A 52859-nucleotide genomic window follows, 5' to 3' on the forward strand; every position below is an offset into this window, starting at 1 on the left:
GAGCCGGCCGGCCTATCTGCGCGGTGTGAGGCGTGGATAGGTGGTATTGGTGAAACCGGGGATGATCACCTTCTCGGGCCGGTTGTCGTTCTCCATCAGCTGATCGGTGATATAATGGGCCGATGCGTTGGCGAGCTGCTGGCGCGGATCTTCCATCACGAAGCGCAGCAAGGTGATGAACGCTCGGCGGTCTTCGGGTGACTTGACCCTGGGCAATTCTCCCAGGATCTGCGTGGTCGGGTCGATAACGGGCGACGCATCGATCATCGGCTGATAGGCGGGATAGTCGGCGTACATCGCACGGCCCATCTCGACAGTCGTACGGGTGCTGAACCAGATCTTGCGGAACTCCGCCTCCACCCTCGCGCTGCCCTCGGGCGTATCGAGCTCGGCCGGCACCAGGCTGGGCGCATGCGGCGCAATATATACGCGGTCCGGGGGTAATTGCTCGCCCGATGCCTTGTACAGAACATAGCATTGCGAATTCGACTGCCATGTCAGGCCGGCCGTCGGCCGTCCGGCGCGGCCGCTGAAGATCACCATCAGGCGGTTCCAGTCGATATTCTGGGCACGAAGCCAGCGCGTGACGCGGAAGCCCGAATCCAGGAACACCAGCGCAAAGGTCGCCGCCATCATGTCGTTCATCGGCACCGGCACCGACGGTGATGCGACGGGATCGAGGAAATTTTCCCGCAGATACGGGAAGGCGAAGCAGGACGGGTCTGCCAGGCCCCGCTCCATGAAATCGAGCGTCACGTCGCAGCTGTAATCGACCAGGTCGGTGATCTTCTCCTCGCTGCCCCGCCATGCCTCGACGGCGACGGTGTCGCGCCAATAGGTGAGCGAGTTGACGTCGCGGACGCGCCGGGTCTGCGCGATGAAGCGCTGCGCATCCTCTTCCCACCGCGGGAAGCCGAGTTCCTTGAGGCGGATCAGGAACGGCACAGCGACGCCCAGATGGGAAACCGCCGTGAGCTCGACAAATCCGCGCATCGAGTTGCGGAAACTCTCGCGCAGCGGCGGGGCGCCGTTCCCCGGAAAGATCACAAAGTCGCTGCCCGTGACGACGAGCAACGGATCGTCCGAGGAAAGTTCCCCCGAATAGGCGTTCAGATGCGCCCCGATGCTATCGGGATCGGCGGTGAAGACGCTGTAGAGACTCTGGAACTCGGGATCGGGTTTGTAGGTCACGTCGTCGGCTTTCCGTATATCAAGTGCGTGCCGCGTACGGCGTCACAGATGGAGGCGATAGATGACCGTGTCCTGCCGGAAGCGCACGTCCGGCGTCAGGCTGTTCGAAACCGCCAGATAGCGTTCGCCATCGGCGGTAAAGGCATTGGCATCAGTGCCGCCGAAGGTCGGGAAGTCGCCGACCTCGACAAAACCCTCATTCTCCCAGCGATAGAGTTGCGACAGGAGATCCGTCCTTGGATCGGCCGGCGTCCCGAGGATAAAGCAGATCCGGACGAGATACAGCGCATCGTCGCTGCGGATCAGTTCGAACTCGCGGCCCCCGGGCCCGCCGAGACGCTGCTGTTCGACAAATCCCTCTCCTTCCCAGCGATATAGCAGTGTGTCGCCTTGGATCGCTGCGTGGAGAAGATAGAAACCCCCGTCCTGTTCGAAACTCGTGAAGACGCGGCCGGTCTGTTCGGAAAATATCTGGAACGGCGCGAAGCTCGATCCGTCCCAGCGATAGACCAGCGAAGGGCTGGTATGATCGGCATAAGCGAGGAACCGCTGACCATCCACTTCGAAGAAATGCCAGTTATAGCCCCATTTCCCGTCAAGCACCTGAAACTGCTCGAACCGGTCCCCGGTCCATTCGAGGATGCAGGATTCGCGCGGGTGCTGGGGCTGAGCGTGCGGCAGCGTCACCCCTTGCGCGACGCCGAGAAAATGGCGGTCGTCAAAGGTGAAGTGGTAGAGTTGCTTCACAGCGAATGTCGGGATCGACTGGAACGGCGCCCATGTTTCGTCTTCGCGGCGATAGAGGGTCGCGAACGCGTTCATCTCATAGGGTCCGCTGCCGGTGCGGATCGATGCCGTGCCGAGAAACAGCTCCTCCCCGATCGAGAAGATCAGGATATCCTCGCCACCGGGCGTGAGCAGCCGCTCATGCTCGACGAACGCACCATTTTCCCAGCGGTAGATGATCGCGTCGATATCGCTGTTGCCGGCATTCATATGGGCGTCCTGGCCGGGTACATCCTCGCTGAGTTGAGGAATGGCGAGCAGCAGTTCTCCTTCAAGTTCGAACGGGAGCGCCGTGCGCGCGCCCGAGGTCGGCAACCGCTGATATTCCGAGAGCAGCCCGCCGGCGATCCTGGTGCCATCGATCGTGCCAACCGGCTGGGTGTCAACGCTCATATTCATTCTCCTCCCCTGGGAGGCCCATCCGCGCCGGGCGCCGCCATGCGGCTCATCCTGTGCACAGGGGCGAGCTTCCCGCTATTATCCGGCACATAAAGACGTCCGAATGGTTTTTCGCGCCAATTCAAAATTGGGACCCGATTGATCGTGAAAGGCTATCACCGGATCAGCATCCCAAACGCGACCGGTATCGCGACATCGCTCTCACTGATGCACGACTTGAATGGTCGTGTATTCCTCAAGGCCCTGCCGGGCGAATTCGACGCCGATCCCGGACGACTTGATGCCGCCGAACGGGGCGTTGGGCTGGATCGCGCCATGCTTGTTGATCCATGCGGTGCCGCATTCGAGACGCTGAGCGAGTTCCCGAGCCAGCGTCAGGTTCGACGACCAGATCGAACCGCCCAGACCGCTCTCCGACGCATTGGCCGACGCAATGGCTTGCTCGACGTCGCTGTAGCGGATGATCGGAAGGACCGGACCGAATTGTTCCTGGTCGACAACACTCATCCCGTCGGTCGCGTCTGCGATAAGAGTGATCGGATAGAAATAGCCGTCGCCGCCGGGCCTCTCGCCGCCCGTCAGGATGCGCGCACCCGCAGCCCTGGCCTGGTCCACCAGACCGGCCACCCTGTCGCGCTGCATCCGGTTCTGTACTGGCCCGAGGATGCTGGCTTCGTCGCGGCCGGGACCGACGGTCACCCCGGCCGCCACGCGCAGCAGCGCCGCGGCCACGCCCTCATAGATGCTGTCATGAACATAGAGACGCTTGAGCGCGGCGCAGGTTTGCCCGTTGTTGATGAAAGCGCCCCAAAACAGGCCTTCGGCAATCGCATCCGGGTCGGCGTCGGGCAGCACGATTCCCGCGTCATTGCCGCCAAGCTCCAGCGTCAGGCGCTTGAGCGTGTCCGCAGCGTTGGTCATCACCTTTTTTCCTGTCGCGGTAGAGCCCGTGAAAATCACCTTGGCGACACCCGGGTGACCAGTGAGAAGCGGGCCAAGGTCGTCGGGGCCGGCAATCGCATTGAGGACGCCCGAAGGCAGGACCTCGCGAAGCAGCTCGACCATGCGCAAGGTACTGAGCGGCGTGTAGGGCGAAGGCTTGATCACGACCGTGTTGCCGGTCCGGATCGCCGGCACGATATGCCAGATCGCGATCATGAGCGGCCAGTTCCACGGCGTGATCGATGCAACGACGCCGAGTGGCCGCCGATGCAGTTCGATTCTTGCCTGCGCATCGTCCTGAAGTATTTCGATCGGGAGATCGAGATCGGCGGTGTAGCGCGCCCAGCCGATCGCACCCTGCAGCTCGTATCGCGATCCCAGTCCGTTGAGGGGTTTTCCCTGCTCCAGCGTCAGCAGCTGCGCCAGTTCCTCCGCGTGACGCTCCAGCACATCAGCGATCGCGTGGCAGGCCGCCTTGCGCTCCGCATCCGGACGGGTCTGCCATGTCGCGAACGCCGCCCCCGCCGCCGCGACAGCCGAATCCACCTCGGCAGCGGTTGCGGCGGGGCACAGACCGGCAACCTTTCCCGTCGCCGGGTCGATCACGTCAAAGCTTGCAAGCCCTGCAACTGAGGCCCCGCCAATGGTGAGGTTGATTGCCGCGGCCATGGTCCGTCTCCTGAGTTTTCCGCCGGAACCGAATCGGCTTGATTTATTTAACATGATAAGTAGTACGCCTCTCAAAGGAGAGACGCAATGGGTTCTTCACGCCTCGACATCGCGCTGGCCGCGCTGGGCCGCATGAAACCGGTGCTGGGCCAATTCATCGACGGTGACGCCATCGCCGGCGCCGGCGAGGCATTTGAGGTCACCAGGCCCGACACCGGCGAGACACTCGGCGCGGTTCGCGATGCGACCGAGGACGAATTGAACGCCGCGGTCGCCGCGTCGAAACGCGCCTTCCCCGCCTGGGCCGCGACGAGCGGTGACCGCCGCAAGGAGATACTGCACCGGATCGCCGATGCCATTGAAGAGCGGGCCGAGGAGATCGCGGCGGTCGAATGCCTCGACGCCGGCCAGTGCTGGCGCTTCATGTCGAAAGCGGCGGTGCGCGGCGCCGAGAATTTCCGCTTCTTCGCTGACCGGGCGCCGGCCGCGGCCGACGGCCGCAGCCTGCCCACCGCGGATCATCTCAATTACACCGTGCGGATGCCGATCGGGCCGGTTGCGGTGATCACGCCGTGGAACACGCCCTTCATGCTGTCGACCTGGAAGATCGCTCCTGCGCTCGCGGCGGGTTGCACCGTTGTTCACAAGCCGGCCGAATGGTCGCCCTATTCAGCGCGGCTCCTGGTCGAGATCGCCCATCAAGCGGGCCTGCCTGCCGGCGTCTTCAACTCAGTGAATGGTCTCGGCGAGACGACCGGCCGGCGGCTGACCGAGCATCCCGACATCAAGGCCGTCGCCTTTGTCGGAGAATCCAGGACCGGCTCGGCGATCATGCGGCAGGGATCGGAGACGCTGAAGCGGGTTCATTTCGAACTTGGCGGCAAAAACCCCGTGATCATATTCGACGATGCCAACCTTGAGCGCGCGCTCGATGCGGTCGTGTTCATGATCTTTTCGCTGAACGGCCAGCGCTGCACCTCATCCTCTCGCGTGCTGATCCAGTCGTCGACCTATGACCGGTTCGTGGCAGACATCGCCGCGCGGGTCCGCAACCTGAAGGTTGGCGACCCCTTCGATCCCGCAACCGAGGTTGGTCCGCTGATCCATCCGCGCCATCTCGCCAAGGTCGAAAGCTATGTGGATATTGCGCGCGCCGACGGCGCGACCGTCGCCGCCGGCGGCGCGCGCCTTGAAGGAGCGGGATATTTCTTTCAGCCGACGCTGTTCACCGCGGCGAACCAGGGGATGCGGATCGCGCGGGAGGAAATCTTCGGCCCCGTGCTGACCGCCATCCCGTTCGATGACGAAGCGGATGCCCTCTCGAAAGCCAATGACACGGCTTATGGCCTGGCGGCCTATCTCTGGACGAACGATGTCGGCCGGGCGCTCAGGGTATCGCATGCGCTTGAGGCGGGGATGATCTGGGTCAACAGCGAGAATGTGCGGCATTTGCCGGCCCCGTTCGGCGGCATGAAGGCCAGCGGTATCGGCCGCGACGGCGGCGACTGGAGTTTCGACTTCTACATGGAAACCAAGAACATCGCGCTGGCGATGGGCGATCACAAGATGCAGCGCCTCGGCGTCTGAGCGCGCCGTGACGATCTGTTTTCCGGCCCGTTTTTCCGGCAATGAGAAAGAGCGCGCCGGTACAAGTCCGGCAAGGGAAGACATGGCAGGCCCCATGTCACGGTTGAATCGCCGTTGGCGACCGGGCTGCGGGAATGGGACTGAAAGGACGGCGGCAGGAGATATGGGACACCGGATGTCCCATGGTTTTTCCGCCGCCGCCTCGGCAATAGGTGCATATAATTCGTTATATATCAGATAGTTAATACTGAATTGACGCCCTTGAACGGACCTAGTCCTGTTCCGCCGGTCCAATCGCCGCGATCAGCGCACCGAGCTCCGTGAGCAGGGCGGCGAGCCGTTCCTGCCCGAAGGCTGCGGCATAGCGATCGAGCTGGCGTATCGTCCGTTTGGAGGTTTCGTCGAGCAGCGCCCGTCCTGGTTCCGCCAATGTCACGAAGGAGCGCCGTCCATCCTCGGGGTCGGGCGTGCGCACGATCAGCCCGCGTTCTACCAGCTCCTTCAAAATGCGGGTGACGCTTGGCGCGAAGAGCAGCGCGGCCTCGGCCAGCGCGGTCGGCTCGATGCTGCCGGCATCGTTGATCACGCGCAACACGCGCCATTGCTGCTCGGTCACACCGGCGTCGCGCAGCATCGGACGGATCGGCGCCATCACTGCCTCGCGCGCGGCAAGCAGCGTGCCGGCGAGCGAGTCACGATAGGGCGGCAATCGGCGTGTTCGCTGGCTCATGTGCATCGTTTGCCAGCACTCGGCACGCTTTACAATTTATCATGTTAAGTATATGCGAAACCCGAGGGAGAGAGATGGTGATTTCCGGCACGGTGTACGGTGTTATCCTGAATGACGTGGCGGAGCGCGCCGCGCTCGGCGACGCGTTTATGGCCGCGCCTTATGGCCGCCCGCCTTTATCCCCTGTCCTCTACATCAAGCCGCGCGGCTGTATCGCGCCGTTCGATGCGACCGTGAGCCTGGCCGAGGATGCCGCCACGGTCGAAGCCGCCGCGACCATCGGCCTGTTGTTTCAGCGCGACGCGAGCCGGGTGTCGGCGGACAATGCGCTCGACACCATCGGGGCGGCCTGCCTTGCGCTTGATGTGACGGTCCCCCACGCCAGCTATTATCGGCCGCCGGTCCGCCACCGTGCCCGTGACGGCTTTCTTCCGGTCGGTGCGTTCGGCCTGTTCGATGAGGGGCTGCTGGACCGCGACATCGTCACGCTGGTTGATGGCGAGGAAGCGCATCGCTGGCGCGGCACGCGGCTGGCGACGCGCGCTGCGGAGCTGATTGTCGAGATCAGCGCCTTCATGACGCTGAGAGCAGGAGACCTGCTGCTGCTTGGTCTCCCCGGTGACGCACCGGTGGTCGGCCCTAGTGCTCTGGTCCGATCCGAGCTGGCCGGGCTGCCGCCGGTCCAGGCGCGGTTCGCGGCGGAGCAGGCTGGATGAAGCGGGCACTAATATTGTATGACGGCGTTCCCACATGGGGCGACGTGCGGGCGGACGACGCCCAAATTCTTATCCCGGGCGGTGGGGTGGTCGCGTTCGACGATGCTGCCTGGCTTCCGCCGGTCACCGCCGGCGCCACCATCTTTGCGCTGGGGCTGAACTATGCCGACCATGTGAAAGAATTGGGATTCAAATCGACGGAAGCACCACTCATCTTCCTGAAGGGCCCGAACACGCTGACCGGGCATGCGCGCTCAACGCCGCGCCCGCCGGATGCGAACCAGATGCACCCGGAGTGCGAGCTGGTGGCCGTGATCGGGCGGCCGGCACGCCGGGTCCATCCCGGTGCGGCGCTTGACCATGTCGCGGGCTATACGATCGCGTGCGACTATGCGGTCCGTGAGTATCTCGAAAATTATTATCGCCCGAACCTGCGCGTGAAGAATCGCGATGCCACAACCCCGCTTGGCCCCTGGCTGGTGGATGCCGCCGACCTGCCCGATCCCCAGACCCTGCGCATGACGACGCACGTCAACGGCACGCTGGTGCAGCAGGGGTCGACCGCCGACATGGTGCTCGGCGTGGCCGATCTGATTGCCTATCTGTCCGAAACGATGACGCTTCTGCCCGGCGATATGATCCTCACCGGAACGCCAAAAGGCGTGCATTTCTGCGCCGTCGGCGACCATGTCGAATGCGAGATCGAGGGCATTGGACGACTGGCCAATCATCTGACGGCGGCCGTGCCATGAGCCTCTATCAGCTCAGCAAGCTGCTCTTCGAGCTCAATCGCGACGACGCCTTGAAAGAGCGCTTCAGGAGCAATCCCGATGCCGTCGCCAGAGCCTATATGCTGACCGACGAAGAGCGGCGCGCCTTGCTCGAGCCGGATATCGGCCTTCTCTATGTGCTCGGCGTCAACGGGCAGATCCTGATGCATTATGCCGCGCTGCGCGGGATCGAATGGTCCGACTATCTGCAGCGGATGCGGGACGGCATCCGCGAGCATGGACCGGTGCGCGCGGGAATCTACGCGATGACGACATCGCTCGACGACACGATCGAGGGGACCTGAGATGAGTCTCGTTTTCTGTGGCGTGGCCAGCCATGCACCGGGCATCACGGGACGCGCCGACCGCGCCCCGCCCGCGTTGCGCGACCCTTTCCATGCCGCGTATCGCGGGATGGGAGATCAGCTGCGCGCGAGCGGAGTCGACGCAGTCATCGTGATCGCCGCCGAGCATTTCGCAAATTTCTTCATGAACAACATGCCCGCTTATGCGATCGGCATGGCGGAAAACTATGGCGGTCCGATCGAGGACCCCGAATGGCTGGCGATCCCGAAGCGCACGGTGCGGGGAAATGCCGATCTGTCGCGCCGCATCATCGAGGAAGTGCAGCAGACGGTCGACGTCGCCTATGCCGAGGAATGGCGGTTCGACCATGGCATCATGGTGCCGCTGCATTTTCTCGACCCTGAAAACGAACTCACGGTCATTCCGGCCAATATCAACTGCCAGGGTCCGCCGCTGACCCCGCTCCACCGCGCCTGGGCCTTTGGCCAGGCATTGCGCAGGGCGGCGGACCGGGTGCCGGAGCGGATCGCCATTATCGGGACCGGCGGCATTTCGCACTGGCCGGCAACGCCGGACAGCGGGCGGATCGACGAGGCCTGGGACCGCGACTTTCTTGATCGCTGGTCCAGGAACGACCGTGAAGCGCTGCTCTCCTATACCGATATCGAGACCTACCGCGATGCCGGCCAGGGCGGGTTCGAGATTCGCACCTTCATCGCCACCGCTGCCGCTGCGGGTGGGTCGGGGACGGTCCATTTCTACGCGCCGATCCCGATTTTCGCAGTCGGATGCACGGTCGCGACGATGGAGATTGCCTGATGGCGCACGCAGTCGTGGAATGGACCGACAATCTGGCAGCCGAAGGTTTTGCGGTGAAACCTTTGTTGTCGCTGATCGCGGCGGCGATGCGCGATGCCGATGGGGTCTTTCCGCCGGGCGGCATCCGTGCCCGCGGCATCCGGCTGGAGGATTATGTGATTGCCGACGACAGCGGCCAGGATGCGTTCGTCAACATCACGATTCGGATGGGTGCCGGAAGATCGGCCGAGTTCAAGGCGGCGTTTTTCGGTGGCCTATTCGCGGAGGTGAAGGCGCATCTCGAGCCGGTGTTCGAGCGCCGCTATCTCGCATTATCGATGTATGTCGACGAGGCGGATGAGGCCGGTAGCTTCAAGCACAACAACATCCACACCCGCTTTCGGAAGGCCGGCTGATGCCGCTTTCGGATGCCATCGTCGCTGACCTTGCCGAGCGGCTCGACCATGCGGAACGCCGTCGCGAACAGATCGGGCATTTCTCGCTGCTGCATCCCGACATGACGATCGAGGATGGCTACCGCGTCCAGCGCGCCTGGGTGAAGCGCAAGCTCGCGGATGGCCGGAGACTGGTGGGTCACAAGATTGGGCTGACCAGCCGCGCGATGCAGCGATCGTCCAACATCGATGAGCCCGATTATGGTGCGTTGCTCGACGATATGCTGTTCGAACCCAATGGCGATATCGCGTTCGACCGCTTCATCGAACCGCGGGTCGAGGTCGAACTCGCCTTCATCCTGAAACATCCGCTGTCGGGACCTGATTGCTCTCTCACCGATGTGCTCAATGCGACCGACTGGGCGGTGCCCGCGCTTGAGATCATCGACGCGCGGATCGGCCGGATCGATACCGCCAGCGGCGCCACGCGCAAGGTGTTCGACACGATTTCCGACAACGCCGCGAATGCCGGCATCGTCCTTGGCGGGCGGCCGGTGCGGCCCGACCAGGTCGACCTGCGCTGGGTCGCGGCGCTGATCCACCGCAATGGCGTGATCGAGGAAAGCGGGGTCGCCGCCGCGGTTCTCGGACACCCGGCAAAAGGCGTCGCGTGGCTCGCTAACAAGCTCCATCCCTGGGGTGAAACGCTTGAGCCGGGCCAGATCGTGCTGGCCGGCAGTTTCACCGCGCCGGTATTCGCGGCCCGCGGCGACAGTTTCCACGTCGATTATGGCAGCCTCGGCACTATTTCCCTGAGATTCGCATGAACGCCTTCAAGGAGGCGCTGGCCAGGCGCGTGCCTCGTATCGGCCTGTGGCAAGCGCTCGCCAATCCCTACACCGCGGAAATCTGCGCGCGCGCGGGGTTCGACTGGTTGCTGTTCGACGGCGAGCACGCGCCCAATGATCTGCAGACCATGCTGGCCCAGTTGCAGGCCGTCGCGCCCTTCGCCGCCGAGCCTGTGGTCCGACCGCGCAATGACGACCCTGCATTGATCAAGCAATATCTCGACATGGGCTTTCGCTCGCTGCTGGTACCGATGATCGACAGCGGAGAGCAGGCGCGGCGCCTGGTCGCGGCAACGCGGTTCCCGCCGCATGGCGTGCGCGGCGTCGCAAGCGCGACAAGCCGGGCATCGGGCTTCGGCACCAATCGCAGCTATCTCGGCTCGGCGCATGAAGACATCTGCGTGATCGCGCAGATCGAGAGCCGGGCGGCTCTTGCAGCGATTGAAGATATCGCAGCGACCGACGGAATCGATGCGCTGTTCATCGGCCCCGGCGATCTGGCCGGCGCGCTCGGGCATCTCGGCGATCCCATGCACGCCGACGTACAGGCGGCCATTGCCGAGGCGATCGACCGGATTGCCGCTGCGGGGAAACCGGGAGGCATCTTCGCGCTCTCGAGCGAGGACGCTCAGCGTCGCCTGGCCGATGGCGTGGCGATGGTCTCGGTCGGAACGGACATTGGGCTTCTCGTGTCGGGCGCTCGCGCGCTCCGCCAGTCCCTGCCGGTATCGGGCTGACCGCTGCACTGTCTTCGGCATCCCTTCGATCTCATATTGACACTAATCCATTATGACATTAGTCCATTCTTTAAAGTGGCCAACAAGAGGCCACGATAAAGGAGGGGAGTGATGAGAAAGGCTTTGCTAGCGGCGTCGACCGCATGGATGTGCCTGATGCCTTGCATGGCGATGGCGCAGGATGCGCCCGACACCGACGAGACCAAGGACATCATCGTGACGGCGCAGCGCCGCGCCGAGCGCCTTCAGGATGTGCCGATCGCGATCACCGCGCTGTCGGCCGATCAGCTGGCGGCGTCTGGGGTGACGGACGTGACCAAGCTCAACACGATCACGCCGGGCCTTTATATCCAGGCGTCGACCGGTTTCGTGTCGCCGCATATCCGCGGCATCGGCACGTCGGCGGGCGGCGCCGGACTGGAGAATTCCGTCGCCGTCTATGTCGACGGTGTCTATATGGCGTCGCAGCCGGGCTCGCTGCTGTCGCTCAACAACGTGGCGCGCGTCGAAGTCCTCAAGGGTCCGCAGGGCACGCTTTTCGGCCGCAATGCGACCGGCGGCCTGATCCAGATCGTGACGCAGGACCCGACCCAGAATTTCGTTGCGAAGATGACCGCCGGCTATGGGAATTATCAAACCCTCACCGGCAGTGCCTATGTCGCCGGAGGCCTTGCGCCGAATCTTGCCGCCGACATCGCCGCGCAAGTGACCGCGCAGGGCGATGGTTACGGCGTCAATGTCGCCACCGGCAAGGACGTCTATCGTACCAAATTCGATCTCGCGCTGCGTTCGAAATGGGTGTTCACGCCCACCGATGCGACAACGATCCGCCTCGCGCTCGACTATGAGCGGCGGATCGGCAATTCGTCGATCAGTTCGAAGCAGGTGCCCGGGATCGTACCCGCTTTCGGACCGGCCTATTCCATCCCGACCTGGGATATCAACGCCGATTATGATCCGTTCCAGCGGCTGAACGCGGGCGGCGCCAGCCTGAACATCGAACAGGATCTCGGCGGTGTCGAGCTTCAGTCGATCACCGCCTTTCGCAAGTCGAGCTACACGATTGGCTTCGACACCGACCTGACGCCCACGCCGGCGCAGACGCTGACGCTCTCGACTCTGCGCGATCGGCAGATCAGCCAGGAACTGAAGCTGCAATCCGATTCAGCCTCGAAGATCCAGTGGGTGATCGGCGCCTATTATTTCAACGCCAATGCCGAACTCGATCCCAATATCCTGAACCTTGGCGGCCCGGGCATTCCCCCATCGCCAGCGCCGCCGATCACGCAGATTTCGGGCTATAGCAAGCTCACCACCCGCGCCTGGGCCGGTTATGCTCAGGCCACCGTGCCGCTCGACGACAGCACCAAGCTCACCGGCGGCTTCCGCTACAGCACAGAACGCCGGACGATATTTGCCACATCGGCGGCAACCCTCAGCAACGGGTTCGTCATCGACCCGTTCGCACCCGATACCGCGCAGCAAACCTCCTTCTCGGCGCCGACCTGGCGGGTTTCACTCGACCACCGGATCGACGAGAATAATTTGATCTACGCGTCCTATAATCGCGGCTTCAAAAGCGGCGGCTATAATGCCCGGCTGCCGGCGGCGGCGGCGTTCAAGCAGGAGCTGCTGGATGCCTATGAAGTGGGTTTCAAGTCGGACCTGTTCGACCGGCTGCTGCGAGTGAATGCCGCAGCATTCTATTACAAATACCGCAACATCCAGGTGAGCCGGTTCGAGCTCAACAACATCTTCATCTATAATGGCGCCGGCGCCGAGATATACGGCATCGATATGGATCTGGAGCTGCGGCCGGCCCGCGGCCTGACCATCAATGGCGGTGTCAGCATCCTGCACGATCGCTTCACCAGCTTCCCCGACGCGGACCGCTACACGCCAAGTCCGACCGGTGGTTCGATCCGCTCGACCGTGCCGGCCGACGGCAACCGCCTGCCGATCACCCCCGATGCCACGCTGAACCTCAACCTGCATTACGACCACGAGACAGAAGCGGGGACATGGTCGCTCGATGCCGGCGGCTATTACAATAGCGGCTTTTTCGGCCAGCCGGACAATGTCCTGAAGCAAAAGGCCTATGCCCTGCTTGATGCCTCGATCGGATGGAAGACCGCCGACAAGCGTTACGGCGTGCGCCTGTGGGGCAAGAACCTCACCGACCGTCCGGTCGCGACCGCGCTTGGCCAGTCCGACACGTCGAGCATCGTCCAATACGATGCCCCGCGAACCTATGGGATCACGCTTAGCGCCAATTTCTGAGGGCACCTCAACCTCGCAATCGCCGCGAACGCTCAAAATCTTGGAGATGATAATGAACCGATACAGAAGGGAATTGATCGTGACAGCGTCTCTGGCCGCATTGGGGTTGGGAACAACGACCGGCGCAGAAGCGAAAGCGGTCGATCAGGCGGCAGCAAGCGCGACGGCAACCCCTTGCCCGAGGACACCGCCCCCGCCCGGCATGCCGGGCAGGCCGCCGATACCGATGGCGACGAGCATCAAACCGAGCGATACGAGCACGAGCATTGTCATCAAGCCGGATCCGGCTGATCAGATCGAGTGCGGCCGCACTAAGCTCAAGGTCATTTCCGATATCGCTTTCGCGCAGGTTGCCGGCCCGGCCGGCCAGCCACGCAATCTCGCCCTCGATATTCTCGCGCCGACAGCGCCCGGCACCCATCCGCTGGTCATTTACGTCACCGGCGGCGGCTTCGTCATCGCAGCGAAGGAGAATGCGCTGAACCTGCGCAGCTTCGTGGCCGAGAACGGGTTCGTGGTGGCGAGCGTGCAATATCGTACCGCGATGGACGGCGCGAACTACCGCGACGGTGTCGCCGACGTGAAGTCCGCGATCCGGTTTCTGCGCGCCCATGCCGCCGATTATGGCATCGACCCGACGCGGGTTGCGGTCTGGGGTGAATCCGCCGGCGGCTATCTTGCCGCGATGGTCGGCGTCACGAATGGCGTGAAGGACTTCGACCTTGGCGACAATCTCGATCAGAGCAGCGCTGTCCAGGCCGTTGTCGACAAGTTTGGCACCTCCGACACCGCGCATGCCGTGGAGGATTTCAACCCCGAAATGGCCGGGTTCACAGCGCCCGGATCGCCGATCACCCGCTACATGACCGAAAAGGGCACATCCTTTCCGCCAGCCTCCAACCCGCTGACCTATATCGGAAAATCCGATCCGCCGTTCCTGATTTTTCACGGCAGCCAGGATCGGATCGTCTCGCCGAGCCAGACGCTTCGCCTGCACAATGCGTTACGCGCGGCCGGAGTCCCCAGCACCCGCTATGTCCTGGACGGTGCCGGTCACGGCGATCTCGCCTTTGCGGGCGACCCGGCTGCCGGGCTTCCCTGGTCGTCGAAAGAGGCAATGAACCTGATCGTCCATTTCCTGCATGAAACGAAGTGACGGTTTTGGAGGCGGCTCCAGCGAGCGATTGATGGGCGACAGAGCCGTTGGCGCGGCAGGCGGGCTTGAGCTTGCCTGCCGTTTGCTTCTTTGCGCACTCTTCCTCTCAACCGGTCTCGCCGGCCTCGCATCTCCGGCCGCCTTCGCGGCCGGCCTGGCGCAGATGGGTGTCCCCTTTCCTGCGGCAGCCGGCATGGCGGCAACGGCCATCAACCTCCTTGGCCCGCTGATCCTGATAGCCGATCCGAGGCGTTATGGCTGGATCGCGGCGCTCATTCTGTCGATCTTTACCGTGACCACCATCCCATTTGGCCATGCATTCTGGCTGTTCGACGAACCACGCCGGAGCGAGGAACTGCATATCGCGATCGAGCATGCCTCGCTCATCGGCGGCCTGCTCCTCACCGGGCTTATGTCGTTCCGCCGCTGGCGCGCGCGCTGCCGTCCTCATCAGGCGTGACGTCGCCGACAACTGCCTGACGCAGCTGCATCGCCGGCAAGGCCGGAAGTTGAAGAGAGGCGATGCGTTTGGCCTCGGCATCGTCGACGCCGAATGATCTCATGAGCATCCGGGCACCGGCGTCGATTTCCTTTGCAGTGATCCCACTCGCCATCCCGCGCTGGACGAGCGCGGTGACGAGGCCGTACCCGATTTCGAGCGCAATCGGCAGCGACGGCACGTCGATCAATCGCTCGGCCTGCGCCGCGGTGATGTTGCGAAGCGCATGCTCCTGCATGTCCGCGGTCGGCGGTCCGATCAGCGGCAGGACGCGCAGCATGATTTCGGCGCCGACGCGATCGGAAGAAATCCGCCTGATGGAATAGCGGATATTGCAGCAGATCCGCTCGATCGGGCTCGGCAAAGCATCGAAATTGGCCGATTGCTCCTTGTTCAGCTGCATCACCATATGCTGCGCCATTTCGCGCAGCATGGCATCGAAGGTCGGGAAATAATTGTAGATCGAGCCGCGCGACAGATGTGCTGCGTGCCGGACATCGTCGATCGTTGTGGCGTCGATCCCGCGCTCCTCGAACAGCGCGAATGCGGCCGCGAGAATCCGGCTCCTGGTTCTGGCTCGCTTGACGCGCGCGTTCCTGGTCCGGAAATTCTCGCCTTCGCTGATCGCGTCCGTCACTAGCCTACCTGTTCGACAGCCGGTCAGAATGACGCGGCGTCAGACAGAATGCGTTCGGCTTGTTGCTTGTCAACACTCATCAAGCGTCGCGCGATGCCTGCCCGCCTGCCCGTCACAAACCGACTGGCGATTGGCCAAACACCAATGAAGTTCAGCTTCATTGATTTCGGCTGACAATCAATGGCGCTCTCATTCTGAATTGGAAGCAAAGGCCGAAATACAAATAGTATCGGCCGCAACGACAATGGTGGCCAGCTCCGTCAGCACGCCAACCAGGTCGAACGAAAATAAGAATGCTTTGGGGAGGACGATGATGGCGAACTTCAATGGAATGCCGTGGCGTACGATATCCTGCCTGCTGGGATCGGCGTCGATGCTCGCACCGCTTGCCGCCCAGGCACAGAGCCAACCGGCTGCGAGCGCGCCGGCAACCGACCCACAGGCGGACGGCGCGCAAAGCGAAGAAGGTCTTCCCGACATCATCGTGACTGCGCAGCGTCGCGAGGAATCGCTCCAGCGCACGCCGCTTGCCGTGACCGCCCTTGCTGCGGACGATCTGCGCGACAAGAACATCACGTCGCTCGCTGACCTCGGCCGGGCCGTACCCAATCTGGCGATCAGCAGCGCGGGCTATACCGCCCCGACCAATGCGCTGCCGGTCATCTATATCCGCGGCATTGGTCAGCAGGATCCTTCGATCTACTCGGATCCCGGCGTTCCGGTTTATGTCGACGGCATCTACGTTGCACGTTCCGCCGGCGGTGCGATCGACTTGCCCGATGTCTCGCGCGTCGAAGTGCTGCGCGGCCCGCAGGGCACGCTGTTCGGCAAGAACGCGGTCGGCGGCGCGGTCAATCTGGTGACCCGCACGCCCGGCGCGTCGCCGGGAAGCCGGTTCGAAGTATCGGGCGGGAACTACAGCCTGTTGCGTGCTCGCGGCTATACCGACATCGCCGTCAATGATCAGCTCGGCGTGACCCTGGCCAGCGACTATATGCACGAGAATGGCTTTGGCGACCGCCGCGCGGTTGGGACCAACCAGGTGCTCGGCCGGCTTGGCGATCGCCGGCATTTCTCCGTTCGCGGCCGGCTGCACTGGGCGCCGAGCAGCGCGCTCTCGATTGACCTTTCGGCCGATTATACCCGCTATCGCGACACGGCACCCCCGTCGCAGACCCGCGTCTTTCCGGCATCGCTCCTCACGCTCTACAATAATGCCGTCGGGACGCCGGCGGGCCAGACATTGACGCAGGCGGTCGCCCGGTCGGGAGACTATGACAATTATTCGCGCAACCCCCAGCGCGTGCGGGACGATCTGGGCGGGGCGAGCGCCACCATTTCCTATGATTTTGGCGGGGTGACGGTGAAGTCGATCACCGCGTACCGGGAGTCGCACGATGCCTTTGCCCGCGACGCGGATTCGAGCCCGGTCGTCTATCTCGAGACGACGAGAGACATGCGCTCCAAGCAGTTCAGCCAGGAATTGCAGCTGGTGGGCACTCTGTTCGGCGACAAGGTCGATTTCATCCTGGGCGCTTTCTACCTGCACGACACATCCTCGCAGGACGATGTGAGCACCGTTCTCCCCGGCCTTTTCCGCGCCACGCACAATCCCCAGACGGACATTTCGCGCACCACGTCCGATCGGCAGACGACCAACAGCTATGCCGCCTTTGGCCAGGCAACCTGGCATATCGCCCAGGGTCTCAATTTCACCGCGGGGCTGCGCTATACCAGCGACCACAAGCAGGCCGTGATCAGCGCGAGGAGCCCGGAAAGCGGGATCATCTATGTCCCGCCAACTGCCTTTGACGATCGCTGGAACGCCTTCACGCCGCGCTTCGCACTCGATTACCGGGTCAGCAGCGACATCTTGCTTTATGCCTCCGCATCGCGGGGCTTCAAGAGCGGCGGTTTCAACGGGCGCCCGTCAAATATCGCCTCGCTCTCCGCATTCAATCCGGAAAGCGTCTGGTCCTACGAGACCGGTTTCAAGGCGGATTTGCTCGATCGGCACGTCCGGCTGAACGTCGCGGGCTATATCGCCGATTACAGCAACATCCAGCTGCAGCGGCAGATATTGGTGGTGGGAACCGGCATCGTCAGCGACATCCGCAATGTCGCGGCCTCCAGGATCAAAGGCCTTGAGGGCGAACTCACCATCCTGCCAGTGAAGGGCCTCGAGCTCACCGCGTCGGGCGGCTACACCACGAACAAATACACATCAATCCAGCCGGGCGCACCGGTGACCGCCGGGGGCGTGATCCCCTATTCGCCGAAATGGACCTACTCGCTCTCCGCGCGCTATGCGATCGATCTCGCGGATACCGGCACGGTCACGCCGAGCATCGATTATGCCTATCGATCGAGCGCGTTCGTGACGCCGGACAATGATCCGTCAGGCCTCGTGCCCGCCTATGGCCTGCTCTCCGCGCGCCTCAGCTATGTGCCCAAACATTCGTTCTGGGAGGTCAGCGCCTTTGCCACCAACCTCACCAACGAGCATTTCTATCTGAGCAAGGGCGTGAGCGCGGGCATTGGTATCGAGTATCAATTGCTCGGCCCCCCGCGGCGCTATGGCGCGACCGTCGCGGTGCATTTCTGATCGGGGACACCGCCGGATATTTCGCGCTCGATGCTTGCGGGCGGGCGAGGAGACCTGATCTCCTTGCCCGCCCGGGACGGTTGTCTCGGGTGACGGGCGGGGGGAGATATGGGACACCGTATGTGCCATATCTTGTCCCGCCTCCACAGCAGCGAGATCCCAATAATATTGTTATATATAAGATACTTAAACAGAAATAGCTCGATTCAGCCATCGCCGGAAAGCTAAAGCGGCAACCCCACATAGTTTTCGGCGATCGCGGTCTGCATCGCTGTCGATTCCGCCACATAGTTCAATTCGGCGCTCTGCATGCGGTGCTCGAAGGGACCATCCTCGGGAAAGCGGTGCATCAGCTTGGTCAGATACCAGCTGAACCGCTCCGCCTTCCACACCCGCGCCAGCGCGCGGTCGGCATAGCCGGACAGCGCACCTTCCTCGCCCCGGCCAAAGAAGGCGATCAGCGCGTCGGAAAGATAATGCACGTCCGACGCCGCGAGATTCAGGCCCTTTGCCCCGGTGGGCGGCACGATATGGGCGGCATCGCCGGCGAGAAAGAGCCGGCCATGGCGCATCGGTTCGAAGACATAGGATCGCAGCGGCGCGATCGACATCTCCAATGCCGGTCCGCGTATAACGGGTCGGGACGCAAGCGGGGCGAAGCGCGATTCAAGCTCGTCCCACACCCTGTCCTCCGGCCAGTCCTCGAGCCGATCGGTCAGCGGCACCTGAATATAATATCGGCTTCGCGTCGCCGATCGCATCGACGCCAGCGCAAAGCCGGCAGGCCCATGCGCGTAGATCAATTCGGGGTGGCACGGCGGCACATCCGACAGGATCCCCAACCAACCGAACGGATAGTCGCGGGTAAACTGCCGCGCCGAGGCCGCCGGGATGGCCTGGCGCGACGGGCCGTGAAACCCGTCGCATCCGGCGATGAAATCGGCATCGATATGATGCGCGATGCCATCGGCCTGATAGGTGACTGACGGCGTGTCGCTGTCGGTGTCATGAAGCGCCACGGCGTCCGCCTCGAAAACAATCTCCAGCCCGCGCGCCGGCGCGGCGTCGATGAGATCGCGCGTGACTTCGGTCTGTCCATAGACCGTCACATGGCGACCAGTGAGGGCCGCGATGTCGATCCGGATCAGCCTGTCGCCATCCGCAAGGTTGAAGCCCTTTTCGACCAGGCCTTCGGATTTCAAGCGCTCATCGAGACCGAGGCGTTGCAGCAGATCCGTGGTTACCGTCTCCAGGACGCCGGCGCGGATACGGTTTTCAACGCGGCACCGGGTCTGCCGCTCGAGGACGATGCAGGTGATGCCTTCGGCACGCAGGAGATGGCCGAGCAGCAGGCCCGCGGGCCCCGCGCCAATGATGGCGACTTGTACGCGCCGACGCGAATTTTTGGTCACGTCCGGTGGCCGGCGCGCGCGAGCGCGTCGCGCGTCCAGGCGACGAATTCCCGGTTGGCTTCCCTGACACGGAGCGCCGATCGCCTATACTCGTCATCCGCCTCATCCAGGCGCACTGCGGGCCAGTTGGCCTGATGCATCGCGGCCGCGCTTCGCATGCGGGAGAGTTTGTCGCGATAGGCCTGGCTGACCGCGGGATCCGCATCGGTGCCGAATATCAGCTCCCCGGTCTGCCCGACCCTGGCGATCTGTTGCGACAGCGCCTTGCGCAGCTGGATCAACTCGTATCGCCGGTCCGTGTCGGTCCGGGCGGCGATGGCCGCGAGATCGGCCTGTACCTGCTCAAGCGCCGTCAGTTCCCGGGCAAGGTCGGCGAACGTCTTCATGGCTCACCCGTCGACTTGCTGAGCGAGCGCGCCGAGCACACGGTAGCAAGGCAGGACCTGCGCGACGCTTGAGTTCGGCTCGCGACCCTCGCGGATTGCGGCAATGAACTCGCGGTCCTGCAACTCGATGCCGTTCATCGATACATCGACCGCGGACACATCGATCGGCTCATCCTTGCCGGTGACGAGATCATCGTACCGCGCAAGATAGGTGCCGGTGTCTCCGATATAGCGGAAGAAGGTGCCGAGCGGCCCGTCATTGTTGAAGCTGAGCGACAAGGTGCAGATCGCGCCGCTTTCGCTTTTCAGCTGGATCGACATGTCCATCGCGATGCCGAGCTCGGAATGAATCGGGCCCTGCATCGCATTGGCCTGGACGATCGGGCCCGCCTGATAGGCGAAGAGATCGACGGTGTGCGCGGCGTGATGCCAGAGCAGGTGATCGGTCCAGCTGCGCGGTTCGCCCTTCGCGTTCATGTTCTGGCGGCGGAAGAAATAGGTCTGGACGTCCATTTGCTGGACGTTGAACTCGCCGGCCTTGATCAGCTGATGGATATATTGGTGGCTCGGATTGAACCGGCGGGTGTGGCCGACCATGCAGGTCAGCCCGGTCTCGCGCTGTTTGGCCAGAACGGCCTCGGCATCGGCCAGGCTGTCGGCGAGTGGAATCTCGACCTGCACATGCTTTCCCGCATCCATGCATTGAATGGCCTGCGCCGCGTGCATCTGGGTCGGCGTGCACAGGATGACCGCATCGACATCGTCGCGCGCGAGGCTCTCCGCCAGATCCGTGGTGGCTTGCCCGATCCCGTATTTCGCGGCGATCGCCCGGGTCGGGTCGAGGTGGCGGCCAATCAGGCTGACCACCTCCACACCGGCAATGTGCCTGAGGCCGTCGAGATGCTTTTCTCCGAACGCACCGGCGCCGGCGAGGGCAATCTTCATTCCAATGTCTCCGTAACGGGTTCGAGCACGATGTGCCCGACCGCGGTGTTGCTTGCCGGCACATGATAATGCCGGTGCAGCGCCCGGGTGGTCTTGCCCAGGGCGCCGCGCATGATCAGCCACATGACCATCTCGATCCCCTCGGAGCCGGTCTCGCGAAGATATTCGATATGCGGGATATGCCGCAGTTCCTGGGTTTCGCCCTGGAGCCGATCGAGAAAGCGGTTGTCCCATTCAGCGTTGATCAGGCCGGCGCGCGGTCCCTGGAGCTGATGGCTCATGCCGCCCGTCCCCCAGATTTGGACGTTCAGATCCTCAGGGTAACTCGCCACCGCGCGTGCGATCGCTTCTCCCAGGGCCCAGCAGCGATTGCCGGTGGGCGGTGGATAGGTGACGACATTGACTGCGATGGGAATAACCCGGGCGGGCCATTCCTGCGGCCGGCCGAACATCATTGTCAGCGGCACCGTCAGACCGTGATCGACATCCATTTCGTTGATGATGGTCAGGTCGAATTCGTCGAGGATACAGCTTTGCGCGATATGCCAGGCGAGGTCCGGATGCCCCTTTACCACCGGGACCGGACGCGGTCCCCATCCCTCGTCGGCCGGCTGGAATTCTTCCGCGCAACCGATCGCGAAGGTGGGAATGATCTTCATATCGAACGCCGACGCATGGTCGTTATAGACCAGGATCACGACATCGGGTTTCTGTTCGGCTTCCCAGTTGCGGGTCCAGTCATATCCGGCGAACGCCGGCGCCCAATAGGGCTCAGCGGTCTTGCCCAGGTCCGACGCCGCCCCCAGCGCCGGGATATGGCTTGAGGCCAGACCTGCGGTGATGCGCGCCATTATCGCTTGTCCTTGATCGAACGCAGGCCGTCGGGAGACCGCCCACCGGCGATCATCATCGCGGAATAATCGTCCAGGCTCATCCCGCTCATCGTGCTGACGGCCTGGAGGAAGCTCTTGCCGTCGGTCGAGAAGACCTTGGCCAGGAAATAGATATTGCCACCAAGGTCGAGTAGGCGATTATAGTCGCGATCGAGCACGGCCTGCTTCTGCTCCTCGCTGATCGGCCAGGCGTCGAGATAGGCGCGCTCGTCGGCCTTCCAGCGTTCGCGATTCTCCGCTTTCATCAGGCTCATCGCAAACTGGTTGAGATGATAGCCACGCCGCGCACGCGTCGCGGTGAACACCCGCGTGCCCGGGATATCCTCCAGCTCCGCCAGATAGTCATGGATGTCGGTCGGCACCGTCATGCGTCAACCTCCTCGGGCCAGTAGAGACGCATCGGATTGGCGACGAGCAGCCTGTGCTGCAGGTCGGCATTGGTGGCAATGCGCGGAATGATATCCATCAGTGCGCCGTCGTCGGGCATATGACCGACCATGTTCATGTTCGGGTGCGGCCAGTCCGTTCCCCACAGCACCCGGTCGGGAAAACGGTCGACCACGGCGCGCGCGAACGGCACGAAATCGTCATAGCCCGGGGGTGGTGATTTCGACAGACGCTCGGGGCAGGTGACTTTCGACCAGATATTCCCATGCTCCATGAAGCGCAGGAACTGTGCGAATTCGGGTCCGTCCGGTGACTTGGTGACATCGGGGCGGCCCATATGATCGACCACGATGGTGATCGGCAGCGAGGTGAAGAACGCCCATTTCTCGGCCAGGTCGGCAGCCTCGAAATAGATCACGATATGCCAGCCATGCGCCGCGATCCGGTCGATGATCGCCCGGTAATGAGCATCGGGCCGGGGATCGACGAGGCGCCTGACATAGTTGAAGCGCACGGCGCGAACGCCCGCCGCGTGCATCGCGGCAATCTCGCCGGCGGATATGTCGGCGCCAACCGTCGCAACGCCTCTCGCTTTGCCTTTCGAATGGGCGAGCGCGTCGATCATCGCCCGGTTGTCGGTACCATGGCACGTCGCCTGGACGATGATGTTGCGGTCGAAGCCGAGAAAGTCGCGAAGCCGGTAGAGCTGGTCGCGGCCGGCATCGCACGGCGTATATTTGCGCTCGGGGGCGTAAGGAAAGACATCGCCAGGGCCGAACACATGACAATGCGCGTCGACGGCGCCGGGCGGCGGCGTGAAGTCGGGCTTCGAGGGCGCCGGATCGAAACAGAGCCAATCGGCATCGGCGATGAACGCGCTCATTTTCCCTGCGCCTTCAGCCTGGCGTCGAGCCGGGGGAACACACGCCGCGCATTGCCCTCGAAGATCGCGTGCTTGCGCGCATCGTCGATCGGCAGCGCATCGACATAGCGTTTGGTGTCGTCGAAATAATGCCCGGTCTGCGGATCGATGCCGCGCACCGCGCCGACCATCTCGGAGCCGAACAGGATGTTCCTGGTGTCGATCACTTCGGCAAGCAAGTCGATGCCGGGTTGATGATAGACGCAAGTGTCGAAGAACACATTGTTCATCACATGCGTGTCGAGTCCGGGCTGTTTGAGCATGTCGGCCAGGCCCCGGTAGCGGCCCCAATGATAGGGCACCGCACCGCCGCCATGGGGGATGATGAAGCGCAATGTCGGGAAATCCCCGAACAGGTCGCCCTGGATCAGCTGCATGAAGGCGATCGTGTCGGCGGCGATGTAGTAGGCGCCGGTGGCATGGAGCGCCGGATTGCAAGATCCCGAGACATGAATCATCGCCGGAACGTCGAGCTCGGCCATCTTCTCGTAGAAGGGGTACCAGTAACGGTCGGTGAGCGCAGGTGATGCGAAATGCCCGCCGCCCGGATCGGGGTTGAGATTGCAGCCGATGAAACCGAGTTCAGTGACGCAGCGCTCAAGCTCCTCGATCGACCCCTGGAGATCAGCACCGGGAGATTGCGGCAGCATGCAGACCCCGGCGAAGGTCTCGGGATAAAGGCCGACGACCCGCGCGATCAGATCGTTCGAGACCCGCGCCCATTGCCGGGAGACGGCCTCGTCACCGATATGATGCGCCATGGTGGAGGCGCGGGGGGAGAAGATCGTCATATCCGCGCCGCGCTCCCTGAGGAGCTTGAGCTGGTTGGCTTCAACCGTCTCGCGAATCTCGTCGTCGGAGATTGCCGGATAGGGGGGAGCGGCCTCGCCTGCCTTGAACGCGGCCGTCTGCGCCTCGCGCCACGCATCATGCTGTGGCGGGGCGGTGGTATAATGGCCGTGGCAGTCGATGATGAGGGTCATGCGGCTTCGACCTCGCGCGCACTATTGATCAGCGCGAGCTTGGCGGCGAGGCCGGCCGGGGCCGGCATCCCGCCCAACCTTCCCATCTCATGTTGACGGATCGCAGTGGCGCGCGACATTGCGGTGCCCGTACCGAGCGCATCGAGCGTCCTGACCACCTCTTCCATCTCGGCGGCACGACGCAGACCATGCTGCAGCATGCGCCCGACATTATAGTCCGCGCGCTCAGCCCAGATGTCGGGCGCCGGACTGGCATCGAGCGACCCCAGAACCTCGTCGAGCACATCAGCGCGTGCCGCGGCGAGGACGCATTCCGCCGTCAGTGCCTCAATGCCCTTCACCATGACCGAGCGGATCATCTTGATCGAGGACGCACGGCCAACCGCACCGGCGACGACACGCACCGTGGAGAATCCTATTGCGCGCAACGTCTGCGCGCCGGCCTCCGCGTGAGCGCCGGAGAGCAGCAGCGGCACGCCAGTTCGCGCAGGATGGACCGGCGCCATAACCGCGACATCGACATAGCGACCACCCGCCGCCTCAATGAGTGCCGCAGCCGCTCGCTTGGTAGCGGGCGCGACGCTGTTCATGTCGAACCATAACGCGCCCGGCGACAGATGCGGCGCGGCTGCCATTGCCGCGGCCAATGCCTGGTCGGCGGTGACGAGCGAAAGCGCCGCCTCGACGCCGGCAAGCGCCTTCTCGACCGAGGTCGCGCGTCGCACGCCGTCGATCCGCCCATGCGCCGGATCGATATCGAAACAGGTCCGCAAGGCCGATAGCCCGGGCGCAAATGCCGTGCCAGCCTCTCCCAACCCGATCAATGCGATGCGCTTCTGCATGTCCACCGATTAGGGCGGGTTGGGACTCGCGCCTATTCGGAATGCCGGATCGGTCATTGAAAATCCTGAGTCCTGAGTTGAACTGCAATCTCCTTCAAGGCGTTGATGAACAAGGCTTGCACATGTGTCGGGCGCCAGCCTGCCCGGGTGGTGATGCCGATCATCCGTTCGCTCTCTTCGAGCGGCGGTCCCACAGTCGCGAGCATCCCGCTGTCGATCTCGAGTGCAATCTGATCGGGCGACAACAGGGTGAGAAAGTCGCGCTCGCGCAACAGCCCCCGGATCACCATGACCGATCCGCATTCGATCGGCGCGTTTGGCGTCGCGTCGCCGCGGAACATCTCGTCCCACACCGTCCGGATCGGGCTGCCGGCGCGGCCGACAATCCAGGGATAGTGCGCCAGCGCCGCGCGGCCGGGGGCCTTTGCACCGGCCAGCGGATGACCGGCACGGGCGACGATCGCGAGCCGATCGCGCATCAGCGGTTGCTGCTCGAGGTCGGGTGGTCCGGGTTGCGGCCGGAGCGCACCGATCATGAAATCGATCGCGCCATCGCGGAGCGGTTCGACCAGGTCGCGCCAAGACCCTTCGACCACGTCGAACCGGGTAAGCGGGGCGGCATCCGCAACCCGCGCAATCGCCCAGGGAAGCAGATGCGCGCGCGACAGTGGCATCGCACCCATAACGACCGCCCCCCGCGCTGACCCGTCGGGCGCCACCTCCACAATGCCCGCGGCGATTTCGGAACCGGCCAGCCGGATACCGCGTGCAAGCCGGCGACCGGCCTCGGTGAGCGCAATACCCCGGCCGCGCCGTTCGACCAGCGTGACGCCACAGACCTGTTCGAGGTCACGAACCGCACGGTGGATGGCGGGCTGGGACAATGACGTGGCAACCCCGGCCCCGATGAAGCTGCCGATGTCGGACAGCGCGAGGAATGCGCGGAGCTGAGTCGCCGTCATCAATTGCTCCGGCCGTGCGAATCCCCGCCCGCTTCCGCGGACCGCAGCGCGCAGATGCCGGAAAGCGGCCTCCGCCCGCTCGGCCATCGCCAATCCCGCACGCGTCGGGATTGCCCCGTCTCGCCGCCGGTCGAACAAGCTCGCGCCGAGCTGGCGCTCGAGCTTGGCGAGACCTTGAGTCAGGGCCGGCTGCGACAGACTGACCGCCTGCGCGCCCGCGCTCATGCTGCCCCGGGCGACGATCGCCGAAAGCGCGCGAAGATGCCGCAGATTAAGGTCGAAGGTCTGTGTCTCCATTTCCTCACTTATAGAGAAAACTTATCGTCGCGGCACTCTTTCGAATTGCAGTGAAGCATGAACTGGCGAACGCCATAGCCGGACAAAGGAGAGAGACATGGCCAGGGTCGTCACCACCATCGAGCGCGCCGGTCCGCCAATCGTCGATGCCCTGGCTTTGGCCGGCGTTGCCACCGTTCACGAAGCGCAGGGGCGAACCGGCCTGCTCGCGAGCCGGTTGCGGCCGATCTATTCAGGCGCGCGGATCGCCGGCTCAGCGGTGACGATCTCCGCGCCACCGGGAGACAATTGGATGATCCATGTCGCGATCGAGCAATTGCAGGCCGGCGACATCCTCGTGCTCTCGCCGACAAGTCCGTGCGAGGACGGCTATTTCGGCGACCTGCTGGCGACATCGGCGATGGCGCGCGGGTGCCGCGGCCTGGTGATCGATGCGGGCGTGCGCGACGTGCGCGATTTGACCGCGATGGGCTTCCCGGTCTGGTCGAAAGCGGTGTTCGCGCAAGGGACGGTCAAGGCGACGCTGGGATCGGTCAATGTGCCGATCGTCTGCGCCGGGGCAGCGATCGACCCGGGCGATGTGATCGTGGCGGATGACGACGGGGTATGCGTGGTGAAGCGCGCCGATGCGGCCGCGGTGCTGGCCAGGGCGCAGGCGCGCGAGGCAGCGGAGGAGGCCAAGCGCGCGCGGCTGGCAGCGGGCGAGCTGGGGCTCGACATCTACGACATGCGCGGCAAGCTCGAGGCGATGGGGCTGCGCTATGAGTGATGGCGTCCGCTGCATGTGGATGCGCGGCGGGACGTCGAAGGGCGGCTTTTTCGTCGCGGACGACCTGCCGACGGATATTGCGGCGCGCGATGCCTTCCTGCTCCGCGCAATGGGCTCGCCCGATCCGCGCCAGATCGACGGGATGGGCGGGGCCGACCCGCTGACCTCCAAGGTGGCGGTGGTTGCGAAATCGGCGCGCGACGGCGTGGATGTCGACTATCTGTTCCTGCAGGTGTTTGTTGACCAGGCGATCGTGTCCGACGCGCAGAACTGCGGCAATATGCTCGCCGGCGTGGGCCCCTTTGCGATCGAGCGGGCGCTGATCCCGCCAGCGGGCGACGAGACGCGCGTGGCGATCTACATGGTCAATACCGGCCAGATCGCGATTGCCACCTGCCGGACGCCGAATGGGGTCCCGACCTATGAAGGCAGCGCGAGCATCGATGGCGTGCCGGGCACCGCCGCGCCGATTCCGCTCGAATTTCGCGATACCGCCGGCTCGTCATGCGGCGCGCTGCTGCCGACCGGCAATACCGTCGATCTGATCGAGGGGGTCGCCTGCACGTTGATCGACAACGGCATGCCGTGCGTGGTGCTCAAGGCGGCGGATGTCGGGGCGACGGGCTATGAGGATCGCGACATGCTTGACGCCGATGCCGCGCTCAAGGCGCGCATTGAGGCGATCCGGCTGGTGGCCGGGCCAATGATGAACCTGGGCGACGTCGCCGAAAAATCGGTGCCCAAGATCATGCTGGTGGCGCCGCCGCGATATGGCGGAGCCGTTACCGTGCGCAGCTTTATCCCGCACCGCGCGCATGCCACGATCGGCGTGCTCGGCGCTGTCAGCGTGGCGACGGCCTGCCTGGTCGACGGCTCTCCCGCTGCGGCAGTGGCGGCGATCCCGGCGGGTGCCCGCAAGACGCTGTCGGTCGAGCATCCCACCGGCGAGATGAGCTGCGTGCTCGAAATGGACGACAGCGGTGCGGTGGTCAGCGCCGCGCTGCTGCGCACGGCGCGCAAGCTGATGGATGGAACGCTGTTCCCCTAAGGGGCGCTCGGGGCAGAAAGGGCCAGCTCATGCCCATCTCCGACGAGAGGGAAAAAGCGCCTTGGACCCGGCCGCTGACGGAGGCGTTCGTGGACGCCCCCGAGACTGGAGAATGGTGCCAGAAGAGGACTGGAAGAAGAGGCGTACCTATCTGAAATAAATGCGAAAACTTTCGATCGGGTTGCTGGATACCAACATCGGTACCAACATACGACCGAGATTTTCTGATCCAGTTTGGATTAGGTTGGGCGGGCGTCACCCACCGTCAGACGCCGCGACAAGCAATCTCGATATATCCAATCAGTTCCGCCGAATAGCTGCCGTCATCGTTCACAGCTCCCTTATGCTTCAATTCTCGCTGCAAAGTGGGCTCGACCGCGTGGACGAATAGATCGCTGCGCTGCTCGGGCTGGAAGGCCGATGTACCAGCGGGCGCCTGCAAGTATTTTTCGCTTTGTCGCTCGACCGCCGGGATTCGCGTGCCATCCTGCTTGACTGCGATGGGCTGCACTACCACCTGCCGCTCGCCGTTGCCAGCCGACGTCTCGACCATCCAAAGGGAGAGCAGAACCGGCTCATCCATGTCGCCGGACACGGCAATGCCGATCTCCTCCGGCGCCAGGCCTCGCCACCGCCCCAACTCCTCCAGCACCAACGGGTGATCCAAGCCCAGAAGTTGTAGCTCATCCTGGTTTGTCGCAGCTTCACGGCTTAGGCTGAAGCGGGCACGGCCTGTGCCCTCCGAAGTCACCAGATCGTAGGTAACCTCGTCCACCTTCACCAATTTCTGCTGGCGATCTGCAACCGCCGTCGACAGGAAACGCACCAACCGATCCAAACTGCTCGATACGTCCGAGAACGGTTTGTAGTCGTCCAAACTGAAACCATCGAGATCTTGGAAAAGGTCGAACACAACCTGCCGCGCCTCGCGAGAATTCGACAGCGCCGCTTCCAGCTCCACCTGCGTGCGCTTTAATTCGGGATCGGACAGTGCCTCTTGATACAAGCGGTCGTAGTTCAGCCGCTCAGACAATTGCCCCAGAATCTGCGCCCGCAGGTCTTCGGCAACATTGCCTTGTTCATCAACCTTGCCGACCGTGCGCGCAATCTCGGTCAGTTTCTCGTCCAGCAGCAGGAAGATGCGGCCCTCGATGGTGTCCGAGAGCACCAGGTTGTAAACCTGCGCTGTGTGGCTCTGCCCGTACCGATGAATGCGCCCGATGCGCTGTTCCATGTCCATCGGATTCCACGGCAGGTCGAAGTTGAACAGGATGCGCGCGAATTGGAGGTTGATGCCTTCCCGCCCCGCGGCAGTGCAGACCAAGACGCGCGGACCATCCTTTTGCCGGAAGCGACGCTCCGCAGCCGCTTTGGCGCCGTGATCGCCGCCACGCAACACAACCACGCCTTGACCAGGGAAATTCTGCTCGATCTCGCGGGAGATCATGTCCACCGTACCGAGGTAAGTCGCGAAGATTACGATCTTTTCGTTCTGGTTCTGCCGCCACAGCGTGCCCAAGCCATCGACCAATTTTTGCATCTTGGTTTCACGCTGGGCCGGAAACACACTCAGCAGGTCGTCGATTCGCAGGCGCTCTTCGGGAAGATGAAGGTTTACTACCGCCGAGGCGGCTTCTTCCGCATGCACGGCTGCAAATTCACTATCGTAGGGATCAGAGGCCATCTCCAGTGCCTCCTCGTCCAGCTTCCTGACCAAGCGGTATTTCAGGTCGGCCAGGACGCGATCCACTTCGCTACGCCCAACGCTGTCGCGTGCCAGGCGGAACTCCTCGTGGATCAGCTCGCGCGCCTCCTCGGTCAGCCGTTCGCGACCCTCGATATCCAGTTCCTTATCGCGCAGGAACGCCTCGTGCAGCGTGAGCATCAGCAGGCGACGTTTGAGGGTGCGCCTCACGGCGGCGAAGCTGGACGCCGCGATCTTCTGGAAGATCGCCATGAGGAAGCCCAGCGCGCGCCCCTGATTGCCTTGGCGGCGCGCAAGGTCGAAGCCGTCCTCCAAATACTCACGAAGCTTTTCGTAGAAAATCCGTTCACCGTCCGACATTATGAAGGATTCTGTGTGAACCCACCGTCGCGCGAACAACGGTGAGCCATCCGGCTGACACGCATCGGCCTTGGTGCGACGAAACATTACTGTGTTGAGCCGGTGGCGGTTCTCCAACATCTCTTCCGGGCTGCGGAACAGCGTCGGGTTGAGCAACTGCGCCAGCATCCAGAACTGGAAATGGTTGCCTTGGTGCGGCGTCGCCGAAAGCAATAGGAGATCGCGTGAGTGGTCCTTGAGCGCCTCGGCCAGCTTGTAGTTTTCGGTTTTGCGTACCTTGCCGCCCGTGCGATAGGCGGTCAGGTGGTGCGCTTCGTCAAACACCACCAAATCCCAACGCGGCGCATCGAGCAGGCGCTTGATGCGCACCGGACGTTTCAGCGTGTCGATGCTGGCGATCAGCCGGTCATGTTTGGCGAAGGCGTTGGTCTTCCGATCGGTAATATCGCCCTCCGAGCCAAACACCTCGAAGTCGAGATTGAACACCTCGTTCAATTCGCGATGCCAGTTGTTCACCAGGCCAGCGGGTACGACCATCAACGCCCGCCTCAACTCGCCCCGGCTCGCAAGCTCGCGGAGAATCAGCGCTGTTTCGATGGTTTTGCCGAGGCCGACCTCGTCGGCGATTAGGTAGCGCCGAGGTGAGGCGGTCGCGATGCGATGTGTGAGCACCACCTGGTGAGGCAACAGGTCTATCTTGGCCGAGGTCAGCGCCGAGGCGCTTTCCATCACCGGAAGTGCGTGCGCCTCATAGGAAAGCCAAGCCTTGCGCCCGCGCTCAGCCCCGCCGTCCACAGCGCGTAAAATGCGCTCGGTACGCGTAAGTTCGCGCCGTAACGAAACGGCGGGAACCCGGCGCTCGCCGATGCCGAAAAAGGCGCGCAGATAACCGTCACGCACCGGGTCGAGCACCACACCCTGCCCATATTCATGATGGGTGATGCGCTCGCCGGGTTGGAACTGAGCCTCTGCCGTCATTTGCCGCCCTCACGTAATCCGGAGATGGAACAGGCCGGCGGCCTTACCGCCGTCGCGCAGCAGAATTTCTTGCGGGTACTCGTTCGCCTGACCCCACAGAATGCGACCGAGGTCGATCTGATGGCGGTGGGGCGTGTGGCACAACCAGCTCACCTCGTCGGTGACTGCCTGTGCCTTGATGCGAGTGTTCCCTCCGGGCAGCCAAAACACTAGCGCCGCATCACCGCCGTACTCGTCCTGGAACGATAGGATGGCGGGCTTGATCGTATCGCCAAGCCATGACTCGGCGTCCGGCGGCCCGAGCAGGTCGAGGCTACCGTCGAGACCGGCGACCACCAAAGTATTGCTGCCGTTGCTTGGCAGGTCCTCTGGCCAGTCACCCACTGCCCGCAGAAACTGACGCAAGCTCCAGACTTCGCTGGCCGAGCAGACCTGATTGCGTGCTTCCTCGTCCCACACCCAACTGGTGCCGCGCCGCTGCCACACTGTGTCCAGCAGTTGCCTCATCGTTGGTATTCCCCATCGTCATCGAACAACGATGCCTGCGTGGGCCGGGGCGCCTGGCTCGATTGCCATCCGTTATAGATCGACACCGCGCGTGAGGCCGCGTTGCGGGCGGCCTGGTCTGGGCCGTTGCGATGGAGCCATTCCAAGAGTGGCTTTAGCGCAACATGCGGCTTGAAGTTCTCATTCTTCAAAGTATCCGAAGCATTTATGCCGCTGCCATCGTAACACGCGCCGATCAACACTAACGCTTGGTCAAGGTCGGAGGTCATGCGGCTGCGGTGCCTCCCGGACCATTCGCGCGCGAATTCAAGCGGACCCGTGCGAGTGAAGACCTTGTTCTTTTCCACGCACCAGCCGCGCTGCACGAATTCGTCCGGGGTGGTAATCGAGCCCTTCAGGAATTTCTGCAACTGGTCACGCTTCAGGTCGGCAGCGTTGCCGAAGGTTCGCAAAAACTGGCGTGTCATCGGCTCGGCGTTGACGGGCGCCGCCTCCTTGCCGTTGTCGGCATCCTCGTCGATGAGTTGGTTGATACCTATGAGCGCATCTTTGACCGAGATGGCGCGCCCTTCATCGACATAGACCTTGCCGTAATGGCGGGAGAAGTATTCCAGTGCTTTGCCGCGCCTGATGACCTGAAGGTCCGCAGCGGGCAAACCTTCGTTTGCGTGGTTTTCCAACATGGCCTGCAACTGGCGCACGTCCGCCATTACCTCTCGGCGCATCCGGCCCCAACTCACCGGCTTAGGCTCATCGATGCGCTTACGACAGACGTGGATGATGTCGTACTCGATCGTCTTTGAGCCGAACTCCCCTTCGCCTTTTGTTTCGTCGGAACGGATGGGATACGTTGCTTCGAGGTAGTAGCCCGCGTCGAACAGGGATTCCAACACCGCCACCCAAGGCTCATCTTCGCTATGGTGAAAGGTAAAGGCCAATATACCGCCGGGCTTGAGTGCACGGTGCGCCTCGCGCCAGCACTGTGTCAGCAGACGCTGGTAGAAGCCGTCCGAGTCCTCCGGCTCCCGTGCGCGGTTGGCGACCGCCTCCAGCGATTTTGGCGTGTACTCCGCTTGGAAATATTCGGGATACTTGTCCTTGAGAGCGAGCCTTAGCCAAACATAAAAGAAATCGGAAAGTTCAGAATAATGTAGGAGGCCACCGAAAGGTGGATCAGTGATCACAAGGTCGAGACTTGCATCTGCAAGGTTTGTTAAATCTGTAGATGATCCACAAAAGATGTCTCCTTCGTTGACGGGGTCATCTGGGAAGACCTTCTCGCTCTTCCCGCTGATGCTTCCGGCAAGCGCGGCATTCTTTATCTTGAGGCTTTCTGCGCTCACGGACTCCCACGGTCGCAGCGCCCAATTACGGCTTTCAAGAAGAATGGGAACACAAGATTTCCAAGGGCCGTAGCCCATAGGTGAAAACACTCCCACCTCAACCAGCGTTGATTTCGGATGGAAGTTGTTATTCGACAGTGCCGGAACGAAGTGATCCTTGGTGATATGCCAAAAGGCAAGAACACTCTGGTTTCGCAGGTAGTTCTGAAAAGCTCCCAAAACGAACTCACGTACCTTCCACTCGTATTCACCTACACTCAGGATGGCTTTGAGAAGTTGTGCGTGCACGAGCAACTGCCGTGGATGGAACATCGTCCACCAATGTGTGAAGCCATGATTCGGAACGCCGCCTTGAAGATGGTGCGTCATGAAACCATAGGGAAGTTCGGAGCGCGGCCAGTAGTTTTTCAAGTCTGTATCTTTACGCCGTTCCCATTCCTCAAACGCAGCATCGTACTGCCTAGCGTGCGCAGAGTCGTAGGCGGCAAAGAAGCGACCGCCGTATGGCTTGCCCGCTGCATCACGTTTGGGCGCGTAGCCCTGAACCGCATAAGCGGCCATCGGCCCGGTCTTGCCTGTGGCTTTGATGGTCGTCAGTACATCTTGCACCGTTCCGCAAGCTGAACAGGCGTAGTGCGATTTCTTCGGAACCGTTCCTTTCCTGGGAGCGAACGTCATGTTCGTTTCAGGGCATGTCACTTCATCCGGTAGCGTGCCGCGAACTTCAAGCAGACGAATCTTGGCTGCGCGCGCCTGATCCCACCGCGTAGTGGCTGCCGCCCCATCCTGTGCCGAGCCGCCGTAGGGCAGGCCGCTAGCATCTTCCTTTGCCTCGCCCGCCAGCCAATTCGGATGCACCATCAGGGTCAATTCGACCTTCTTATTCTTTCCCTTGCCCAGGTTGACCAGGGTTGCATGATGACAGTGCGGGCAAACGACGCCTTTCTGGTGATGGAGCACAGAAAACGGATGCTCAGAGGGCGCGACAAACAGCGGTGCATCTGGAGCCATTCGCGCGGCCTCTTCCTCGACGTGGAAACCAGCGCCGCATTCGCCACAGGTATGGTCCCAATGTTTGACGGTGATCGTCTTCACCGCCATCACCGAGCTGGTCATGATTGGCGTGCGGTGACCGCACCCAGTAACCTGACATGGCCCGTGCTTGGCCCAAAAAGTGTAGATGGCCTCCGGGCCTTCGTATGAGTAGTCCTTGCGCTCGCCTTGCGGAATGGAGAGCGGATCAAAATTGGCGGGCATCACCTTGTTGCTTGGGCGGTGGGTCCATTTGCCCCTCTCGCCGTCGGGACCGTCGCAGTAATAGTACGGCATGAGCTGCGGTTTGACCTCCGCCTCGACATCGGCGAGTAGATTCTTGACTACATCCAGATCGACATCGGCCAACTCCTGCTTGACCACGAACCATGCTACGGGGTTGAGGTCATTGCCCACCATCTGCATGCCAAGGCGGGAGCCTTCCACGAGCGTAGTGCCACCTCCCATAAAGATATCGGCGACTTTGAGCTGCTTGAACGCACCTTTTTTCTGATGGTTGGCGTAGTAGTTGTCCCACACGAGCTTCGCCGCGTGTGAAGGGTCTTCCGGCGCTTTAGTGGCCGCCGCGATCAGCATGGAACGAAACACGCTGGAGCGCCGCCGCGCCCACCACTTCGACATCTGATAGATGGGCTTGCCCGCGTTGCCCTCGATCACCGCAACCTGATTCACCGACAAGATCGGGAAATCCACTTCAAGACAGGTTTTGGGGCGGTTTGGGTCGCCGAAATCAACGGTTTCCAGCGCAACAGCCTTGCCTGCGCCGACGGCCCTGGCGACCTCTAGTGCGACTTGTTCTTTTTGGGTGGCCACTATTACGCAATCCTTACTTAGTCAGCTCGACGAAAGGCGACAACACTTCCAACAGCGACAGGCCGCCATGGGTGAGTGTCGGATAGCCGCCCTGGCTGCGCCATTTCCTGCGGCCCAGGGCCAACAGGTGGGCCCCGCGTGGGCCGTTAATCTGCAAGGCCACCGGCGGCACAAAGGGGCCCGTCTCACCCGTGCCCGGCTTGCTCCGCCCGCTGGAAAATGTCTGCTTCAGGAACTGGCCTACCTCACCGTCCGCGTCGGGAAAGTAACCTGTGGCCGCGTAGCCGTGGTCGGACGTGATGACCAACCGCCGTCCGGTAGCGAGACGTTCGACGAAGACCCAGAAGTCGTCGCTGGTGAGCTGCTCGGCCACATCTTTCGTTAGCGGCTCCAGCCCTTGGCCGGCGCCGGAGCCGTCATGGAGCTTGGCGTCCGGCCAATGATGCCAGAAGACTTGGTTCGGCGTGCTACCGATCAGCGCCCCGCAGTCCTTCCAAGGGAGATCGACGGTTTCCGTCTGCGCCGGTTGCAGTTTGTGCGAGCCGCCGCCGCCGTTGTTCTGGAGCTTGCTCCGACTGGCGAAGCCAAGCGCGCGGGCAAATTCATTGGTTTCGCCAGGCAGTTCAGAGCCATTGGCGCTGACCTCATGGATGGTCAAACCCCGCTCCATTGCGCCCTGCAACAGCCATGGTAGCTCGCGCAACGACAGACCGTCGAGGATCAGCACCGCTTTGGCGCTGAAGGGCTCGGCCCACCAGCGCAATAATCGGTCCGAGGTGCGTTCAACGCTGTCGCCGAAGGATTGCCACAAATCCCAACCGCTGGAGGAAAGGAACAGGTCAAGTCCGCCGATTTCGCGGTCGCGTTTAACGACCTCGCTGGGTGCGTTGCCTATCGCCAGGGGCTTCGAGGCAATCTCGACGGCCTGGGCGACAATGACGCGCCAAGCGTCAGCGTCCGTGCCTTGTGTCAGGCTGCGGAGGGCGCTGACGGTCAGGGCCACTAGTCGTCCTCCTTCTCAAGATTCAGCTCGAAGGTCATACCCTCAGGCAGCTTCTTAAGGAGTTCCCTGAGCTGAGCGCCGGTCGCTGTGGACACCTTGATCGAGACTTCGTCTAAGCGCGTGGCGGGGCCGATGCCCCAGCCTTCAATCTTGCCGATCAGGTTGAGCGGCGACGTAGCCGGGTTTGACAGAGCAGTCCGCCTCCTCGCCGTGGCGGCGCCGCCGAAGATGTCACTTGACGCAGGGGCCGGCACCGGAGAATCACCCGGTGCGGGTTCAGCGACGCCAGGCGTTGATGTTGCGCCGCCGCCGAGCAGATCTCCGCCGGTCGGTGTTGGCGTTGGCACCGGCGCGGCCGGCGCGGAGCCGCCCGTCGCTGGCACCGCAGAAGGACGCATCACGAACACGTCGTCGAGGTGACGACCCGTGAGCGAGAGCTTGGGCCGCAGCCGCCGCCATGCGGTGTCCTCGTCCTCGCCCGGATGGGTTTGCAGATATTCCATTCCGCGCACGTTGAGGGCGATCTTGCCCTTGGCGCACAGGCGCAGCAGACGCTCCTTCATCGCCGTCTCGCCCAGCCATGGGATGCAGTCTTGTTCGGCAGGCCGCGGCTCTTGGAGTTCGCGGAGCAGCTTGCCGACCGCATCGTTGTTGTCGGCGAATTCGAGCACCAAATCCTCGAAATCCTCAGGCACGAACAGATCGTTGGTCAGTGCCTCTTCGATGGCCTCGGGAATTTGCGAGCCTTGCTTATCCAGACGCTCGACGCTGAATTTGCACTGCGCTGGGTCGGCAAAATTCCAGCGCTGCAGCACCGCGAAGCGGTCAAACCGCTTCTTGAGATTGTCGCGGAGAGTGGTCTCGAATTCCTTGTGGAGTTTTCTGTATTCCGGATTTTGACCGCTCCATTCCTGCGCTTTCATCTCGGCGCGAGCGAGGATGAGCAGGTCGCGATCTTGAAAGGCGTTCGTGCTGCCTGCGCGCGGCAGCAGGAAGCGAACGGTGTTTCGGCGCTTCTGCAACTGATCCTTGAGCCAGCGACCTAGTGTAGCGTCGAGCTTGTCCGGTTCTTCAGGCAAGATAAGGACGGGTAAACGGTCATCCCAGTTGTTTGGCTGTTCGGCTTCGTCAAGCGAAGTCCACGGATCGTTCACCCAAGCCTTCGGCAGTGCGATCACCCGAAAGGTCCTCGCCACCTCGTCGCTGCCGCCGATGACGTAGCGCACCTGCTTGGCTAGCTGCGCCTGATCGGCGCCATCGGCGAACAGCTTGTCATTGCGCGCGTAGGCTATCAGTTTGGCGCGCGGGTTTTCATCCTCGCGGAAGAGCAGCTTCGTGCCTTCCTGATGGATGTTGAAGCTGTTCTCGATGATGGTCGCCAGCTCGACCTGAAAGGCATTGTCGTCGACTGGCTTGTTGCGGGTGATATCGAGCTGCAGCGTGGCCGGTTCGGCGCCGGCGAGGTTGCCCACGGCGATCGAGCGCAGCCACAAGGCGCTGACGATTTCTTGCAGGTGCGGGGCGATACTGGCGTGGTCGTGCCGCGCCTCTTGCACCGAAATGATATTCTGCTGAGCCTTCTCGCGCAGAGTGCGATGGTGCTGATTGGCCACGGCCTCCAGCAATGCGCTGATGCCCGAGGTGTCATCGTCCAGCCTGAAATCGGCAGCGGTGAGCACAGGCACTGCCTCGCCACGGCTCTTGTACAGGTTGGCCAGGATACGGATCAGATCGCGCGTTTCTTGCGCATCGGTGGCGATCAGGACCTGCTCTTCAAGCAGCCGCAGCAAATGGGGCGCATATGGCCAGGATTCTGTGAACTCCTGCCGTTTGCGCTCTTGCTCGGCAGGCGGCACGTTCAGCAAGCGAAAAGACTCAGCAACATGCTGCGCGACCAATGCCTCAATCGTACCGCTGGCGATCTGCAAGCGGTTGTCGAATAGGCGGTGCATCAGCATGCGACGGCGGTCTTGCTGGATGCGCTCGGCGCTACCGGCGGCCTTGAAGTCAATCGCAACCGGGTTGACGCGGTGAACCTGCTGATAGGCGTCGCTGCCGCCGTTGCGTACCGAGATCACCAGCACCAACAGATCGGGACGCTCCTTGGCGATCTCCGAAAGGATTTGGATGAAGTTGAACGCCCAATTTTTCCAGGGGTACTGCTTGGTGTTGGTGAGGCCATCGTACCATGTCTGAAACTCGTCGAGCAGCAACATCGTCGGCTTGTTTTCCAACAGTTCGATGATGAGCTTGTCGGAAGGAATCTCGGTTTTGGAAGGGCCTTGGCCTTCCCATTTGCCATTTATGAAGGCGCCGTGCGGGTGGTTCTCAAACAGCACGTCCCACAGGTACTTGTACCGGTGGCGATGTAGGCTTTCGCCGATGACGTGCATCCCATCGCGCAGTTCGATTTTGCCGATAGACGGATCGTTCAGGGTGGTCGCCCACGCATTGAGCCATGCGCCCGTCGATGCAGGGTTCGTGACTGCGTGATAGAGCGCGGCCATCAAGTGGGACTTACCGAGGCCGCGTTCGCCAATCACCACCACGGGCCGCCCGTGGTTAGGGCCGACTGCCTCGATTCCCTTCAGCAGATCATGCGTGGGATAAGTGATTTCGAGGAATTGGCTGGCTGCGACCTGGGTTGCGCCCGTCTGCTGATCGTTAGCCAGCTCGATGGCAGTGCCTTTAAGGCGCTTGCCCCGAAATTCTTCTCGTAAGGTCAGCCCAAGCATTACTTCCCCCCGCTTTCCGGGATTGACGCGCGGAAAGGCTCAACATTGATCTTCTCGACTCGCCGCATGATTTCGGCCAGCTCGTACTCGAGCTGAAGCACCAGCCATTCACGCGCGGGCGTGCCAAACGCCTTTTCCAACCGGATGGCCATCTCTGGCGATATGCCGGACTTGGCGTTCAACAAATTGCTGAGTGTCTGCCGATCAACTCCAAGGACGCGGGCCGCATCGGTGACACTCAACCCATTCTTTTCAAGGCAATCCTGCCGAACGGTCGTCCCTGGATGCATCGCCTACCGATTTACCCCTCACCCCAAGCTGATGCTTGTAGAGTGATAATCGACGCTCGACAAGGCGATCAGGGCGATGCCTCTGTCGGTTAGTAGCGAAGATCCGGCGGGCCGCTATCCCATGTCGGGGCTGGTAGTCCCTGAGGCCAAAGCACCGTCATGCTTTCACCTATTTCAGTGGATGAGATTGCATCGCCGAGGCTTGAATCCACGGCTCAAAATTAGCCATAATCAGCTTGTGCGCTTCGCAGTCCCGCGCGCCAGGAATACAATGCTGCCAGGTCGCGACGACAACCTTCATGTTGGGTAACGGTTCATAATTTCGGCAGAGCCTCGGTCGCCTTGGATCGTCGGGCGAATTTCTGGACGGAGGCACGAATATCTCCCTTCCCGTCCGGCGCCAGCCGGAGCAGCACATGCCGTAGCAACCCATGAGGCGCCGAGAGCCAGTCGCCGAAAGTCTTGGCTCTCCAGTCAATGCCGTCGCCGTAGGCTATGCCGACGGCCCAAGTCTTTTGCCGCATGAACAGCGGGAGCTTGCTGCTGAGGCTCGCACAAGCTCCGGCAGCGATGTCGGGAATCGACGCCAAATCCTCAACCCAATCGGGAAGGTCCTTAGCCTCGGTGGTCATAAAGGACTGTTCGGCAGAGTTTGCCCGGCCGGTCAGGCCAAACGTCAGATAGGTCGCAAGGCGGCCGAAGCGCTCGCGCTTGTCGAACGAGTCGAGGGTTTCGTCGTGATCACTAATCCACAGAGAGGGCTGATCCTCGCGGCGCAAGCCAGCTTGGATCATCGCAACGAACAAGCCCAGACGATAGATTTTCTCGATACTGCCCGACGAGGCACCCGGCACAAAACAATCATCGAGCACGGACGCCAGCGCCTGCGGTCCTCCTTCGACGAAACTACCGACTCGGTTATCGATCATCACTGTGACGAGGTTGGCTGGGAGTGAACCAGCCAGATCAAGAAAATGAGGGTATGCACGCCGACGCATTGGCTCACGAAGTTGCTTAAAGGAAATTCGGCGGCCGTCGGGAAGCCATCTGTCGCGAAACGCTTTGCGCAAAGGCAGCCAGCGTTCCAGTGCGCTCTTGGTGGTAATCAGGAAGGAGTAGACCTCATGGGTTGCCTCCCGGTGCTGGCCCGAATAATCGCTGGTGATCACTTGAAGGCCGTCATCTACAGGCCAAAAGAGATCCGTTACCCTCGCCTCGGTGACTTCGATAGCCTCACTGAACAAGTTGACGTAGCCAGCCAGCGGAACATCGAATGCTCGCCAAACGGTCACATTAGTTGGTCTGACAAATCGAGGCAGCTCGTCGATATCATGGATGCCATTTGAAGCGCCTCTCAGGTGAGCTTGTCGAAATATGTGAAGAATGATCTCTGATTCTTCAAACGAAGCGTATCCCTAACTGTGATTTGATGGCTCATGCGCCTGACCCCGCCTGCGGGTGTCCGCACTTCAAGATCGTCGCTGCCCAGCATGGCGCCGTGAATGTCGTCCTTATGGGCCGGCGTGGCGCTATACGCCGCCGCATAGAAGTCGCCCACTAACATCGCGTCTCCAGATTCGGAAACAAATCTGGGAATGTCGTCGATCAGCTTGAGTTTAGCCTTCGCGCGATGTTCAGCCTCGAACAAATATAGACCGCCCTCCTTCTCCGGATCGTAGTGTAGCATATGAAGGCCAGGCAATCCAAAGTGAGCCTGCGTGCCATTATCGTGCAAGACGTCATTATAGACCTGACGAGCTCGATAATTGTTAGCGAAATGGATCAGCCAATACCGCCACCCTTTTGGGTTCGTAATAGAAAATGGGCTGACGTACGACGCGCAGCTGTGAAATGCCTCGAATACGATACGTTCTGCTGCGCCAAGCCAAGATTCATTGCTTACGATCCCGTCTATCGCTCGCAGATCTGCTGGATTTATATCAAGATGGCGAACCTGCTTTGCCATCAATCCCGGATTAGTCCGACTTAGGAACGTCAAGAGGCTGTCTATCGCGAAGGTGTAGAAGATTTCGACCGAGGGAGTTGACCTCATAATCTCGTTGATGGTCGCGACATCAACCTGCACGTGACCACATTGGTCGAGATTCCAGATCACATTCCGAAAGCGGCCTGCGATAATGCCCTTGATGACCGGGTAGGCCTCCTCAAACTCCTTGTTCGAATACGCAATGTCGAGGTGCAGATCGGGACATGTTACCTTTGCAGCTCCGACGAGTGGGTCGCAGAACTCTTGCAGCATCTGCGTGACGCCGGGCATGGAATCATTGAAAATCAGGAGGCACTCAATCTCGACCTTCCCCAGGCCCTGACTGATGCGGCGAAGGTTTACCGCCTCTAACGCGCGTTGCAGCTCTTCGATAAAAATAATCGGGGAGCCAGCTGCGCCACAAGCGTAGCGACCGCCTCCTGAAAAGCCGTTGACTACCGCGAGACGGAATTTGGTTTGCTGCGGGTTCTGACAACGTACAACGATGTATTGATAGAAGTACTCGCGCAGTATCTTGTGTTTTCGGCGGCTATGCTCGTCTAAGGTAGCCCCCTGGTCCCACGCGTATGCCTTCTTGACCAAATCCCGCTCCCGGTTGGCGATTCCTGGTTTATAGAGCCAAGGTCGCGGGCATATTATTCCAGGTCCGGCCGCGATATTCGCGACCGTTCGCCTTCTTGGAGCGCTTCTTGTTATCTTTGCCCCAAGTTCCCCACTGTTTAAAGAAGAAAGCGGCGCTGTAAATATCGCATTGCTCGTAGATCTCGTCGATCCAGTCCTCTTGGATAGGTCGAGCATTGAGGCCGCTTTCACCGCCGACGATCGCCCAATGCACGTTAGTCAAATCGACGGCACCCACTGGTCCGATCAGAGGTTCAAACGAGATGAAGCGGATCGCGGCTGGTACAGCCCTAAGGTAGTCGATGCGAGAGATGACATTGGCATCCTCGACGCTTGTTCCCAGCCAAACGTTTGGCAGGACATCGGGAATAGCGCGTGCCACAACTTCAGCCATTCGATCGGGGCGCTTGGTGAGGATCTGATAGTGGTGATGCGGCGTCTCCCGCATGACCCGCCAAACCTCGATGATGAACTCCTCACTGACGGCGTCATGGAAGAGATCACTCATGGAGTTAACAAAGATTTTGCGAGGTTTTCGCCACGCGTAGGGGATCGCGAGCGAAGTACGATCTTCGCGAACCACTCCGTTCCATACAGCGCGCTTGCCGGTCTTACGGGTCAGCCCCTCATATTTTGCGACACCCATTGCCTCCAGGCGACGCGCCATTTGCATCGCGTAGCAATTGGTGCAGCCAGCCGTGACGATGGAACATCCCGCAACAGGGTTCCAGGTGGCGTCGGTCCACTCGATCTGGGTCTCGGCCATCGGCTCTTACTCTTCCATCGCGCTTGGAGGTGGGCGTTAGGTCCGTCGCAGGATCACTCCAAGAAATTTCTTGCAGCATCATGCCGGTTTTCCCCTTACGCGTCGATAAGCAGCATAGCTCAGGTTCCGGCAGTCGCGGTCGTGTGAGGCAAATAATTCGATGCCGCGAGATTTCGTCGACTTGACGATCGAGTCTGGTAATGGTTAGATCCAAGCCGTGACACTACGGCATAAGCAGCCGAGGTCGCCTTGATCGGAGAATTGCAGCATTATGCCGGTCGCGAGCAGGCCTACGTGAAACACTTCCTGCTAAGCGAATATCTTGAGACGTTCGCTCACAAAATCGCCAGCACGTTTGACGAAATAACCTATGTCGATGGCTTCTCAGGACCTTGGCAGAGCGCGGGTGAGGGTTACGATGACACCTCTTTCGGGATCGCTCTTGGCGCCCTTACGCGTGCGAAAGCCACGTGGAAGAACCTTGGCCGGTCTGTGAGAATGTCGGCCCACCTCATTGAGAAGGATCCGACCGCTTATCGGAACCTCCAGGCCGTGAAGGCGCAATTTCCCGAAATCCAGATCGAGACCTATCATGGCTCCTTCATCGATTTAGCGCCAACCGTGCTCAAGGCCATTCCGAAACGCGCCTTCGCCTTCCTTTTCATCGACCCGAAGGGCTGGCGGATCGATATGACCCGCCTCGCCCCATTGCTCAGCCGCCCCAACAGCGAGGTGGTGTTCAATTTCATGTTCGACTTTATTAACCGCGCCGCGTCGATCCGGGCGCCGAATATTGAACGTGGCCTGGGCGAACTGATCCCTAATAGCGCGTGGCGGAGCCGACTCTCCGAGGAGCCACCTGCCGGCGTCTCCGAGGCTGAACACCGAAAGGCGGTCTTAGTAGAGGCCTTTTCTTCCGAGCTTGGCCGTTTGGGCGGCTACAAGCATGTTGCCGAAACGACCGTTCTCCGCCCGACCAAAGATCGCCCTCTATATTGCTTGGTGTACGGGACCCGTAGCCCAGTGGGTTTGAGGGTATTCCGCGAATGCCAGATCAAGGCACTGCGGCAACAGGATATGATCCGCGGCGTCACCAAGCTTTCGGCGGCAACGTCCGTCACCAAACAGAATGAGCTGTTTGGCTCCGTTAGCGACATGGCCCCCGATCCGACTGTAGCCTTTTTTGAGGACGAGGCTCAGCGCGCTCGGGCCTTGTTACGTACCATCGCACCTTTTGCACCGGCCAGCGCGACATGGGCCGATATTTGGCCACGGGTGATGGAGCGCCATGTGGTGAGCCATGCGCAACTAAATCAATTAGCCGGGGACCTACGTAAAAGTGGCGCCCTGCAATTCCTAGATTGGGCACCGCGCAAGCGCTCTCCGGACGACGGTTATCGACTCCGCCGTTTCTGATTATCCAGCGGGATAGGGTCAGCCTTCTGTTCCGGGTCGTCTGCTCGCGGCGCGGTCGCGATCATCCGCGCGCCCGCGCTACCCTGTTCCATCCCCATCGTCCGCGCTGCCATCCACTCCGGAACGTGCCAACCAGCCGGCAATGAGCGCGCGACTGCTCCCGGTAAGATCGACCAGATGCAAATGCCCGCGAACAGGCTGCCCACGCCGGTCCAGATCAGCCACCGTACCTGCCGGTCCGCCGCATGACCGCGCTCGACAATGCCATCAATCCGTCCGATCGACCGCGACAAGGCGTCGCGCGTTTCCTGCAACAGCGCGCGATCCTCGGCACGGGCATCAACGCTCGCTTTGACGATCGCCACAGTCAGGGTGGCCGGAGATAGCCGGGCCGCCGGACTCCCTTCGATTCGAGCGATGCCATCGGCCGCGCCCTTCAACGCTTCGGCCATCTCGCCAAGCGTTGTGCTGTAATCCGGTAACCGCTCTCGCGCTGCGGTCAGCCCTTCAAGCGCGACGCGCGCTAGGCTGACTTCGCCCCGCAGGGCTTCGAACGCTTGGGCAATGTCGTCTGCTTGGGCGGCTTGGGTGAGATCATCGGTCATGATCTGATCCTACAGGCCCAGTCCGCGACCACGCGAGAGGGCGGGTACTTGCTGGAGGTCATGGGACAAAGATGCCCCAGTCAGCTTGCCGATTCCGAGTTCCTTCGTACGATTTCGAAGCATCGACTCGAGCTGAGGATCGCGGTGTAGGCTCTCGGCCAAGTCCGTCATGCTTTCCTTCACCCGGTGGACGGCATCATAGTCAGCAGTGCGATCGAGCCTCTGCAGCTTGCGCGTCTTTTGCTGCCATTCGGCGACGAATTGATCAGCGCGTTGTGTTGTGTCGATCCGAACCTCCGCCTCCAGCGTCATCGCGCGGATCGCCGCAGCCGTCTTGCCGCTGGCGGCCTGGTCAACCAGTCCAAGATCGGCGTTCATCGCACTGCGTAGATCGCGCGCGGCCTCAGGCCGCAGCGCGTCGAGGGCCTTGCCAGCTTCGGCAAAGGCGATTTTCTGGTGTGGCAACTCCGGGAGGTTTGCCTTGCGCATGCGCAGGATATCCGCCGCAGCGCGCGCGTAACGCTCGACCGCCTTGTCGAGCTGGGTTGGCTGAGGCTCGATAGCCGGTGCGGGGCTAATCCTGAGCCCGGCGAACGGATTGCGTGATAGTGGCGGTTGCTGAGAGCGCGGCGGCTCCGCCGCTTGCCGATAGTCAGACGCCATATCCTTGCCACGCTCGCGCGAGAGCGCGCGAACCAGCTTGCCCCGATCGGCAAAGTCGTCGCGGCCATAATGGAGATCGACGCTATCGCGGTGCCGCGACAGCGCTACATAGGCCGCGTGGCGGTCGAGCCCCGGCGTCGCCAGCACATGCACCCGGTCGACCGTCACGCCCTGCGACTTGTGTACGGTGGCCGCATAGCCGTGATCGACATTGGCATAGTCCTTCACGTCGAACGCGACAGATCGACCGTCATCGAGCATCACCGCCATCCGGCTTCGCGTGACCGACTGCACCTGCCCAAGCGTGCCGTTCTTCACGCCAAGGCTGCGCTCGTTCTTCAGGAACATGACGCGGTCGCCAGTCGCGAACTGCCGCTCACCGCGCTCGGCGCGCACCGCGATATCCTCGCCAAGCGCACCGCCTGCACGAAGCCGCTCGCGCGCGGCGACGTTGAGCGCGCGGACCTCGTCATTGGTGTGGGTGAGGATGATCCGCGTTGCGCCGGGCGAACTACTACGTTCGCGATCCCAGCGATCGATCAATTCACACCGAGCCTGCTCGCGGGTGTCGGCGGCGTGGATGCGTCCGCGCTCATCGTAAGAGGCAATAGCCTCGACCGTCCGACCGGTCGCGAGTTGCCGGGTCGCGTCGCGTTGCCAATCATCACGCTGGCGGCGAATCTGGGTGATCTCGACGCTGCCGTGGCGCTCTGCGGTTGAGCGAAATGCCGCGCCCGCCTCGATCGCCTGAAGTTGCTCGGGGTCGCCAACGAGAACGACCTTTGCGCCACGCTTTTCCGCTTCGCTGATAACGCGTTCCATCTGGCGCGTGCCGATCATCCCGGCTTCGTCAATGACCAGCACGTCGCGGCTCGTCAGCAGTGCGCGACCCTGCGCCCATTGATGCTCCATGCTCGCGATCGTACGCGATGCGATGCCGGAGCCGCCTTCCAGATTCTCGGCGGCGATACCGGACAGTGCGATCCCATGGACGGAGTAGCCCGCCCCTTCCCATGCCTCGCGCGCGACACCCAGCATTGCCGACTTGCCAGTGCCGGCATAGCCGATGACGACACCGAGGCCCTTTGCATCGGTGACGTGCTCGTATGCGCTGCGCTGTTCGGGGGAGAGGAACATGCCCCGCGCCGCTGCGCGCGCCAGCGCGGTGTCGCGGTGGCGTTCGGCGACGGAATGGTGATCGCCGTTCGCCATCGCATCCGTGGCGCGTTCGAGCCGCTGTTCGGTCTCGATCATCGCGCGGCTGGTGAAGCGCTGCTCGCCGCGCCCGTCCTTACCCAATGCGACCAGCTGGGGCGCGGCCTTCACCGCCGCTATCACGTGGTCGAACTGCTCCTTCCCGTCGCTGTGGCGATCGACGAACATCGCGATGTCGCGGTTGGTGAACGTGGATTGCTGGTGCGTGATCGCGTCGAGCGCGAGAGCCGGGTTCGCCAACAGCTTCTCGCCGTTCGCGCGGGCAATGGCCTGGTGCTCTTCGAGCCGCTCGGATTCCAGACCCTGCGCCGCCATGCGTGACGCCGCCGGTCCGATCTTGTGCTGCGGCTCCAGCTCGATTCCCTGAGCCTCAAGCGACCGATGATCGATCCGCGCGTTGATATCGAGTTCTGCAAGCCGCTGGTTGACATGCTCGCTCCAGCGCTCGCGCCACTTCTCCAACAGGTCGGTGCGGTTCCAGTCGCGATTCTTCTTCCCGAACCTGCCCTCGCCCACCTCCCGCATCGTCAGCATCACATGTGCGTGCGGCTTTGCCATTCCATCGGCACCAACATCCCAATGTACGTTGAGATCGGCGATCATTCCGCGATCGACGAACTCTTCGCGGACAAAATCTCGCGCCAGGTCGATGCCCTGCTCCTGGCTCATCTCGCGCGGGATCGCGAACTCGATCTCGCGCGCCAGCTGCGCGTCGATCCGTTTCTCGGTCGCCTCGACCTCGTTCCACAGTCGCTCGCGGTCAGACAGATGCTCGGGCGCGCCGTCCGGCAGCATCACCTCGGAATGGACGACACCCGCCTTGTTCGAGAAATCATGATGCCGGTCGATCCGCTCATCATGCAGTCGGGAGGCCGAACGATAGGCGGCGGAAGCAACCGCGCTCGATCCGTTGGCGCGGGAAATGACCTTGGCCGAGAAATGGTAGATCGCCATGACGGCAATCCATCTACACCTAAAACAGCACGTCGGCACGACGTATAAGCGCGCCCTCGAAAGATTTCATCAATCTCGGGACCGCGTAATCCCAAGAGATTTCAGACCGTTGCTACTGATCGACCACAGCGATAACTGGTTCGTCCTCGCCGTACAACAAGAGGACGAACCATGCGTAAACCACGCGATTTCGATGCGGAACTGAAAGCGCTGAACGACAAGGCGCGGCGCCTGAAGGAACAGAAGCTGCACCAGTTGGGCGAACTGGTGACCGCCACTGGAGCCGACGCGCTTTCAACCGAGCAACTGGCAGGCGTTCTGCTCATGGCGGCGGAAACTTCAGACACCGGGACAAGGGAGGGGTGGTACAAACGTGGCGTGGCGTTCTTTCAAGTCGCGTCGCGACAGGCTGGTAATGTTTGCGGGAACGCTGGCGGCGCTAAGACGCACGGTCGCGATGCGTCATCGGCTACAAGCCAGGATCGCGCGTGAAGACAAACGGGCATTGGTCGTGAAACGGCGCGAGCGAACGCGCCAGTTGATCGAGCTGGGCGGCCTCATCGCCAAGGCAGGACTGGTCGAGCTGACCGATGACGATCGCGCTGTAATCTTCGGTCTAATGGCCGAAGCCGCGGCGACATTGCGCAGCGAGCGCCGTGAGGAAGCGCTCACGCTTTGGCGGCGGCGCGGGAAACGCGCTTTCGATCAGGCCGCCGCAGAGAATAGATCAGAATCAGCTCGTGCTTGGACAGACCAACGTAACGACTCCGATTAGAAGCCCCACAACGCCAAGACCGAGACCTACGATAGCGATCCAGGCTGGGATGCTGACAGCGGGATCAGGGGGATTCACGTACCAGACAAGCTTGCCTAGAAGGCCCACCTTCTCGATCGAAAAATCGAGTTCGCCTCCCTTCTCGACTCCCAGCGCCACCCTGATGTCATAGGGCATGAAGACGGCATCTTCGTCGTCGTGCCCCAGGACGAGAACCATTTTGGACTCGCCATTCGCAGTGTTGCGAATACGCGCGATGTCGTAGCGGCCAATATCGCCGCGATAGGCGTGATTAAGCCGTACGAGCAAACGCCCACTGTCCCCTGCGGGAAGCGCTTTGATGGGCAGTTTTGGCATAGGCCTTCCCCTCAACCGACCCTGCGATTACCGTCGCGACCAGCTCATGCGAGCCGCCGTTCGCAGGCCTCCTTTACGAGTTTCTGCAAAAGCTCGACCCTCTCGGCGAGCCACTCCAACTCCTCGGGTGTGATCTTGTAGTGCGGCGAGTAGCGGGCGTTCACATACGCTTGCTGGAGCAGCTCGAAGCAGCGCCGACCGAACTTTGTGTCGCGCGGCCATACGCTGATCAGCTCGTGCACCAGCGGCTCGGCTTGCGCGCGCAAGAAGTTCAGCTTGTGTGATTTCGGACTATAGAGCGTCAGCGTCAGAAGGACGCAGTGATAAAGCTGCTCGGCAGCTTGATGCAGCTCAAACGCAGCCTTGTTGCGCCAGTATTCGTCATCACCCTCGGCACGCTGGAGTCGGAATGTCCGAACTGAACGCTGAGCGACGTTGAACCAGCGGTCAAAGTGATGCTGAGCTTCAGACCGTGCCGCTTCCTCAGTAAGCGGTTGAGGCGCTGCAAAGGGATATCCCTCTGCTTCGTAAAGAGTGATGCCTTGCTCGATCGCATCTATGAAAAACGACCGGCCATGAATCAGCTGATCGTTCACGTCTGCAAAGCTGTGCGCGATGAATGCAACCGGCGCGCCGATCTGCTTGGAAATGGTCACTTCGCGGACGAGGTGATCGTCGGCCTTCGCCCAATATTCGGCCGGATCGGTCAGCCTCTCATCGCTGACCACGACGAGAATATCATAATCGGAATAATAGCCGCCGACCGGGTCCTCGACCCAGTCGCCGCGCGCGTAGGAGCCGTAAAGGATCACCTTGAGGATACGCCCCTGCTTCTTCCACTTCTGGGTAGCGAGAGCGGTTGCGTCCTCGAACTCGGCGAACAGAATCTGCACAATACGCTCAAGGTCGCGGCGCTTGCGGTCTGGAAGATGATCGAGGTCGGTTCGCATCGCAGTTCATCCTAACGACATGATCGCGGTACGGACAGTCTCGCCGGCAAAGCGGCGAGACTGTCCGTACCTCATCGACTCCTCCTGCGCTTCATCCATCGAAACAGATGCTTCCAAATCGGCTCTCGCGTCGGGCGGTCGAGTGCATCGACAATGTGCATCAGGCTTTTCGCGAAGTGTCGTTCCACCTGCCTGACGCTAAGCCCGGTCCGCTCGGCAATCTCCGGATAGGCCGTGTCATCGAACCGGATTGCGAGGAAGATTTCGCGCTGGAGCCTCGGCATCCGACGCAACGCCCGTTCCAGCCGAGCGATTATCTCGGCTTCGGTCAATTCCTCGCGCATCAAGCCGCCTCCGGCGCAAAGGCGAGCAGATAGTCTGCCGCCTTGCTGGCAGCGCTTGCCGCCCGGAAGATCGCTTTCTCATCCTCGCGCAGCACGGCAAGCCAACTGCCGATGTAATCGGCATGCCGCACGGTCGGCTGGATCGACAGCGATGCGCAGGCGAAAGCGCTCGCCATTTCCGCCACCAATTCCTCTCGTGCATAATCGGCGCTGCCGAACCCGCCGCGCTGATTGCGATCGAGACGGTTGCGATGCCCGGTCCAATGGCCCAGCTCGTGCAAAGCGGTGCGATACCAGTTGATCGGTTCGGGGAATGCAGTCGGCGGCGGCACCGCGACAAAGTCAGTGCCCGGCGAATAATAGGCTTCGCCGCCCCCAACCCGGAAATCCGCGCCGCTTGCCTCGATCAAAGCCTGTACCTGCGGCAGGATATCCACCTCGGCAGGAAGATCGGGCGTACCGGTTAGCGCTTCCGGAAGTGCCTCACACTGGTCGACGTTGAACACCGTGAACCGCTTGAGAAATGCAATCTGTCGCGCGTCGCGCTCCTCGTCCTGTGCCCGTGCCTCTTCGCCTTTCGGCGTGAAGCGATCAGCATAACAGACCACAGTCCCTTTCTCGCCGCGCCGTACATTACCACCCGCTGCCTGTGCCTGCCGATAGGTCAGCCAGCGCTGCGAGGCATACCCGCCCTCGATCACCGCCGCCCACAGGATCAGCACATTGATCCCGGAATAGCGCCGCCTCGTTCCGGCATTATGCGGCATGGTGCAGCCGCACGCGGCATCGTCCCAAGGCTGAACCCAGGGCAGCCGCCCCGCTTCCAGCTCGGCAATCACCCGCGACGTCACCTCGGCATAAAGGCTCTGCCGATGGTTCTCGGTCCTGTTCTCCATCTTCCTTACTCCCAACCACCGCAACCGGCGCCGAAATGGCGGGGTGGGCGGCAGGAGCGGACCGGCAGTCCCGCCGATGAAGGCGGGCAGCACCCGCAGGGCCGGAACGAAGAGGAGGACTCGGCGCAGCCGGAGTTGCGGCACGCCGCGGCAGGACTACAGGGAAGCGACGCCCACCCCGCCAGTTCGAGTGCCGGAGGCACAACGCCATCGCGCTCGCGCGATGTCCGCATACCGAAGCGAAGCTCCGGCAGGCGTCATGCGATCGTCATCCGACTGGACCGAGACGCGCAAAGAGCGACTCGGCGACGCGCAGGCGACGTAGAGCGCGGTCACGCCAAAGGCGTGAGACGCCCTGGGATTCCGGCCTCAAAATCGTCCCTACGCCAGAGTATCTTTCTGGGCTCTGTCGGGCGTTATGCGGTGCAACTCGGACCTGCCCCTCTTGCGTGGGCTCACACAATCTCAATCCTGTTCGCGGGGAGCCAAAGCAACGCAGACAGGATCATGCCATGACCACCGATGTCCCCGACCGCATCCTTCGCCTGAAGACCGTTCTTCAACGCACCGGACTCAGCCGCTCGACGATGTACCGGAAGATTCAGAACGGCACGTTCCCGAAGAACGTCCAGATCAGCACGCGCTGCACCGGCTGGCGAGAAACAGCGGTCAACGACTGGATGCGCAACCCCATGTTCTACAGCGTCGACGACCACAGCCAGTAATGCCGGCTCTTCCGAAAAACAGGTGGGAGCGCGCGCACCTTCTGAATGGCGTCAGCCCGGCGCCGAGCCGGCTAATAGTATCTGGGCACCCGGAAATCGAAATCGTCGGTGTCGCCAAACAATTGTTCGCTGGTGAATCGTTCTTCGAGAGACGGAGCCGATAGCCGCGCCTCCCGCATCGCCAGATGGTAAGTGGCCCAAGTGAGAAAGCTGGCAATGCGCGGCGTTGGATCGGCGGGCGCTTGTTTTGCAAGAAGCGCCATCAGATCGCGAAGCCGATAGAGTTCTTGGAGTTCTCCTAGGATCGCGCCAAGGCTGGAGGTGCGACGTTCCTCGATATGCTTGGCGCGTGCCTCAAGCTCGCGCAAACGGAGTGCTTCCTCCACTCGCTGCTGCTCTGCGGCACGCCGGAGCCTGTCCTCCGCCTTGGCAGCCCCGAGCACGGCGAGGCCAACCGCAATATCCACGGTCATGTTTTCGAGCCGCTGAATCTTGGCGTCGCGAAAGCTACGACGCGGTGAGCTGCTGCCCCTAAAATAGAATTGTTCGAATTCGAACGAGAGTTGCCCGGTTGGTCGATAGTCCCATTCGGGATAGCGCGGTCGGTCAAAGCTGTAGGTACGCCACGAACCAGTTTTGGATGCCTGTTCGCGCTTGAGGAGCCATACGGTCTCCTTCGCCTGTTCGGCCTCCGTCAAAATATGCTTCTCGCGCTTGGTCAGCTCCGAGATCGCAAATCCGACACTTTCGGCCTCATCGCTGAAGCGCGCTGAGGGCTCGCCATCGATCAGGCGAAACCCTTGCATCGACGCTGCCTGCACAATTTGGCTCAAGATCGCACCAAGGCGATCGATCGTCTCGGGCGCGACTTCGCATTTGATGAGCCCAGGTCCAGCAACCGAGACGATCCCGATGGGCGAAGGCTCACCCTTCCTCAACTTCGCGAGCGTGCGCTCGACAATCGGATGGGGCGTCGCATCGGGCTTCTCCCCAGAGGCCAGGATACGCGCCTGTTCGCGCACCGCCGCTATCGAAGGCTGCTCCTGAGACAGTTCTCCACCGGCAATGGTGATCTTGTCGCCCGACCCGGCTTTTGCCTTGGGAAGCGGCGTTTGCTTGACGCTTTTCCCCGCCGCCTTCTTCGCCCACCATCCGGGTGGGGGAGTTGGAACGTCGTGCTTCTTGGCGATCTTGTGGAGCGCGACGTCCGAAATCGCGAAGTCCTTGGCCAAGTGGGTCATCGGCTTCGACCAGACGAGATCGTAGAACTCACTGCGGGTGAAAACTCTGGCCAAGGTTCATCCTCCCAAACGCATTCGTGTCAGCGCCCGTTCGGTGTCGAACGGCGGGATGCGATTACGCCGCCTTCCTGTCCATCGAGCGAGCGAGTGCTTCGGCACGAAGGCGGTCCAGCTCGTCGGACCATGCCTGCATCATGCGGACGCGCTCGTCCCAATATTCGCCTCGCGCATAGACCCGCCGCACGGAGTTCGCGTCGACATGGGCAAGCTGCCGTTCGATCGCGTCCGGGGTCCAGTTCCCGGATTCGTTGAGCAGCGTACTCGCCATCGCGCGGAAACCGTGCGTGGTCATCCTGCCTCCGCCATAGCCAAGACGCTGAAGCGCGAGGTTCAGAGTGTTCTCGCACATCGGGCGATCGCGCTTTCCCTGGCACGGGAACAGATAGCGATGCTTGCCGCTCAAAGGTCGGATGTCGGCGATTATCGCGAGTGCCTGCTTCGACAGCGAGACGTGGTGGGGCCGACGCATCTTCATCTTCTCCGCCGGGATCGCCCAGACGCCTTCCTCGAAGTCGAACTCCGACCATTCCGCCTGGCGCAGCTCGCCCGGGCGTACAAAGAGGTGTGGCGCTAGCCTCA

50 protein-coding genes are annotated in these 52859 nt (G+C 62.0%); 18 read left to right on the forward strand and 32 right to left on the reverse strand.

Features of this window, described 5'->3' with window-relative positions:
• Window positions 1-12: 12 nt before the first annotated feature.
• The 3 genes from ACRECS_RS20865 to ACRECS_RS20875 all read right to left on the reverse strand — a co-directional run bounded on the left by ACRECS_RS20865 (window position 13) and on the right by ACRECS_RS20875 (window position 3987).
• Complete coding sequence (locus ACRECS_RS20865; RefSeq protein ID WP_431584883.1) at window positions 13-1191, reverse strand: DUF5624 domain-containing protein; 1179 nt, start codon at window positions 1189-1191, stop codon at window positions 13-15.
• A gap of 42 nt (window positions 1192-1233) precedes the next feature.
• Window positions 1234-2370 carry a hypothetical protein gene (locus tag ACRECS_RS20870; RefSeq protein ID WP_431584884.1) on the reverse strand — a complete coding sequence of 379 codons (1137 nt, stop codon included), beginning with the start codon at window positions 2368-2370 and terminating at the stop codon, window positions 1234-1236.
• A gap of 207 nt (window positions 2371-2577) precedes the next feature.
• On the reverse strand, window positions 2578-3987 hold the full coding sequence (locus ACRECS_RS20875; protein ID WP_431584885.1) for an aldehyde dehydrogenase family protein: 1410 nt from the start codon (window positions 3985-3987) through the stop codon (window positions 2578-2580).
• Window positions 3988-4074: 87 nt separating this feature from the next.
• On the opposite strand from ACRECS_RS20875, the gene hpaE reads away from it, so the two are divergent.
• Window positions 4075-5574 carry a 5-carboxymethyl-2-hydroxymuconate semialdehyde dehydrogenase gene (gene hpaE / locus ACRECS_RS20880; protein ID WP_431584886.1) on the forward strand — a complete coding sequence of 500 codons (1500 nt, stop codon included), beginning with the start codon at window positions 4075-4077 and terminating at the stop codon, window positions 5572-5574.
• A gap of 271 nt (window positions 5575-5845) precedes the next feature.
• On the opposite strand, the gene hpaR is transcribed toward hpaE, so the two are convergent.
• On the reverse strand, window positions 5846-6304 hold the full coding sequence (gene hpaR / locus ACRECS_RS20885) for a homoprotocatechuate degradation operon regulator HpaR (protein WP_431584887.1): 459 nt from the start codon (window positions 6302-6304) through the stop codon (window positions 5846-5848).
• 74 nt (window positions 6305-6378) lie between these two features.
• Between hpaR and ACRECS_RS20890 the strand changes: the two genes are divergently transcribed.
• The 10 genes from ACRECS_RS20890 to ACRECS_RS20935 all read left to right on the forward strand — a co-directional run bounded on the left by ACRECS_RS20890 (window position 6379) and on the right by ACRECS_RS20935 (window position 14770).
• A complete protein-coding gene (locus ACRECS_RS20890) occupies window positions 6379-7020 on the forward strand; it encodes a fumarylacetoacetate hydrolase family protein (protein WP_431584888.1) in 642 nt (213 codons plus the stop codon).
• On the forward strand, window positions 7017-7772 hold the full coding sequence (locus ACRECS_RS20895; RefSeq protein ID WP_431584889.1) for a fumarylacetoacetate hydrolase family protein: 756 nt from the start codon (window positions 7017-7019) through the stop codon (window positions 7770-7772). Before ACRECS_RS20890 ends, ACRECS_RS20895 begins: the two co-directional genes overlap by 4 nt.
• Window positions 7769-8095, forward strand: a complete 327-nt coding sequence (locus ACRECS_RS20900; RefSeq protein WP_431584890.1) for an aromatic ring-opening dioxygenase subunit LigA — start codon at window positions 7769-7771, stop codon at window positions 8093-8095. Before ACRECS_RS20895 ends, ACRECS_RS20900 begins: the two co-directional genes overlap by 4 nt.
• Before the next feature lies 1 nt (window position 8096).
• On the forward strand, window positions 8097-8915 hold the full coding sequence (locus tag ACRECS_RS20905; protein WP_431584891.1) for an extradiol ring-cleavage dioxygenase: 819 nt from the start codon (window positions 8097-8099) through the stop codon (window positions 8913-8915).
• The gene (locus ACRECS_RS20910) at window positions 8915-9310 is read left to right on the forward strand and encodes a 5-carboxymethyl-2-hydroxymuconate Delta-isomerase (protein WP_431584892.1); all 396 of its coding nucleotides are present in this window, start codon (window positions 8915-8917) and stop codon (window positions 9308-9310) included. Before ACRECS_RS20905 ends, ACRECS_RS20910 begins: the two co-directional genes overlap by 1 nt.
• Complete coding sequence (hpaH, locus tag ACRECS_RS20915; RefSeq protein WP_431584893.1) at window positions 9310-10116, forward strand: 2-oxo-hept-4-ene-1,7-dioate hydratase; 807 nt, start codon at window positions 9310-9312, stop codon at window positions 10114-10116. Before ACRECS_RS20910 ends, hpaH begins: the two co-directional genes overlap by 1 nt.
• Window positions 10113-10874, forward strand: coding sequence for an HpcH/HpaI aldolase family protein (locus ACRECS_RS20920; protein ID WP_431584894.1), 762 nt, complete (start codon window positions 10113-10115; stop codon window positions 10872-10874). The genes hpaH and ACRECS_RS20920 overlap by 4 nt, the downstream gene beginning before the upstream one ends.
• A gap of 111 nt (window positions 10875-10985) precedes the next feature.
• Window positions 10986-13154 carry a TonB-dependent receptor gene (locus tag ACRECS_RS20925; protein ID WP_431584895.1) on the forward strand — a complete coding sequence of 723 codons (2169 nt, stop codon included), beginning with the start codon at window positions 10986-10988 and terminating at the stop codon, window positions 13152-13154.
• 79 nt (window positions 13155-13233) lie between these two features.
• Window positions 13234-14310: an alpha/beta hydrolase fold domain-containing protein gene (locus ACRECS_RS20930; RefSeq protein ID WP_431584896.1), complete on the forward strand. Its 1077-nt coding sequence runs from the start codon at window positions 13234-13236 to the stop codon at window positions 14308-14310.
• A gap of 31 nt (window positions 14311-14341) precedes the next feature.
• Entirely contained in the window at window positions 14342-14770 is a 429-nt protein-coding gene (locus ACRECS_RS20935; RefSeq protein WP_431584897.1) for a DoxX family membrane protein, read from the forward strand.
• On the opposite strand, the gene ACRECS_RS20940 is transcribed toward ACRECS_RS20935, so the two are convergent.
• Both ACRECS_RS20940 and ACRECS_RS20945 read right to left on the reverse strand, forming a co-directional pair.
• Complete coding sequence (locus tag ACRECS_RS20940) at window positions 14721-15446, reverse strand: TetR/AcrR family transcriptional regulator (protein ID WP_431584898.1); 726 nt, start codon at window positions 15444-15446, stop codon at window positions 14721-14723. The genes ACRECS_RS20935 and ACRECS_RS20940 overlap by 50 nt on opposite strands.
• A gap of 189 nt (window positions 15447-15635) precedes the next feature.
• Entirely contained in the window at window positions 15636-15773 is a 138-nt protein-coding gene (locus ACRECS_RS20945; protein WP_431584899.1) for a hypothetical protein, read from the reverse strand.
• Between ACRECS_RS20945 and ACRECS_RS20950 the strand changes: the two genes are divergently transcribed.
• Entirely contained in the window at window positions 15760-18051 is a 2292-nt protein-coding gene (locus ACRECS_RS20950; protein WP_431584900.1) for a TonB-dependent receptor, read from the forward strand. The two genes, ACRECS_RS20945 and ACRECS_RS20950, sit on opposite strands and share 14 nt — an antisense overlap.
• A gap of 224 nt (window positions 18052-18275) precedes the next feature.
• On the opposite strand, the gene pobA is transcribed toward ACRECS_RS20950, so the two are convergent.
• Genes pobA through ACRECS_RS20995 form a run of 9 tightly spaced genes read right to left on the reverse strand, consistent with a single transcriptional unit; the run spans window position 18276 to window position 26080 of the window.
• Complete coding sequence (pobA, locus tag ACRECS_RS20955) at window positions 18276-19463, reverse strand: 4-hydroxybenzoate 3-monooxygenase (RefSeq protein WP_431584901.1); 1188 nt, start codon at window positions 19461-19463, stop codon at window positions 18276-18278.
• Window positions 19460-19849 (reverse strand): hypothetical protein, encoded by a 390-nt coding sequence (locus ACRECS_RS20960; protein ID WP_431584902.1) that lies wholly within the window; start codon window positions 19847-19849, stop codon window positions 19460-19462. The genes pobA and ACRECS_RS20960 overlap by 4 nt, the downstream gene beginning before the upstream one ends.
• Before the next feature lie 3 nt (window positions 19850-19852).
• Window positions 19853-20794, reverse strand: coding sequence for a Gfo/Idh/MocA family oxidoreductase (locus ACRECS_RS20965; RefSeq protein ID WP_431584903.1), 942 nt, complete (start codon window positions 20792-20794; stop codon window positions 19853-19855).
• Window positions 20791-21645 (reverse strand): class III extradiol dioxygenase subunit beta, encoded by an 855-nt coding sequence (locus tag ACRECS_RS20970; protein WP_431584904.1) that lies wholly within the window; start codon window positions 21643-21645, stop codon window positions 20791-20793. The genes ACRECS_RS20965 and ACRECS_RS20970 overlap by 4 nt, the downstream gene beginning before the upstream one ends.
• Entirely contained in the window at window positions 21645-22055 is a 411-nt protein-coding gene (ligA, locus tag ACRECS_RS20975; RefSeq protein ID WP_431584905.1) for a protocatechuate 4,5-dioxygenase subunit alpha, read from the reverse strand. The genes ACRECS_RS20970 and ligA overlap by 1 nt, the downstream gene beginning before the upstream one ends.
• Window positions 22052-22957, reverse strand: a complete 906-nt coding sequence (locus ACRECS_RS20980; RefSeq protein WP_431584906.1) for an amidohydrolase family protein — start codon at window positions 22955-22957, stop codon at window positions 22052-22054. The genes ligA and ACRECS_RS20980 overlap by 4 nt, the downstream gene beginning before the upstream one ends.
• Window positions 22954-23979 (reverse strand): amidohydrolase family protein, encoded by a 1026-nt coding sequence (locus ACRECS_RS20985; RefSeq protein WP_431584907.1) that lies wholly within the window; start codon window positions 23977-23979, stop codon window positions 22954-22956. Before ACRECS_RS20985 ends, ACRECS_RS20980 begins: the two co-directional genes overlap by 4 nt.
• Window positions 23976-24821, reverse strand: a complete 846-nt coding sequence (locus ACRECS_RS20990) for a DUF1932 domain-containing protein (RefSeq protein WP_431584908.1) — start codon at window positions 24819-24821, stop codon at window positions 23976-23978. Before ACRECS_RS20990 ends, ACRECS_RS20985 begins: the two co-directional genes overlap by 4 nt.
• 53 nt (window positions 24822-24874) lie before the next feature.
• Complete coding sequence (locus tag ACRECS_RS20995) at window positions 24875-26080, reverse strand: LysR family transcriptional regulator (RefSeq protein ID WP_431584909.1); 1206 nt, start codon at window positions 26078-26080, stop codon at window positions 24875-24877.
• A gap of 97 nt (window positions 26081-26177) precedes the next feature.
• Here ACRECS_RS20995 and ACRECS_RS21000 point away from each other — a divergent pair, with 97 nt between their 5' ends.
• Together ACRECS_RS21000 and ACRECS_RS21005 are read left to right on the forward strand one after the other, a co-directional pair.
• Window positions 26178-26849, forward strand: a complete 672-nt coding sequence (locus tag ACRECS_RS21000) for a 4-carboxy-4-hydroxy-2-oxoadipate aldolase/oxaloacetate decarboxylase (RefSeq protein ID WP_431584910.1) — start codon at window positions 26178-26180, stop codon at window positions 26847-26849.
• Entirely contained in the window at window positions 26842-27897 is a 1056-nt protein-coding gene (locus tag ACRECS_RS21005; RefSeq protein WP_431584911.1) for a 4-oxalomesaconate tautomerase, read from the forward strand. Before ACRECS_RS21000 ends, ACRECS_RS21005 begins: the two co-directional genes overlap by 8 nt.
• Window positions 27898-28162: 265 nt before the next feature.
• Here ACRECS_RS21005 and ACRECS_RS21010 read toward each other — a convergent pair whose 3' ends face one another.
• The 9 genes from ACRECS_RS21010 to ACRECS_RS21050 form a co-directional block, all read right to left on the reverse strand.
• The gene (locus ACRECS_RS21010) at window positions 28163-30940 is read right to left on the reverse strand and encodes a DEAD/DEAH box helicase (protein WP_431584912.1); all 2778 of its coding nucleotides are present in this window, start codon (window positions 30938-30940) and stop codon (window positions 28163-28165) included.
• A gap of 9 nt (window positions 30941-30949) precedes the next feature.
• Complete coding sequence (locus tag ACRECS_RS21015) at window positions 30950-31447, reverse strand: hypothetical protein (RefSeq protein ID WP_431584913.1); 498 nt, start codon at window positions 31445-31447, stop codon at window positions 30950-30952.
• Window positions 31444-34656, reverse strand: a complete 3213-nt coding sequence (locus ACRECS_RS21020; RefSeq protein WP_431584914.1) for a hypothetical protein — start codon at window positions 34654-34656, stop codon at window positions 31444-31446. Before ACRECS_RS21020 ends, ACRECS_RS21015 begins: the two co-directional genes overlap by 4 nt.
• Before the next feature lie 13 nt (window positions 34657-34669).
• Window positions 34670-35659, reverse strand: coding sequence for a hypothetical protein (locus ACRECS_RS21025; protein WP_431584915.1), 990 nt, complete (start codon window positions 35657-35659; stop codon window positions 34670-34672).
• Window positions 35659-38394 (reverse strand): DUF499 domain-containing protein, encoded by a 2736-nt coding sequence (locus ACRECS_RS21030; RefSeq protein WP_431584916.1) that lies wholly within the window; start codon window positions 38392-38394, stop codon window positions 35659-35661. The genes ACRECS_RS21025 and ACRECS_RS21030 overlap by 1 nt, the downstream gene beginning before the upstream one ends.
• Entirely contained in the window at window positions 38394-38684 is a 291-nt protein-coding gene (locus tag ACRECS_RS21035; protein ID WP_431584917.1) for a HigA family addiction module antitoxin, read from the reverse strand. The genes ACRECS_RS21030 and ACRECS_RS21035 overlap by 1 nt, the downstream gene beginning before the upstream one ends.
• A gap of 314 nt (window positions 38685-38998) precedes the next feature.
• Window positions 38999-39976 (reverse strand): hypothetical protein, encoded by a 978-nt coding sequence (locus ACRECS_RS21040; RefSeq protein ID WP_431584918.1) that lies wholly within the window; start codon window positions 39974-39976, stop codon window positions 38999-39001.
• Window positions 39977-40038: 62 nt separating this feature from the next.
• Window positions 40039-41274: a three-Cys-motif partner protein TcmP gene (locus ACRECS_RS21045; protein WP_431584919.1), complete on the reverse strand. Its 1236-nt coding sequence runs from the start codon at window positions 41272-41274 to the stop codon at window positions 40039-40041.
• A 28-nt stretch (window positions 41275-41302) separates the two neighbouring features.
• The gene (locus ACRECS_RS21050) at window positions 41303-42079 is read right to left on the reverse strand and encodes a DUF5131 family protein (protein ID WP_431584920.1); all 777 of its coding nucleotides are present in this window, start codon (window positions 42077-42079) and stop codon (window positions 41303-41305) included.
• Window positions 42080-42328: 249 nt separating this feature from the next.
• Between ACRECS_RS21050 and tcmP the strand changes: the two genes are divergently transcribed.
• Window positions 42329-43495: a three-Cys-motif partner protein TcmP gene (tcmP, locus tag ACRECS_RS21055; RefSeq protein ID WP_431584921.1), complete on the forward strand. Its 1167-nt coding sequence runs from the start codon at window positions 42329-42331 to the stop codon at window positions 43493-43495.
• Here the strand turns inward: tcmP and ACRECS_RS21060 are convergent.
• Window positions 43474-44100: a hypothetical protein gene (locus tag ACRECS_RS21060; protein WP_431584922.1), complete on the reverse strand. Its 627-nt coding sequence runs from the start codon at window positions 44098-44100 to the stop codon at window positions 43474-43476. The two genes, tcmP and ACRECS_RS21060, sit on opposite strands and share 22 nt — an antisense overlap.
• Window positions 44101-44109: 9 nt before the next feature.
• Entirely contained in the window at window positions 44110-46932 is a 2823-nt protein-coding gene (traA, locus tag ACRECS_RS21065) for a Ti-type conjugative transfer relaxase TraA (RefSeq protein WP_431584923.1), read from the reverse strand.
• 171 nt (window positions 46933-47103) lie between these two features.
• Here traA and ACRECS_RS21070 point away from each other — a divergent pair, with 171 nt between their 5' ends.
• Window positions 47104-47424: a conjugal transfer protein TraD gene (locus ACRECS_RS21070; protein ID WP_431584924.1), complete on the forward strand. Its 321-nt coding sequence runs from the start codon at window positions 47104-47106 to the stop codon at window positions 47422-47424.
• A complete protein-coding gene (locus ACRECS_RS21075; protein ID WP_431584925.1) occupies window positions 47390-47707 on the forward strand; it encodes a conjugal transfer protein TraD in 318 nt (105 codons plus the stop codon). Before ACRECS_RS21070 ends, ACRECS_RS21075 begins: the two co-directional genes overlap by 35 nt.
• On the opposite strand, the gene ACRECS_RS21080 is transcribed toward ACRECS_RS21075, so the two are convergent.
• The 4 genes from ACRECS_RS21080 to ACRECS_RS21095 all read right to left on the reverse strand — a co-directional run bounded on the left by ACRECS_RS21080 (window position 47666) and on the right by ACRECS_RS21095 (window position 50254).
• Window positions 47666-48064 carry a hypothetical protein gene (locus tag ACRECS_RS21080; RefSeq protein WP_431584926.1) on the reverse strand — a complete coding sequence of 133 codons (399 nt, stop codon included), beginning with the start codon at window positions 48062-48064 and terminating at the stop codon, window positions 47666-47668. The genes ACRECS_RS21075 and ACRECS_RS21080 overlap by 42 nt on opposite strands.
• A 44-nt stretch (window positions 48065-48108) precedes the next feature.
• Window positions 48109-49014, reverse strand: a complete 906-nt coding sequence (locus tag ACRECS_RS21085; RefSeq protein WP_431584927.1) for a HEPN domain-containing protein — start codon at window positions 49012-49014, stop codon at window positions 48109-48111.
• A gap of 71 nt (window positions 49015-49085) precedes the next feature.
• The gene (locus ACRECS_RS21090) at window positions 49086-49358 is read right to left on the reverse strand and encodes a sigma factor-like helix-turn-helix DNA-binding protein (protein ID WP_431584928.1); all 273 of its coding nucleotides are present in this window, start codon (window positions 49356-49358) and stop codon (window positions 49086-49088) included.
• A complete protein-coding gene (locus ACRECS_RS21095; RefSeq protein ID WP_431584929.1) occupies window positions 49358-50254 on the reverse strand; it encodes an ArdC family protein in 897 nt (298 codons plus the stop codon). The genes ACRECS_RS21090 and ACRECS_RS21095 overlap by 1 nt, the downstream gene beginning before the upstream one ends.
• A 512-nt stretch (window positions 50255-50766) precedes the next feature.
• On the opposite strand from ACRECS_RS21095, the gene ACRECS_RS21100 reads away from it, so the two are divergent.
• Window positions 50767-50979 (forward strand): helix-turn-helix transcriptional regulator, encoded by a 213-nt coding sequence (locus tag ACRECS_RS21100; protein WP_431584930.1) that lies wholly within the window; start codon window positions 50767-50769, stop codon window positions 50977-50979.
• A gap of 71 nt (window positions 50980-51050) precedes the next feature.
• Here the strand turns inward: ACRECS_RS21100 and ACRECS_RS21105 are convergent, their stop codons facing one another.
• Entirely contained in the window at window positions 51051-52274 is a 1224-nt protein-coding gene (locus tag ACRECS_RS21105) for a hypothetical protein (RefSeq protein WP_431584931.1), read from the reverse strand.
• A gap of 61 nt (window positions 52275-52335) precedes the next feature.
• The coding region (locus ACRECS_RS21110; RefSeq protein ID WP_431584932.1) for a tyrosine-type recombinase/integrase at window positions 52336-52859 on the reverse strand (524 nt) is incomplete at its 5' end.

It is taken from the genome of Sphingomonas sp., assembly GCF_050725575.1.
In the GTDB taxonomy this organism is placed as follows: Bacteria; Pseudomonadota; Alphaproteobacteria; order Sphingomonadales; family Sphingomonadaceae; genus Sphingomonas.

What these genes read in the sequence shown, in the direction of transcription:
- ACRECS_RS20870 (WP_431584884.1), bottom strand. Translation starts at nt 2,370, where the DNA reads ATGAGCGTTGACACCCAGCCGGTTGGCACGATCGATGGCACCAGGATC.
- ACRECS_RS20875 (WP_431584885.1), bottom strand. Translation starts at nt 3,987, where the DNA reads ATGGCCGCGGCAATCAACCTCACCATTGGCGGGGCCTCAGTTGCAGGG.
- hpaE (WP_431584886.1), top strand. Translation starts at nt 4,075, where the DNA reads ATGGGTTCTTCACGCCTCGACATCGCGCTGGCCGCGCTGGGCCGCATG.
- hpaR (WP_431584887.1), bottom strand. Translation starts at nt 6,304, where the DNA reads ATGAGCCAGCGAACACGCCGATTGCCGCCCTATCGTGACTCGCTCGCC.
- ACRECS_RS20890 (WP_431584888.1), top strand. Translation starts at nt 6,379, where the DNA reads ATGGTGATTTCCGGCACGGTGTACGGTGTTATCCTGAATGACGTGGCG.
- ACRECS_RS20895 (WP_431584889.1), top strand. Translation starts at nt 7,017, where the DNA reads ATGAAGCGGGCACTAATATTGTATGACGGCGTTCCCACATGGGGCGAC.
- ACRECS_RS20900 (WP_431584890.1), top strand. Translation starts at nt 7,769, where the DNA reads ATGAGCCTCTATCAGCTCAGCAAGCTGCTCTTCGAGCTCAATCGCGAC.
- ACRECS_RS20905 (WP_431584891.1), top strand. Translation starts at nt 8,097, where the DNA reads ATGAGTCTCGTTTTCTGTGGCGTGGCCAGCCATGCACCGGGCATCACG.
- ACRECS_RS20910 (WP_431584892.1), top strand. Translation starts at nt 8,915, where the DNA reads ATGGCGCACGCAGTCGTGGAATGGACCGACAATCTGGCAGCCGAAGGT.
- hpaH (WP_431584893.1), top strand. Translation starts at nt 9,310, where the DNA reads ATGCCGCTTTCGGATGCCATCGTCGCTGACCTTGCCGAGCGGCTCGAC.
- ACRECS_RS20920 (WP_431584894.1), top strand. Translation starts at nt 10,113, where the DNA reads ATGAACGCCTTCAAGGAGGCGCTGGCCAGGCGCGTGCCTCGTATCGGC.
- ACRECS_RS20925 (WP_431584895.1), top strand. Translation starts at nt 10,986, where the DNA reads ATGAGAAAGGCTTTGCTAGCGGCGTCGACCGCATGGATGTGCCTGATG.
- ACRECS_RS20935 (WP_431584897.1), top strand. Translation starts at nt 14,342, where the DNA reads ATGGGCGACAGAGCCGTTGGCGCGGCAGGCGGGCTTGAGCTTGCCTGC.
- ACRECS_RS20950 (WP_431584900.1), top strand. Translation starts at nt 15,760, where the DNA reads ATGGCGAACTTCAATGGAATGCCGTGGCGTACGATATCCTGCCTGCTG.
- ACRECS_RS20960 (WP_431584902.1), bottom strand. Translation starts at nt 19,849, where the DNA reads ATGAAGACGTTCGCCGACCTTGCCCGGGAACTGACGGCGCTTGAGCAG.
- ACRECS_RS20965 (WP_431584903.1), bottom strand. Translation starts at nt 20,794, where the DNA reads ATGAAGATTGCCCTCGCCGGCGCCGGTGCGTTCGGAGAAAAGCATCTC.
- ACRECS_RS20970 (WP_431584904.1), bottom strand. Translation starts at nt 21,645, where the DNA reads ATGGCGCGCATCACCGCAGGTCTGGCCTCAAGCCATATCCCGGCGCTG.
- ligA (WP_431584905.1), bottom strand. Translation starts at nt 22,055, where the DNA reads ATGACGGTGCCGACCGACATCCATGACTATCTGGCGGAGCTGGAGGAT.
- ACRECS_RS20980 (WP_431584906.1), bottom strand. Translation starts at nt 22,957, where the DNA reads ATGAGCGCGTTCATCGCCGATGCCGATTGGCTCTGTTTCGATCCGGCG.
- ACRECS_RS20985 (WP_431584907.1), bottom strand. Translation starts at nt 23,979, where the DNA reads ATGACCCTCATCATCGACTGCCACGGCCATTATACCACCGCCCCGCCA.
- ACRECS_RS20990 (WP_431584908.1), bottom strand. Translation starts at nt 24,821, where the DNA reads ATGCAGAAGCGCATCGCATTGATCGGGTTGGGAGAGGCTGGCACGGCA.
- ACRECS_RS20995 (WP_431584909.1), bottom strand. Translation starts at nt 26,080, where the DNA reads ATGGAGACACAGACCTTCGACCTTAATCTGCGGCATCTTCGCGCGCTT.
- ACRECS_RS21000 (WP_431584910.1), top strand. Translation starts at nt 26,178, where the DNA reads ATGGCCAGGGTCGTCACCACCATCGAGCGCGCCGGTCCGCCAATCGTC.
- ACRECS_RS21005 (WP_431584911.1), top strand. Translation starts at nt 26,842, where the DNA reads ATGAGTGATGGCGTCCGCTGCATGTGGATGCGCGGCGGGACGTCGAAG.
- ACRECS_RS21010 (WP_431584912.1), bottom strand. Translation starts at nt 30,940, where the DNA reads ATGACGGCAGAGGCTCAGTTCCAACCCGGCGAGCGCATCACCCATCAT.
- ACRECS_RS21015 (WP_431584913.1), bottom strand. Translation starts at nt 31,447, where the DNA reads ATGAGGCAACTGCTGGACACAGTGTGGCAGCGGCGCGGCACCAGTTGG.
- ACRECS_RS21030 (WP_431584916.1), bottom strand. Translation starts at nt 38,394, where the DNA reads ATGCTTGGGCTGACCTTACGAGAAGAATTTCGGGGCAAGCGCCTTAAA.
- ACRECS_RS21035 (WP_431584917.1), bottom strand. Translation starts at nt 38,684, where the DNA reads ATGCATCCAGGGACGACCGTTCGGCAGGATTGCCTTGAAAAGAATGGG.
- ACRECS_RS21050 (WP_431584920.1), bottom strand. Translation starts at nt 42,079, where the DNA reads ATGGCCGAGACCCAGATCGAGTGGACCGACGCCACCTGGAACCCTGTT.
- ACRECS_RS21060 (WP_431584922.1), bottom strand. Translation starts at nt 44,100, where the DNA reads ATGACCGATGATCTCACCCAAGCCGCCCAAGCAGACGACATTGCCCAA.
- traA (WP_431584923.1), bottom strand. Translation starts at nt 46,932, where the DNA reads ATGGCGATCTACCATTTCTCGGCCAAGGTCATTTCCCGCGCCAACGGA.
- ACRECS_RS21070 (WP_431584924.1), top strand. Translation starts at nt 47,104, where the DNA reads ATGCGTAAACCACGCGATTTCGATGCGGAACTGAAAGCGCTGAACGAC.
- ACRECS_RS21075 (WP_431584925.1), top strand. Translation starts at nt 47,390, where the DNA reads ATGCGTCATCGGCTACAAGCCAGGATCGCGCGTGAAGACAAACGGGCA.
- ACRECS_RS21080 (WP_431584926.1), bottom strand. Translation starts at nt 48,064, where the DNA reads ATGCCAAAACTGCCCATCAAAGCGCTTCCCGCAGGGGACAGTGGGCGT.
- ACRECS_RS21085 (WP_431584927.1), bottom strand. Translation starts at nt 49,014, where the DNA reads ATGCGAACCGACCTCGATCATCTTCCAGACCGCAAGCGCCGCGACCTT.
- ACRECS_RS21090 (WP_431584928.1), bottom strand. Translation starts at nt 49,358, where the DNA reads ATGCGCGAGGAATTGACCGAAGCCGAGATAATCGCTCGGCTGGAACGG.
- ACRECS_RS21095 (WP_431584929.1), bottom strand. Translation starts at nt 50,254, where the DNA reads ATGGAGAACAGGACCGAGAACCATCGGCAGAGCCTTTATGCCGAGGTG.
- ACRECS_RS21100 (WP_431584930.1), top strand. Translation starts at nt 50,767, where the DNA reads ATGACCACCGATGTCCCCGACCGCATCCTTCGCCTGAAGACCGTTCTT.